A 57,671-nucleotide genomic window follows, 5' to 3' on the forward strand; every position below is an offset into this window, starting at 1 on the left:
TACCGCTCAAACATTCGACGACTCTTTTCGTGCTTTAGACGCTGTTCTACTTCCTGTAATGCTTCCGTGTTGGATTCCATGGTACTTTCACCGCCCGAATAGTGATTCTTACTTATTCGACGTCAAAGACATTGAAATCCTTTCCATAAACAACAGGAGTCTTTAGTTCAACTTATATAGATGAACACATCGGCTCAAATGTTCAATTGCTAGAATTTTAAGACTTCACTGTATAATGCAGTTGAACCATTTGTCCGTAACGTTTGGTCCCGGCCAGGGAAAGCTTCAATTCAGGATTGTCTTTTTTGAACAGCGGAATCCCTTTTCCTAAAATCGTAGGCATCATTGTAATGATAAACTCATCAACGAGGTTGCTCTTCAAGAGTACGTCGAGAATTTCCGCTCCACCGACGATCCAAATTTTGGAGCCATCCTGCTCTTTCAGCTTCTCAATGAACACCGGTACATCTCCGGTGACAAAGGTCACATGTTGATTTGGCTGCCGCTCGGAACGTGAGAACACATAGCACTTCTTATCTGGATAGGGAAATTGATCAGCTAGTTCAAAGGTATGTTCGTATGTTTTATTCCCCATTAATACGGTATCTATCGTCTCATAAAATTCGCTATAGCCGTTGTCTCCCTCTCCTTCTGCATCATCGAGCCAATCGATCTCTCCATTTTCTCGCGCAATATACCCGTCTAAACTTGTTGCAATATACAATACCAGTGGTCGTTTCATTTACAATCTCCTTTCGCATGTTTGAATAAACACATCATTGCTGCTTAATCATCTTAACAACTTATATATGTCACCCTATGACATATATAAAAATTTAATTTTCGATGCTACACTTTGATCATGGCCTGTTTCCCCTCTCCAAATATTTTCTCACTATGTCCAAAATTTATTGGTCGGATTTACCGAAAGACCGCAGAAACACGATACTTTGCCCGACTGTCACGTTCAACGCCTCTTCCCGAAGCGACTCCAGCAATACCAATGAGGAGATGGTCGCGAGTATCGAATTTCTTGATCAGAAATTGGAAATAGTAATACAGGAAGAGGAAACGTTTAAATACGCCGCTTTTACAAATGAAGATGCGCTTGAACTGGGGTTAAAAATAATCGATTTGGCGAAGGAAGCCTATAAAAACGATAATGGAGGAAGTTTTCCATGCCAAAAAATTTGCAAGATACGACCACTTTGTACAATGGTGTGAAAATGCCTTGGTTTGGTTTGGGCGTTTTCAAAGTAGAGGAAGGCCCCGAACTTGAGAATGCGGTTAAAACTGCCATCAAACATGGATATCGCAGCATTGACACGGCTGCCATTTATGGAAATGAGGAAGGAGTCGGACGAGGCATCCTAGCGGGGCTCAAAGAGGCTGGGATTTCGAGAGGCGAGCTTTTTGTAACATCAAAAGTATGGAATGCCGATTTAGGGTACGAAGCCTCTTTGGCGGCATATGAAACGAGCTTGAGAAAATTGAATTTGGATTATCTCGATCTATACCTTATTCACTGGCCGGTTAAAGGCAAGTATAAAGAAGCGTGGAGAGCCCTGGAGACAATTTATAAAGAAGGCCGTGTAAAAGCGATCGGGGTCAGCAATTTCCAAGTTCATCATATTGAAGATTTGATGAAGGACGCAGAAATAAAACCCATGGTCAACCAGGTTGAATACCATCCTCGTCTCACGCAAAAGGAAGTGCATGATTATTGCAAACAACAAGGAATTCAACTGGAAGCTTGTCTCCATTAATGCAAGGACAGTTATTGGATCATCCGGTCATCAAAGAAATTGCAGATCGACACCGTAAATCGATTGCCCAAATCATTCTCCGCTGGGACTTGCAGAACGGTGTCGTGACAATTCCAAAATCGACAAAAGAACATCGAATCGTAGAAAACGCATCCGTATTTGATTTTGAACTGACCAATGTTGATATGGAACGTATCAATAGTCTGAATCAAAATCTTCGCGTCGGTCCGGATCCGGATAACTTTGATTTTTAAGATAAATTAACTTAGGTTATTTACCCATTTTACAATTCTTGGAGGAATGCGTGTGCAACTTCATTTGCAAGGAAAAACAGCACTTGTTACGGGGTCTACGGCAGGAATCGGAAAAGCGATCGCCGCATCATTAGCGGCGGAAGGCGCCAACGTACTTATTAATGGGCGCCGTGAAGAAAAAGTGATTAACACCATCCGGGAAATTCGAGACCGGCATGCCGGCGGTAAACTCGAATCCGTAGTCGCGGATCTAGGAACAGAGCAAGGATGTCAACAGGTGATTGAGAAATACGCTGACATTGATATTTTGATTAACAACCTCGGCATATTCGAGGCTGCCGAATATTTCGATATTCCGGATGAAGATTGGTTTAGATTCTTCGAGGTCAACATTATGAGTGGGGTTAGGCTCTCCCGCCACTACCTGAGCCGAATGATTCAGAAAAAAGAAGGTCGAGTCATCTTTATTGCCAGCGAGGCGGCCATCATGCCTTCGCAAGAAATGGCTCATTATAGTGCAACCAAGACAATGCAGCTCTCGATTTCTCGGAGCTTAGCCGAGCTGGCCAAAGGAACGAATGTAACGGTCAATACCGTTATGCCTGGTTCCACTTTAACTGAAGGAGTGGAGGCCTGGCTAAATACTCTCTATCCCAATGAAAAAATGACAGTAGAAGAAGCTGAGAAACGATTTATAAGAGAGAATCGGCCAACATCCATCATTCAAAGGCTTATTCGGCCAGAAGAAATAGCCAATCTTGTTACCTTCTTAAGCAGCCCTCTTTCCTCGGCCATTAACGGTACCGCTTTGCGGATTGACGGAGGACTAGTACGCAGCGTGTTTTAAGATTCGCTTTTAAAAATGAATTGAGGAATTTTGCAAGATTTACACCGATTCCGCGTCCCTTGAAATAAAGATGGAAGCCGAAAATTGGGCTCCCATCTTTATTTATTGCAGATTTTTCTCCGCAGGAATCACTAGACCCGCCACAAGCTCCATCAGTTGCTCGATCTGCCTGCACATCATGGCATACTGCCCACGTTGTCGGCCCTCCTATCCTAGCGAATCATTGTTGACGAATGCCATTATTCGATCGTCATCACTTTGAACATTTGATGCAGGCCTAAAGTCGCCGCTCCAATGGCGGCGCCGTAGTCTTTCCATTCCGAGGCGGCAATCGGCGTCGTTCTGCCTTCATATCCATGCATAAGGCTGATAAGTCTCTCGAAGAACGCTTTGTTTTCCGTCACCCATCCGCTCAGGATCAGCTGTTCGGGATTTATCAAATGCAAGATGAACGCGCAGCACTTGGCGATTTTGTGCAGCGCCGCGTCCATTTCGCCGGCAAACGGCTCAATGCCGTCCAACCCGAGCGAGATGAACGTTTGCAGCGTCTCTTCCGGGACACCCGCCTTGAACGTCTCGGGATAAGCAGCTTTAAGACGACCCGCAATCCGGTCTGTACCGAATTCGCTTAACTCCCTGATCATACCCGCGCGGCCCGTGCTGCCCCGGAAAATTTGGTTGTTCAGGACGAGGCCGGCGCCGATTCCGTAGTCGATCAGCACGTAGACGATCGTTTCGTGGCCTTTGGCCGCGCCGCTGAATCGTTCCGCAAAGCCAGCCGCGTCCAGATCGTTGACCATGTGGATGGGTATTTGAAACGCATTGAACAAAATCGATTTGAGCGGCATGTTTTCCACGAGCAGGAACGTCGAGGAGATCAGTTCCTGATCCGCGGATATGCGTCCTGGAATCGAAACGCCCATCCATTTAATAGACTCAAGCCCGATGCCGTGATTGTCGAGGAAAAACCGGATCATGCCGATCAGTTCGTCGCGGATCATGTCTTCCCCCGTCAGGTGCTTCAGCTTTTGCGAAGCGATGACTTTGCCCTTGAGGTTCAACAAGACGCATCTCGACGGCGAGTTCGACAAGTCGATGCCGAGCACGTAGCCGTTGTCCTCCCTAATGCTGAGCAGCGTCATTTTTCGGCCGACGCCGGAACCGGAACCGCTCGTCCCGGATTCGTACACGAGCCCTTCGCGAATCGCCTCGTCGATCAAGATCGATACCGTCGACGGGCTCAGTTTCGATTTTCTAGATAAATCGACCCGTGATATCGGACTATATTGATACAATAAATTCAAAAGCAGCGATTTGTTGATTTCCCGCATGGTTTGCTGGTTTCCGATTTTGCTCATAGAGGCGCTCCTACGTTCAAGTTCAATAATAAGAACATTATACCATTTATTCGAAACGTTTGGGTTCATTCGCTTGCCGTCAGCGGCTTTGTGGCACTGCACGTCTCCGGCGTCAGCGCCTCAAAGCCGATTCGGCGGGCCTCAGCGTAGCCGTTATCAAGCAGTTTTCGGACGGATACGTTCATTATGCGCGGATCGGTAATATACCTGAGCCCGTGTACAAACGCGAGCTTCGCAGCCTCGATCTGCTCGTGGTATGTTTCGACCGTATCTTTCGCGGCGAAATCGAACCCTTTCAAGATGTTGAGCGCGATGAACGCGACGAGACCTTGCCCGTTCCGCGGTATTTTCCCATACGTCGTATCCACGGTAGTTCACCTTGATGGGTTCGACCCATTCCGGCCGAAACGGCCGCCAGATCCGACCTGCGCAAATCCCCGCCGTGCTTGCGGAAATGCACTTCGATCCGATCGGCGAGCTCGCCCAGACAGGCTGCCGTCATTCAAACTTCATTTACATACGATCCTTCGTTAAGGTAAGCCGGGATTCGGCGGCGACTTCCTCCGCCGTCACTTCGCGTCCCAGCCTGTCGGACATGTATATGCCTTCGCTGATGAGCATCGTCTGAAGCGCCAGCTCGGCCGTTGGCAGCAAGCCGACGCGGCCTTGCAGCGCGGCGATCCAGTGATGCTGGGAGGAGTCGTACGCGTCTTCGTTCGAATAAAGTCGGTGGCGGCGCTGGTCCGCAGCGTCCAAATCCAAGGTGCTGTCGAAGTCCAAATCGCCGATCGTACTATGAAAACTGAACGGCGTTCTGGGCTTCAGATCCGTGTACGCCGGCAGTTGAATTCCCCCTCGCGACCCGATGACGCTGCCGCCGGGAAAGCCGCCGAGATGCACGGACCACGCTTCCATGATGTCGAGCGTAAGGCCGCCTTCGAATTTGACGAACCCGAGCCCGAACTCTTCCACGTCGAACCTGCTTTCTTCCTTACGGGCAAGGTCCATCTCCATCTCTTGATACACTTTGCCGCTGATGCGTTCTACGCTCGGCAGCCCGAGCAAAAATAACATTTGCGCGATATGATAGACGCCCATGTCGAGCAGCGCGCCGCCGGACGCGTAGGCTTTCTGGGTGAAATACTTCGTACCGTAGCCGTCGACGAACGGCCTGCCCCGGCGGCGGAAGCCCGTCGACCTGGCATGGAATACGCGCCCTAGCTCGCCTTTGTCGATCATCGACTTGGCGATTTTTGTCTCCTTGCGATACAGCGTGCTAAGCTGAATATGCAGCATTTTTCCGCAAGCCGCCGCCGTTTCGACCATCGCCTTGCCGTCCGCGTACGTGCCCGCTATCGGCTTTTCGCAATAGACATGTTTGCCCGCTTCAAGCGCCGCAGTCGTCACCGGCGCATGAAACGCATTATGCAGGCAGACGTCGACGGCTTCGATATCGTCTTGTTTCAGCATTTCTTTATAGTCGGTATACACGTGCGGTATGCCGTACATATCGGCAACGCGCTTCGCTTCCGCTTCGTTGACGTCGCAAACGGCGAGCACGTCCGTGCCTTCGATCGGCGCATACCGGTCCAAGTGCATTTTACCGATTTGGCCGACGCCGATTATTCCGATTCCAACCCGTCTCATGCTGCTACCCCTCTCGGCTTTCAACCGCTTCGTTATTGTAAAAGACGTTTGACTGTCGACAGCGCCCATTCGATTTCCGCATACTGATTCCCTTTGGCGTTGTACTCGATCGCCCAATGTCCGTCGTAACCGGCATCGATCAACGATCCGATCGACCCGGCTACCTTTCCGGCGTTGATCGACTTGTCGTCGATATGCGTATGCATCACCCATGGCGCGACGATGGCGTCTCCATTTTCAATGTCCGTTGTCCATCTTCCCATATGAAGCAAAATCCCGAAGTTCGGATGATCCACCGCTTCGGCGATCCGCTTCAGCAAGTGCGGGTTCAAAGCGGCTCCCATATGATTTTCCGGGCCGACGATGTAGCCCAATTGCGCCGCCCGATCGCAATAAGTCCGGTACGTGTTCACGATAAATTCGAACTCGGCTTCCGTAATGTCCTGTTTATTCCCCATGCAAAAATCAATGCGCACCGTCTTTGCTCCAAGCGTTTCCGACGCTTGCAAATGAAGCAGCGCGTTTTGGTTCAACCTATCCTGCAACGACGGATCGTCGTCGACCAGATGCGTGCCGTCGAGGCAAATGTTCGCGACGACGAGTTCCCGCTCATCAAGCGCTTCGCGTATTTTCCGTATAACCCCTTCGTCCGGCAATACGGGAAACCCGTTTTCCTGCTTGCAAAAGAACCCGTTCCATAAATCTACGGCATTCAGGCGGTATCGATGTTTCGCCGTCTCCAAATAGCCGAAAACGTCCATTATGTCGGCAACCCTCGAGTTATGGAAAGAATAGCCGCCGATCGAAAGTTTCATAGTCGTTTCTCTCCTTTTTGCGGCAAGCGCCGCTCCTTTATGAAGCTCAACAACACGGCCGGTCCGCCGAGAAACCCTTCCAGACTTATTCCGCTGCGGGTTTTGCTTCCCGTCGATCCGATTTGGAAACGATGCGTTTTCCGCTCCTCGCGTGGTCGTTTTCCTTCGTCAGTTCAATAATTGGGCCGCTTCCTCATCCAATAGGACCGTTAACGCTGGGTGTAGCTGCAGCACAGAGGCGGGCACCGAAGGATAGCAGCGCCTAACGCACGATGGCCGCCTTGTCCGCCCCTCTGGCCAACAAAACGATTCTTCGTCTTGATGCCCATCGAGACGCCTAGACGCGGTACTTGCTCCAAGGAACCGAACATCGCCGCCCGGGCGGCGACCGTCTGCTCGCCGACGTCGACGACCCGCGTAACGGAATGGAACGGTGCGCCGGGCTCGTTGAACGCGATATGCCCATTCGTCCCGATGCCGAGAATTTGCATATCGATGCCGCCCGCCTGACGGATGCGCTCCTCATAATCGCTGCATACCCGATTCAGGTCCGGCGCGGTGCTGTCCATAAAATGAATGCGTCCGGCATCCGCATTGACGCGCGAAAACAATTGCGCTGTCATGCGGGCGGAGCAGCTCGCCGGATTGTCCAGAAAAGCGCCTGCATATTCGTCGAGTGTGAAAGCGGTTATTCGGGAGAAATCAAGCCCCTCCGACCGATGCATGGCGAGGAGCTCCCGGTATACGCCTTCGGTCGTGTGTCCCGTCGCAAACCCGAGCACGCTGTCCGTTTTCGCCCGGATTTGATTCGCGATCTCTTCCGCGCATTTGCGGTTGAAATGCTGCGTATCGTTCGTTATGATGACGTTCATCGTTCTACCTCCATATCAAGCTTGCCGCACCGAGCAGCCCTACGCGATTGGTGTCCAGCGTCGAGACGCCGAACGACCGTAGCGATCCGGAAGCAGCCGGCAAACTGCACTTAGCGACATGGCGGCGAAGCGCATCTATGATTGTCGTTTCCTGCATAACGCCTCCTCCGAGCACGACGGCTTCCGGATTGATTAAATTAATGGCATTAACAATTGCTATGCCGAGCGCATTCACCGCTTGTTCCTTCACCTGAACCGCAAGGGGATCGCCCTCTCGCGCGGCTTCGAATATGTTGCCGGCATGCAGATCGTCCGCGCATCGGTGCAGCGTCGAATCGGGGAACGAGCCCAACGCCGCCCTCGCACGACGTATCATGCCGCCGCCTGAAGCGATTGGCTCCAGGCAGCCGCTCCGACCGCAAACGCAATCATCTCCCCGCGGATCGACGGTCATGTGACCGATTTCCCCGGCATAATTGGCCGCGCCGCGAATGAGGATCCCCCCGCTGACGATGCCGATCGCGATGCCCGTGCCGACGTTCATATAGAGAAAATCTTTGAAACGCTTGCCTACGCCGAACATCATCTCCGCGCCGGTCGCGGCGTGCACGTCGTTGTCGACGGCGACCGGCACGCCGTATTTGTCCGCCAGCATGTCCGCCAATGGGACCGGCTCAGAGATCGGAACGTTCATCGCCTTCACCCATACGCCTCGCTCGCTGTCGGCTTGGCCGACGAAGCCGACTTCGATTTTCGTACCGCCGACGTCGACGCCTAGCGCAACCGGTTGATCCATCTCGACGCGCCTCCTCTACAGTTCGACCGCGATGCCCTTTTTCGCCGATTCGTACATCGCTTCGACGATTTTCAACGACCGCAACCCGTCTTCAAGCGTGCTGGAGGGCGTATCGAGCCCTCGCACGCAGTCGATGAAATGCTTCACCTCGAACGCGTGCCCCTGCTGCAGGACGTCTTTCGGTGCCGGGAAACTCCAGCCTTGCGTCTTGACAACGTGCGGCTTCAAGCTCGCTTCCAATTCGTAGGGCTTGCCGTATCCGTTGTTGCTGTAGATCTTCAAGCCACCCGCTTCGTGCGTCGTGCTGACGTATGCCGTTCCTTCGGAGCCGAATACTTCTAGCCTGACGTCCATGCCGCCGGATATCGCCCAGCTGATGACCATTTCCGCCATGCCGCCGTTTTCGAAGCGCAGGATGGCGAGCGCCGTATCTTCCGCGCCGTTCTTTACATGCTCGCGCCATTTCAAAACGCCCGTTTCGGTATAAACGCGCTTCACTTTCGAACCCATGATCCACTCCAGCGTGTTGACGCCGTGTATACCCATGTCGATCGCCGCGCCGCCGCTGGTCAAGTTGGCGTCCCAAAACCATGGGCTATGGAACGGCCCGTTATGAATTTCGTTCGAGCGGAGCATGAGAATCGCCGAACGCCCCTTCGTCGACCAACTGCTTGGTGCGGACGAGCGCGGGCTTAAAACGCATGTTTTCGGCGTAGACGGCGACGATGCCTTTTTCTTTGGCGGCCCTGACGATTTCCTCTCCTTCCTGCGAATTGCGGGCAAGCGGCTTCTCGATGAGGAATGGCTTCCCCGCGCGAATGCACGCCATCGCCATATCGAAATGCAGATGGTTCGGCACCGTAATATCTACGCAGTCGATTTGCGGATCTTCGATCAACTCGCGCCAATCGTCCGTCCATCGCGCAACGCCGAATTCCTCGGCCGCGGCTTTCGCTTTCTCTTCCGTTCTTGAAGCGAACATGCCGACGTTGAAATCGAACAGCTTGTAGCCTTCCGCATGCACTTTCCCCATGAAACCCGTGCCGATGATCCCGATTGTAACCGCTTTACTTGTCATTTGTCGTGCTCCCTTCTTTCGGCTCTCGTTTGACAGTTCAGATTATATCACATTATTTTTTTCGATGGAATAATTAATTTATCTCTCGGATTGGAGGACAATATTGTACATTATTGAGACATGAACATGGATCTTTCCACGATTCCTTTGGACGATAAAAATGGAATACTTGAGCTAAGGCTTCAAGTATTCCCGAGAGAGTACCGTGTCGGGGTACATCTTAAATTCCAAAAAGACATTCCAAACTGTTTAGTATATCAACATTGGAATAACCTTCCAAAGCGAGGTGAATTGGAGGGTTATGGTCCGTCGGGAAAGAGATGATGTTCTTGTCATCCAACACAAATCAAAACGGCTGCCCTCTTCATGGCAGCCGTTTCTCTTTCCAGTCGCAGGCCTGCTGCGTCCGGCGTAATAAATTTAATTTCCGACACCGATTATTCGGAACGGTATAGCTGGCCGCATGCCGCGTTAATGTCCGATCCGAATTGAGTTCGGACCGTGATACTAATACCCTTTGACTTCAAGATCCGAACAAACGCTTGAATCCGATTAGGATCAGATTGCTGATAGCTGTCTGGCGTAACTTCAGTCGAATTGAATGGAATCAGGTTAACGTGGTAGAGATGTTCCCCGGATCCCCTTCCCCTTAACAACTCGGCAACTGCTTCCGCATGCGCCGTCGAGTCGTTGACTCCTCGAAGAAGAATATACGCAATATACACCTTTCTCCCTGTATGCCGGATGTGACGATCCAATGCCTTCAGCACGTCGCGGACTGGGAATCGGTCGTTGATCGGCATCAGCTCACTTCGCTGATCGTCGAACGGTGAATGCAGTGAGAAGGTTAGATTGACCTGCGGAAACTCCCGTGTCAGCTTGTCGATCCCCGGCAACAGGCCGATGGTGGAAATCGTAATTCGTCGATGTCCTAAACCAAAGAGATGCGGGTCGGTCAAAATCGTCACTGCATCAAAAATATGCGGGTTGGCGAGCGCCTCCCCCATACCCATGAATGAGACGCTATCCAAGGCGTGGCCGTTCAAGCGAAAGTGCAGCAATTGGTCGGTAATTTCGTCGGCGGTCAGATTTCGTTTCAGGCCGATGGTACCGGTGGCGCAAAACCTGCACCCGAATCCGCAGCCGCACTGCGTGGAAATACAATACGATTTCCACCCCTGCTCATAAGTAAGTCGTACAGCCTCCACGTGTTCGTCGCCCGCAATGGCAAACAGCACCTTGCTGACCTGGTTTGACGTGAGTTCCTTTACCGGAACGATGCTGCAGACGTTCGGACCAAGCATCCGGGTCAGCTCGTCGCGCAAAAATTTGGGCAGCACGGTCATCCGTCCGTATTCGCCGACGTTTTGCTTGAAAATCGCGTCCATAATCTGAGCATACCGATACTCAGGCTGCTTGAAGTCGGACAACATTCGCCGAATCGTTTCATATTTCGAGGTTAATCTCATGTCTTCTCCTTACCGCCGGAGAAAACGTAAAAAAGCAACCGTCAGTTGGTGCTTTGACACGTCATTAACCAACTATACGGAAAAAGCGCATACGTTTGCAGACGGATCGCTACGTGCACCTGTCGATAGATTGGTAAACTTCCGGCAACCGAATTGTTTTTTTGTGAACCGCTTCATCTAACAGGAACCGGCTCACAGAATCATCTACAACCTCAATCTTCATCGCTTTCATCCTCCTAGAAATGGTTAATCTCTTTCAGTTCCACAATCTTTGTCGCGATATGCTTGCAAAACTCGCTGTCATGCTCCACAAAAAGGATGGTCGGAGAATGCTCCAGCAGCAGTTCTTCGATTTGCATCCGGTAAATGACGTCAACCTCCTTTGTCAAAATAAAAAAGAGCTACAAGAAAGTTACCTTTCTTGTAGCTCAAAAAATACGGCACATCCAGCCCGGTGCACGGTATGAAAAGGATATATTTTTTGAGTGAAAAGAATAAGGTAACTTTCTTACCAATAAAGAATAAAACAAATTCTGCTTTATTCTTAAAAAAAGTGGCAAGAAATATTACATTATCCTCTTCAACTCCAATCGTTAAGTGTCAGCACGATCTTAACATACCCGCTTCTACATTGCAACATCCTTTGAACACTCCCGCCACCTGCGCTAATGGCGCTGAGGTGGGGATTCTTGCAAACAGAGAAGCATCCTTCTCTTCTTGAGCAAGCGATCCCTGCGGTTCCCGCAGTTCAGCCCAACTTCGCCAACAAACGCAGTCCTTCTTGCAAGATGTTCAAGCTGGCATGTTTTCCTTTATACCTTTTGAGTTAAAGAAAAGAATTTTTATTACAATACAAGCAAGGGCCAACACAATAAACAGCAAGCCGCTCCATATGGTCCCTTTCACGCCTAAAAAATCAATAAACATCCCGCCTGCTGCCGAACCGATGAACACACCAAGATTGATGAAAGAAATATACAGTCCAGTAGCAAATTCAGGCGCTTCGGGAGCCTCGGATGTTAACCATATCTGCGTTATAATGAGTCCGCTGGTATGAACCGCTCCCCACAAGACCATGATCAAAATAATAGGTACTATAGACGACGTTTCTCCTAAGGAAAGCAAAAAGTAAGAGAGCGCTAATACGATCGGTTGGAACACAGTCGTTCTCGCCATATGGATTCCAATCAGTCTCCCCGCGAGCAAGTTGCCGGCCACTCCCCCGATACCGAATATGACAAGCATGACACTAACGGTCTCTCCGTTCATCCCCATCACTTGTTCCAAATATTCGGCAGAATAACTATAGACAGAAAACATTGCCGCAAATATAAAAGTTGCAGCGCCAATATTGATCCAAAGGGGGATTTTACGCAATATATCGAGCTGCTTCCCATAAGTTACTTTCTCCGCTTTCGGCGTTTTCGGAAGCATAATGGCGATCCCGATCCCAGCAGCGATGTTGACAAGGGTACAGAATAGAAAAGCGGCCTCGAATGATAATTGATGCTGGATATAGGTTGTTATCGGAATTCCAAGTACCATGCCCATACTGGTCCCGACAAATGCTTTGGCGGAAGCTTGCGTCGCTTTTTCCTTAGGATACAGTGAAATAGCTGTGACAAAAGCCAAAGAAAAATAGACGGGATGGAACAAAGCCGGAATCACGCGAAGCGCCAGTAACACATAAAAATTCGGAGCGTAAGCTGACAATAAACTGCTCCCGGCAAAAATGAACAGACATGTCATCAATACATTTTTGCGGTTAAGTTTGGAAAGTAGCAATACCATAAAGGGACCAAACAACGCGATGACAATCGCAAACGCGCCAACGAGCATCCCGGCCTGAGATGTACTGATGCTGTAGCGTTCAATGATTGCCGGCAGTATCCCGACAACGCCAAATTCAATGGTGTATACGCCAAATAAACCCAGTGCAATGAAAAATATAGGGTTCATGGTCTTTTTAACCGAACTGAATTGAGCCAACCTCTCCACTCCCTTGTATAAAAGAGCCTGGTCCGGATCATACCGTACTAGGCTCTTAAACGCATTCTTTATTGCTTGATTCCGTCGTAAACGGCTTGGCAGAGATCGACGGTAAACTGGCCCGACATGCCTTCCAGCGCGGTATTGGTAAATGCCACAACGCTGAGCTTCCGCTCAGGATCAACGAACCACGAATGGCCGTAGGTCCCGCCCATCCGCCAGGTGCCCGGCGATTCCGGCGTGCCTGCGGCGACAGGATCCTTAAGCAGCGTAAATCCAAGACCGAAGCCTCTGCCCGGCCAATAAGCCATCGGCAGATCGCCGATCTGGTTTGTCGTCATTTCGTGAACCAGCCGCTCAGACAGCAGCGGCGTTCCTCCCTTGCGCAAGGTTTCCAGCAACTGTAAAAAGTCATGGGCGCTTCCGACCATGCCGGCCCCGCCAGAAGGAAAAGCCGATTCGTCAAACGCCCGGCTAGGGGCAAGCCGGAAGCCCGCCGTGCCTTCCACGAATGCCAGGCTGTCGGGATCATGCATAGGCCGCGGCACAGGAACATCATTGGCATAAGCAGTGGTCAGTCGCTCCGGGTCAATGGCCGTAAACCCGGTGTCATTCATGCCAAGCGGTTTCAGCACCAAGGAATGAACGGCTTCTTGAAGCGGCATTTCAGTAACCTTGGCGATAACGGCGCCCAGCACATCTGTCGCGATCGAATATTTCCACTGAGTGCCTGGTGTGTAAAGGAGCGGAACGGAGGCGATACGGCGCAGGTTCTCTTCCAATGTGATCCCGGCCTGGTCCATCCCATCCGACACCCCTGCACGGTGATAGGAACCATTCTCTTCCTGAAAGAAACGATACGTCAGCCCCGCCGTGTGCGTTATTAAATGCCGAATCGTGAGCTCCGCGATTTCGCCATTTTGCAAACGCGGCTGAAAGTATGGAAGCCATCGATCAACGCGGTCGTCTAGCTGGAGCCGGCCTTGCGATATGAGTACCAAGGCAGCCGTTGAAACGATCGGTTTCGATACGGAGGCAAGCCTGAACAAGGCATTTTCTTGCATCGGATTGTTCCTCTCACGGTCAGCAAAACCGGCAACACCGTTATAAACCAGCACGCCGTCTACCGCCACCTTAACCACAGTGCCAACCAGCCGATTATCGGCAAGAGTACGCTCGATAACTTCATCCAGACTTGTATTCAGGTTTGTATCCAAATTCTTACTCAACTTTCATCATCCTTTCTCAATAGTTAAAGCCTTGATTACTTTACTATTGTGAGTTTATTATAATTATTAAGTGCAGTGATTTACATAAAGCATTCAAGTTATATCTACCCTAAAACAAAGAAAAACGAGTTAGTTGATAAGGAAATCCTTAAAATTAAAGGAGCGATTTCGATGGACCATGTTGATAAGCAAATCCTATATTATCTTCAAAGCCAGGCAAGAATTTCAATGACGGAATTAGGCAAGTGTGTCGGGTTATCGCAACCCGCAGTAACGGAGAGAGTAAGGCGTATGGAGGAAAAAGGAATCATTGAGGAGTACCGCACCATGATTTCCCCTGAAAAAATCGGAAAACGCGCAGCGGCCTACATTCTGTTTCGTACAAGGGAGTGTCATGCATTCCTTGATTTTTGCCGTTCATCTCCCGATGTCATCGAATGCCACCGCATAAGCGGAGAACACAACTATTTATTAAAAGTAATGACTGAGTCCACACGATCTCTCGAAGAGTTCGGAAATCAATGCGATAAATACGGGACCTACACAATCCTCATCGTAATGTCATCGCCAATCGACACTAAGCTTCTCATCCCTTCGCTGGAAGAGGCAAGCGCAATTGCCGAGTTAGATTAATGCGGCTTGGCACCACAAAAAGGAATCCGGTGTCAATCCGGATTCCTGGCAATGTGATTATTTAGCTTGGGTTCCAATTGCGATTTTCCTTACCTTAATATTCTCCTTTGATTACAAAAAACGAGCCCCGAATTGTTCCAGCTAATGCAGACTTCTGCCTAGCAAACTTAAACTTCCCTTCTAATTCCTGTGGTACCTCCATCCCCTCAGAAAGCTTAAAACCAACGGCCCGCTTCTTAGGGTCATCAATCGTATACATGACATTGACCCCAAGACCATCCTCATAAAAGACGTAAGCAAATTTAATATTTTCAACTTGGAAACGCGACGTTTCTAAAGGTTTGGCCGCAAACTCAATATCACGCTCTTTCAAAATTCGGTTCACATAATCAAGGGTCTCCTGACTTTCACTAGCTGGTACAACCGTAAATTCGTGCTTGTATTTGTTCATAAAGTAACGGGCTTCATTGGCACGTAAACCAGCAAGCGCTTCTGCTACAGGTGAAGACTCTAAACCAACCGTGGATACATTTTTAAAATTCACAATATACGACATTTCTATCCCTCTTTTCTCCTTTTATGAAATCCACATTTCACCAATACACTGAGATGAACCGCCTTACAGGCCCTACAGCTACTGTATCATAATACACATCACAAAAAAACTTGCCGTACCTTGCGGTATTGTTCACTACGAATGATCTTAAGTTATCCGTTTTAGCGTACAAGAAAACGTTCGTTGGGGATGGGATAAAGTTCTTGTCAAGGCCCCCATCCATTCTCCCCTGTAAATATTAGCGATAAGACGACCTTCCCAATAAGCGTTGCAAGCTGCCCAACCCACAAAAAAAACACGCCTCAATCGGCGTGTGATGTTAAATATTAGGTGGAAGAGCCCCTGAGCTCGTCACTGCCAGCGATGCGCTCTACCCCGATTAGAATGGTTGAAATGTTAACTCTTTTATACTCCATAAGAAACCAATTTTGTTTCGAGGAATCCTTCAATCCCCCATTTTCCGCCTTCACGTCCGAGACCACTATTTTTTATTCCGCCAAATGGTGCTTGTGTTTGTGTTGGAACAGAATCATTGACACCAATAATCCCATATTCTAATTTTTCTGGAATGGTTAAGCATCGTTTAACATTTTGTGAATAAATATAAGCTGCTAACCCATAATCACTGTTATTAGCCATGTTAATTACTTCTTCATCATCTGAAAACGTAACCAGCGGAACGACAGGACCAAATGTTTCTTCGGTTAAAATTTTCATATTTGGGCTTACAGCCGCTAGAACAGTAGGGGCGCAATAGTAGCCATCATCATAATCCTCACCTGTTAAACGGTGTCCACCAATTAAGATAGAGGCTCCTTTTTGCTTGGCGTCTTCGATTTGACTTAATACTTTATTTAATCCGGCTTCGTTTACTAAAGGTCCAATCTCTGTTTCAGCATTGCGGCCATCCCCAACAACGATCCTCTCCATACGTGCAACTAGTTTTTTTGTGAACTCATCAGCAATACTCTCATGAACATAAAGTCGATTTGCACTGATACAAGTTTGCCCTGCATTGAGAAATTTGCTTTCCACTAAACCTTTTACGGCTAAATCAATATCTGCATCTTCAAAAACGATAAATGGAGCATGACCTCCAAGCTCTAAAGAAACGCGTTTTACTTGATTAGCAGCTTGTTGATATAGCAACTTGCCGACTCTTGTAGATCCTGTAAAAGTAATCTTTTTTACCATTTGGTTTTCCATAAATTCATTTCCAACCTCTGTTGGTTCACCTAGTACAACGTTTGCAACCCCTCTAGGAAATCCGGCTTCCTCTATGAGCTCAAATATGCGAATTGCACTTAATGGTGATAGCTCAGAAGGTTTTAAAATGACAGTACATCCTGCCGCAAGAGCCGGTGCAAGTTTTCTTGCAACCATACTCATTGGAAAATTCCAAGGAGTTATAGCAGCTGTAACACCAACTGGAGCCTTCATCACATGTAACCTTTTGTTTGCGAAGGTGGAAGGGATGGTTTCACCATACACCCTCTTTGCTTCTTCAGCGTACCAATTGAAATTGTCTGCAGCACTTAATACTTCGACGACGCCTTCTTTAATAGGCTTACCCATTTCAGACGCCATGATTGTTGCCAGCTCATCGCGATTTTTGGCAATTAATGCACCTAGTTTTGATAAGAATTTTGCACGTACTTTTGCGGTAGAAGTTGCCCATTCTTTGAATGCCGCGTTTGCAGCTTCAATTGCTCTGCGTGTTTCTTCTCGACCTCCATAAGTAATTTCGCCTACAACTTCTCTTGTAGCGGGATTATATATGTTTATTGTTTTTCTTGATTTTGCCTCAATCCATTCACCGTTAATGTACATTCTTTTTACTCCTGACATCCATTTCCCTCCTTTTAGACGATGAATTTTCTAACCTTCATAATTCGTTACTATTCTATTTCCCTTTATATTCCGGTTTGGTTTTTTCAATAAAAGCTTTGGTTCCCGTTCTAAAGTCTTCAGTTGATGCAATTAATCCAAAAAAATCAGCCCCGAGATGTGCAGATTCTTCTAGTGTAACATTTAGCCCGCGGTGAAGGGCTTCCCATGTTAATGTAACGGCTATTGGTGATTGAGCTAAGATTTCTTGCAATAAGTTCTCGGCTTCAAGTAATAAATTCTCAGGCTCCACCACCCTATTTATAAGACCAAAAGCATATGCCTCTTCTGCACTTATAGAGTTTCCTGTTAGCAATAACTCGGCAGCTCGACCTTTTCCGATTAATCTTGGTAATCGAGTTGTTCCGCCAAATCCAGCTACCGCACCAATACGTACTTCAGGATGACCAAGTCTAGCATGATTTGCAGCGATTCTAAGCATACAAGATTCGGCTATTTCAAGACCGCCACCTAATGCAGATCCGTTAAGAGCAGCTACTACGACCTTACCTAAGGATTCTATTTTACTAGTGACTTCAACAGCCAGTTTTGCTAAATCCCTCACCTCAAGAGGGGTTGCGGAATTAAGGAATTTAATATCAGCACCGGCAGAAAAAACTTTTTCTCCTGCCCCTGTTATAATAACCGCCTTTACTTCTTGGTCTTTTTTTGCTTTTTCTAATGCGGCTGAGAGCTTTTCAAGCACTTCTCGGTTTAAAGCATTTAATGATTCAGGTCTATTTAGCACAATGGTTGCAATACGATTTTTAATCGAATAAAGAACGACATCTTTGTGTGACATAATACATCTCTCCATTCTTTGAGAACTCTCGGCATTTTAGAAACGATAAGTACTACTTGAGGATATAAAAGAATGAGGTATGTAATCTTGGTGTTTAATTACGCTTCTTCGCTGTTAGCGGTGTTTGCGGGCATGATAGGCTGATTAGCCAAGCGACGCCCCCATGGTTACGCCGTTTTTCGCGAGAAGTCATGCCCGCGGAGGCTACGTGTCAAGCCTTGCATAACAGCGAAGAACCTTAATTAGAAATATATAGTACTAATATTCTGGAGTCAATACCCCTTTAGGAAAAAATTTGTAATGTTTCTGAGCGGAACATCTAGCATCAGCTTCGGTAAAAACGTTGAGACGTTTTTCACAGAAAAAAAACAGACGGATCGCCTGTTTTTCATTTCGCTTATATAGAGGTGAGTGGATGATACATATGTTAATCAAAGAAGAAGAAGGAAGTTGTCTACTGTTTGTTTAATAAGTAAAGGGTCCTTCATCATTTCCCCGAGAATAAGAGAACCTTCTAATGTGCTTAAGAATAATAATGCCATCTGTTTAGGATGAGCAGTTTTATTGAATTCATTATTATCCTTCCCTTGTTTGAATATTTTAACGACGATCGGTTCTATTTCGCGGAAAAAAAGAGTGATAGCATCCTTTACTTCAGAAGATTGTTCAGAAGACTGGGTGTACAATGAAATGAAGGGACAATTCCCAACTCCATTTCTTTCTATCACGCCACCTAAAAGTAATTCAATAAAATCGCTTAAACGCTCTCTGACAGGTCGATAATCTTGCTGTAAGACTTCTATCAGACGGGTTTCATATAAACTAGTCCAATACTTCACAACAGCTAATTGAAGCTCTTCCTTGTTTTTGAAGTGATAGTAAATATTAGATTTTGAAACTTTACTTATTCTCATCACTTCATCCATTGATGTATTGCCGTTTTTCAAAAATAATTGTGCAGCGACTTGTATAACGTGTTCTTTATTTGTGATTTTACTATACACCGGTGTTGTCTTATCGATGAAGGATTTAGTACCAATTTTGAAGTCTTCTGTGGAAGCGACTAAACCAAAGTAATTCGTATCGAGCTGAGCAGACTCTTCTAATGTTAGATTAAGACCGTGGTGTAGAGCCTCCCAAGTTAATTTTACTGCCATCGGTGATTGGGACAAAATTCCTCGAATCATATTTTCGGCTTCTATAAGTAATTTTCCAGGTTCAACTACTTTATTTACTAGTCCCATATGATATGCCTGTTCAGCGTTGATAGAGTTTCCTGTGAGCAAAAGTTCTGCTGCTCGACCTTTGCCGATTAATCGTGGGAGGCGAGTCGTACCACCGAAACCAGCAACTGCACCAATTCTAACTTCAGGATGTCCGAGTTGGGCATGTGATGCTGCAATACGAAGCATGCAGGCTTCAGCAATCTCAAGCCCACCTCCTAATGCTGTGCCGTTTATAGCAGCAACTACTACTTTACCTAAGGATTCTATTTTATGAGTGATCTCGACAGCAAGTTTAGCTACATCTCTTGCCTCAAGAGGAGTTAAAGAGTGTAGTAGCTTAATATCCGCGCCTGCGGAAAATATTTTTTCTCCAGCTCCAGTTATAATTACAGCTTTTACATTCTGATCTACCTTAATTTTATCTAAGGTTTCAGATAGGCTTAGAAGTAATTCTAAGTTCAAAGCATTTAATGATTCTGGTCGATTTAAAGTGATTTTTGCTATTCCTTCATCTTGGGAATAAAGAATGAGATCTTTCATGTTTTCCATCGAAATACTCCGTTATCTCAATATTTATATTTCTATTAAGACTCAAAAGTTGTAGTTCCACTTGTGAAAAGTCAATAATAATAAGCTGTTTGAATAGTTAAGAAAAGTTTCATCATAGATTCACCCTTGAAATGATAATACCACATAGCTTCGAATACAGGAACATAAACAAAACGGTCATGACCGTTTTGTTGCCCGCGAGCGGTTATATCCACTTTTATGACAGAGTGCCTCAGCGTAACATCTAGCATCAGATTCGGTAAAAACATCGAGAGGTTTTTCACAGAAAAAAAACGGCCTCTCTGTCGTATCGATAGTCATATATGGTTGACCTATCGGGATCGTATAACGGGGATTGTCTCTGGCTGATGATGGCGAAATAGGCCAAGGTTGCGTCGGAATAAAGCGCAAACACCTGTCACTTATCGTGGCAATTTGTTCATCGCTTGACGCCCACTCCGCATATTTTTCTCAACCAATGCAGTTCACAGAGAGTCGTCAGGAATGAGTCGAGTTCTTGTCAATTTCGGGATGAGATAATCTTATTTATTGGCTCTTCGTAATACCGTGTTGAAATCACGTTTACGGATACCCGAAGACTAATTGCCGGGCAGTTGGATGCCGCGCCAGCCGTTTACATCGCATTGGCCATATTCATTATCACCCACAGCAACCACCGTGCCGTCCGATTTAAGGCCGAGAGTATGAGCGCAACCCGCCGCAACTGCCACAATATCGCGCCAGCCACTTACATTGCATTGGTCATGCTTATTCCAACCCACAGCCGCCACAGTACCGTCCGATTTAAGGCCGATGGTATGATTACTACCCGCCGCTATCGCCACAATACCGCGCCAGCCGCTTACATCGCATTGGTCATGCTTATCCCAACCCACAGCCGCAACCGTGCCGTCCGATTTAAGCCCGACGGTATGAAGGTAACCCGCCGCTGTCGCCACTATGTCGCGCCAGCCGTTTACATTGCATTGGCCATACCGATTATTACCCACAATCGTCACCGTGCCGTCCGATTTAAGCCCAACGGTATGCCAGTCACCCGCCGCTACCGCCACCATATCACGCCAGCCGCTTACATCACATTGTCCATATTTATTATCACCCACAGCCGTCACCGTTCCGTCCGATTTAAGACCAACGGTATGACGACGACCCGCCGCTATGGTATCTTTTGGCCACCGTTTCACCTTTAACGCCGCTTCAATCGGTGAAGTGTAATCCATGTTTTACCTCCTTGAAAACAAGACCGCCAGCGCGGGTCGATGAAGTCGTGGTGGTCTGCGTCATTGAACGTTGCATTTAATCCCGTCCATTATGACAAAGGCTCTTACTTGACGTATTCAGCATTACAATATTTCGATAAACCCTTCTGTTCCATGCACGCGAATTCGCTGCCCATCTTTTATCAGTTTGGTAGCATTCTCCACTCCGACAACTGCTGGTAAGCCATATTCACGTGCGATAACTGCTCCATGGGTCATCAGTCCACCAACTTCGGTGACTAGCCCTTTTATGGATACAAACAATGGTGTCCAGCTAGGGTCAGTAAAAGAGGTGACTAAGATATCTCCTTCTTCTAGATCAGCATCTTCCATGTTTAAGATGACACGTGCTCGTCCCTCTATAACTCCGGAAGAAACAGGTAGACCTACAATAGCTCCGGCTGGGAGATTTTCTCGTTTGTACTCACCTACAATGATTTCACCATCAGACGTGATAACACGTGGTGGAGTTAGTTTTTCATATAATTTATACTCGTCTTTTCGTTTGCTGATGATCGGGTAATCTAGTTTATTTGTGCGTACGACTTCGTGAAGTTCTTCAAAAGTGAAATCGTATATATCTTCTTTTTCATGAATCACGCCAGCTTGTACGAGTTGTTCGGCTTCTTTCAGCAAAGCCTGCTTATAAACGAAGTAGCGATTCACTATGCCGTATTTTGGATATTCCCGATAACCCATGAAATTCCGGATTAGGTCGATCATTCGTTTTGTTTCTTTGGCTTTTTGTTCACCATCCGGTAATTGCTTCAATCGATCTAATAACTCTTGTTCTTTTCTCAAAGCTTCCAGTCGCCCTTGCTCAAATTTCCGATTGCTGGCGTTAGGCTCAAAGTTTTTGATATTACTAACAATCATGGGGACAAGTGTAGTTGGTTTTTCGCTCCAACGAGTTTTCGTAATATCGATTTCTCCGGCGCATCGCATTCCGTATTTGCTGAGATATGCATAGATAGCGTCTTGGGTTTCCTGTCCACCATCAAACTTAACCAGTTCATCCAAAAAGTTATCATCTTTGACATGTTGCAAATAATCAATTACTTCTGGATAAGGGCGAATCACATCTGCGACATCCAATAGCGCCAGACCCATTTCCGAAGTAATATTGTTTGGTACAGATTGAGAAAGCGTATCTGCTACGTTTTTTTCACCTAACCACTTGTTCATTTTTTCATTGATCCATGATGAAGCATCCATAGCAGCCATAATCACACCCAAACTTTGTGGGTCAAATAAGATCTTCTTTAATTGCTGAATATCTTCCAGGATAAAATCAAACAAATCCGATCCAGATTTCGTTAGAATGTTATGCTTTAACTCTTCTATCGAAGTTTGACTGCTCTTAATCAAATCAGAAACGATTGACGGATCGTTTTCAATTTGAGCCAGCATGTCTGGATTGCTTCTGCTGAGACGCGGTGCCGCGTTATTGTTTGGCGACGTTTTTATGAAATCTCGCTCTATGATGGTCATAAGCGCATCTTTGATGAGCGGATCGGATTGTCCCAGGGTATTTAATAAATTGTCTCTGCCAACAGGTGAAGCCAGATGAGGCGTGATATCAACAAACAACCTTCCACCAGCTTTACGCATGGGTGCACTTGTTGTTAACAGGAAAAAAGACAATCCAAGTGGTTTCATGGGATCAGTCATCATTTGTTGGTGACCGACAGATACGTAAACGTGATTTTCTTGATCATCCGCTTCAGGGATCGGGTATAAAGTCGTGATTGGCCGACTCTGGACAATATAAAATGTATCATCAACCAAACACCATTCGATATCTTGCGGGAAACCAAAATAAGCTTCGATCTGTCTTCCGATGCGTGCTAATTGTAAAATTTGTTGTTCAGTAAGTGTTTGAGTCTTTTGCTGATCGGGATCGAGCTGCTGTGTCTCTGTTCCGCCTTCTTTTCGCCCATAGATAGCCAATTTTTTGGTTGCTATCCTCTTATCGACGATTTCCCCATCCTGTACTTTATAACAATCGGCAGATACCAAGCCAGAGACCAGTGCTTCTCCAAGTCCAAAACTGGCATCGATGGATAGCAGCTTGCGGTTAGAAGTAATCGGATCAGCGGTAAATAAAATCCCTGAAGCCTGTGGGAAAACCATCCTTTGAACGATAACGGATAAATAAACTTGACTGTGGTTAAATCCGTTTTGCATACGGTAGATTACCGCGCGATCCGTAAATAGGGATGCCCAACATTTGCTGATATGCTGCAAGATTGCTTCTTTGCCAATGATATTTAAATAGGTGTCTTGTTGACCAGCAAAAGAGGCATGTGGTAAATCTTCAGCAGTCGCACTAGAACGCACGGCATAAGCATGTTCCTCGCCAAACTGGGAGAGATAGTGAGCAACTGCTTTCACAACATCGGAAGGAATTTCTACTTCCATAATGATTTGTCGAATCTTCCCGCTGATTTCACCAATTTGATCTCGATCTTCTACTTTTAGCATGGTTAGTTGATCCACTAAAGCATAATACGTTTCGTTTTGTTCGATGGCTTTTTGATATCCCACGGTTGTAACACAAAATCCTTCTGGTACTTGTATGCCTTCAATTTTTGATAATTCCCCTAAATTTAACCCTTTTCCGCCAACGAGCAAAAGCTGTGTTTTTTCCATTTCCTGAAAACCGAGAACCAAAGAACTCATTCGACATCTCTCCTAATCATTAAAATGAGAAAAAACGTTTGACAAGAGTTTACCGGCATGGTACACTTAAAGTGTAAAATGTAATAACTATGTCCTTACGAATAAAAACAGTCGTAATCCGATTATATCATCGTGTTTGTTTATGTGCAATATAAAAAAACCTGGTCATACAGTCCAGGTTTTTTTTGATTTAATTTAGAGTCATTCACTGTTCGTCCGCGCTGGGGCCGTATATCCCCGGAACCGGTATTCCGAGCAGTCGGAGATAGACCGTCAACTGTCCCCGATGATGATAAACGTGATTGAACATCAGCGTACGCACCATGTCGATCCGGGGCGCTTCCAAGATGGTCTCCCCCTTGCTGACGAGCTTCCAGGTATTCCTCAGCCCGTCTTCTCCCCATTCCCGAAGCTTGCTCTCGGCGAGAGACACGCTCCATTCCAGCGCTTCGAGCAATTCTTGCCGGGTGGTCGGCTCCGGCAGTGGAACGACCGAAACTTCGCTGACCGCCTCGTTCAGCAATAGAGCCAGCCCTCCGGGCACTCCCGCAGCGTGTAGTGCGAGCTGTCCTAAAGACATTGATTTTGGATGTGGCCTCCAAGAGAATTTGTCTTCTGGGAGCCTTTCGAGAAGCGTCCGCGTCAATCCGGCTTCCCTTTTCAATTCGCCGCACCAATCCTCAATAACGTTCATGGTGATCTCCTCCTCTGGCCAAGGCCGTTTATCACCTTAATCCTATCACGCCATGCGCACGAACATTTCTTACGGATTGCGGAAATGAGCCCCACAAAAAGACTAAATATTTCGTTTCTCATATTCAAAGGGGTCTTCACATGAGTAAATCTCATGGAAAAATCCCATATACGGGATATCGTCTTCCACGCATTTTATGAGATACGACAGTTCCTCATCACATATCGGTTCCTCACCACTGTTCTGCATCACCTCGAATGAGTCAACAATATTTTCCATGAGGGTTACCTGAATAAATAAGGGCAACTTCTCCAACATCGAATTTTCGATCCCGGTCTCGGATCTGTATCCCTCGAGGGCTGTTTTAAAATAATCATCCATAAACTTTTTGCGTTTACCGGCGTCTGGTTCAGCTGCTATCCAGCCCAATCCGCTTCTCCAGAGATCTGCCAGGTCATACATATACCAACCGAAACATGAATTATCGAAATCATATACCGTTATTTGCCCGGTTTCAAAATCTATCATGTAATTCCCATCGTTGTAATCAAAATGGATCATACCGAAAGACTCCTGGTTCCTGTCCATTCCTTTTAAGGTTTCAAGGAGCTCTACCAACTTCTCCTTCCACAAGCATTTTTCCCTTGGCCTTTTTAAACAGGCAGATAAAAAAGGTATGATTATTATGAGTTATCTCTTCCAGCAGATTCCCCTTCCTGGAGCTGACTACATCCGAGACACTTCCGCCATGCTCGAATAAATACCTGATATACTCAACTTCGCCCAGAAAATCTTCCCGGCTTCTGTCATTTAAGAAGGCGATTCTGATTATTTTTGCGTCGGCGCCCTCTTTCTCACAGGTATAAACGACATTACGCCCTCCGGTATGTGCCTTAACCGGCTTGGTTTCATAACCTTCCAACCCGTACAACTCTGATACTAATGGAAGTAAATGTGTATCACCGATTTTAACAACTTCGTTATAAGTCATTGATACATCACTCCTTTCAGCTTTTTCCATTTTATACTTTACAGAAAAATGCCAATTAAATTCTAGGGAAAATTTCGATATAACAAAATTCAATTTTCAAGTTAAAATTTTATGAAGGTAACCGTAAATTTTGTATAGGCATATTTCTCACTCTCAACTTTAATCAAGGCTTGATGTGCTTCGATAATGGCTTTGGCAAGCGCCAAGCCAATTCCTACCGAATCATGCTTTTTAGAACCGCTTGCTTTGTAGAATCGATCAAAGATATGCGGCAGTTCCTCGGCTTCAATTCCTTCTCCAAAGTCTTGAATCACCAGTTCCGTATAGATCGGTGTATCTTTGACTTGAATCATGATTTTACCGCCGGGTTTGGAATGCTCGATCGCATTCTTCAGCAGGTTCAACAAAGCTTCTTGCATCCACATTTTATCGTGAACAACGACTACTTCCTCCGGGACATCCCAGTCAATCGACATATGATGATCACTAATCATGCTTGTTAAACGCTCCAAAACTTCCTCTATGGTCTCCACCAAATTTGCCGGTTCTTTATCGAATGATATGGCTCTGGCGTCGATTTTCGCTATCTTCAACAAATTTTGAATCAAGACATTCATTCTGGAGATTTGAACATCATTATTTTGTAATAGTCGAACTTGCTGCTGGCGGGGCAAATTTTCATTCAACATCATTTCATTGTAGATGGATATCGTTGAAAGCGGTGTTTTTAATTGGTGGGATATATCTTGCAGCATTTGTCCTAAAAACTGTTTCTCTTCCAGCAGATCCTGCATACTTTTTCTAATAATATCTTTCATGGATCGAAATGAAGCCGCCAGCTTGGCGAGATCCCCTTCTTTATTTTCATTTATGACAACCGAGTAATCCCCATCGATTATTTTTTTTGCCGCCGAAGCAAGCTGTCTAATTTTATTGAAGATCATCTTGGATTGCATATAGGTTGCCCCGAACAACATCAATCCGAAACCAATCAATCCCCAAAAAATAGATTGATTATGGCCGAAAATATGGTTATTTAAAAGGGGAAAAAGCTCCGTCTCCAAATCTTCATACAATCCATACTGTCTAAAGATCTCTCTTCCTTTTTCCTGATACTTGCTTGAATCGGAAGAATGGCTTGTTAAGACTTTCATAATTTCCGCTTCATTCTCGGGATGTTGTTCAGCCAATCTGGCAGTAATTTCACCCCAGGCTGCAATAGAATCCGTCTTCAATTGATCATAAAACAGTTGATGTTCAATAAACTGGTAGATTGTAAACAGTGATAATAGGACAGCTAGTATCGCCATATAGCCCTTTAACTCGGTAATTTTCATCATCTTACTCCCTGCTCACATCCTTATTCCACCGATAACCCAATCCTCTTTGGGTGATGATAAATTGCGGATTTTTGGGGTCATCTTCAACTTTGTCTCTTAAACGCTTAATGTATACAGATAACGTGTTTTCGTCGAAAAAAACATCATCTCCTACCGTTATTTTTAGCAGGATTTCATCTCTTTTTAATGCTTTGTGGGCGTTCATCATGAAGGTTAACAGAAGCTTATATTCTAAATTCGTTAATGGAATGCTTTCATGATTTTTATAAACTTTGACTTGGCTCGTATCGATTTTTATATTCTCGGATGTTAAGATCGCTGAAGAAGCATCCAGCCGCGCTTGTTTCCGCAATTGCACTTTCACTCTGGACATGAGTTCCTTGACTCGAAATGGTTTCGTTATATAATCGTCCCCACCGATATCGAGTCCCATCACCACATTTGCTTCTTCATCAAGGGCGGTTAAGAAAATAACGGACGAATCGTTTTGTTTTTTGAAATGTAGACATAAATCATAGCCGTTTCCATCCGGAAGGCCGATATCTAGGATAGCCAAATCAAAAGGATTATGATCAAACTGCTGTTTCGCTTCTTTTACACTAGAGGCTCTGACCACCTCATACCCTTCATTTATCAATGAAAATTCAATGGCTAGACCAAGAGCCTCATCATCTTCAACAAGTAATATTTTATTCAAGTGGGTTCTCTCCTTTTCCTTATACCACTTCAGCCATAGACCGATAAATCAGAACAGCCCGACTATAAAATAGCCAGGCCCTCGGTATTATTGTTCCCTGATAACATCAATGAGATTATCTTTTTGGATTTTTCTCAGCGGGACTAGAACAGATACGTAACTGATGAACAAAGCGGAAACAAACGTTATGAAACAAGCCTCGTAGGGGATCGTCCATTGGATCTTCATCATACCGGAAACAGCCAAATACATAATATAAGAAAGTATACAACCGTAAAAGATTCCTTGCAAACTTCCGGAAAAACCGTAAATCAGTGCTTCATAGATGATCATTTTTTTCAAATCCCTTTGTGACATGCCTATGGATTTTAACGCGGCCAGTTCTTTTCGTCTGATGATGATGCTGATCGTAATTGTATTGAGGATATTGAGACTGCCGATTAAAGAAATGACTGTAATAAAACCATATACAAGCACTTTGATAACGAGCTTTGATTCATCCTTAGCTCTATTCTCATCCAGGTGATTAACAATTGTAATGTCGTGGTTTGTTCCAACAGTCTGCTGGATGTTCGCAACAGTCGCGAGAGCTTGAGTCGCATCCTTCAAATTGATTCTAAAACTGGAGTCCTGTTTGTAAACTTCGGATACATTTTCAATCGACTTCAATAGTTCCCCAGTTTGCTGGCTTTCTACTAAAGAATCAGGACTATTCTGTTTCAGATGGATGGTTAGATCCGATTTAGCGGATGAATCGTTCACATATTTGGATGCAAATGCGATATCCATTATAGACGAGAAAGTAATAAACAATACACTGCTAATAATGATGGAAAGGATCGTAACGGTATAACGATTTTTATTTCTTTTTACGTTTTTCAAGGCCAAGCTTAATGGAAAAGATAAAGGCTTTTTCAGCACGGTATTCTTTTGTTTTTTGATTGCTTCTTTCTTAATTGATAACCTGCTGCTGATTGCCAGCAATGGGGATATTCTGCCCGCAAAAAAAGCCGGGTAATAACTTGACGCTAATACGGTCATCAAGGTAATGATCGAACTGATCAATAAAATTCGCCAATCCATATGAAAGAACGAAACACGTGCACCATCTTCTAATAAAATCAAGAAAACGGATTGGAGAGCAGCAAGCGCCAATAGGCTGCAGACAATCCCGAGCGGTATGGCGATAACAGCCAGTACGGCAGCTTCTCTTATAACGATTTGTCTAATTTGCTTTCGCGTAGCGCCGATGCTTCTCAACAAGCCGAACTGCTTCATCCGCTCTACGACGCTGATTTGAAAAGCGTTGTAGATGACAACAACCGTCGCGATCACCACAATACTGACGACGATGACTAGCATGGCCAGAATCGATTGATTCGATTCCGGTTTCAAAACTCTGATCAATTCATTATTGATAACAATATTTTTGTCTTCAGTAAGTGATTTTATTTCCTCTAAAACCTCCTTAAAGTTCGCTTTCTGGTTTATTTCAATTAATATCCTGCCTTCTCCAAGAGCAAAATCGGCTTTATATGTTAATAACCGGCCCACTTTACTTTTCTGTGTAAACTCGCGATTATCCAGTAAACCAACCAGTTGATATGTTTTTCCATCCAATTCAAATGAGTCGCCGATCTGAAGATCGTTTTTGATATAAGGAAGCGCCCAAGAATCGACAGCAGCTTCATGGTCATTGGCCGGTAGTTTGCCATCCTTGAGACTGTAGGTTAAAAACGCCAAGGCGTGATGATCAGCGAAATTCATTTGCACAGAAATGTCTCCAACCGGAACGATACCCCCCTGAGACATCAAACCGAACGATGCAATTTGAGGATTATATCTGATTTTATTTAATATCGCTTCATCGTAATTTGAAATACCGGCATGAAAAGAAACCCCATTTAACCTCTTGATGCTCTCAATTTGGGAGAGCTGTGATCCTTTCATAAACAGACCGATCGTGGAAATTAACGCCACAGAGAGTACGATTCCGACCAAGGTCAAGATGGTTCGTTTGATATTCGCCTTTAAATACTTACTGCTTAATTGTTTATAGCTGCTGATCAAAATCATTCTCCTCCAGCCTATGTCTTTTTCTCAGCTGCCGTTGATCGGAAATGATTTTACCGTCTTCTATCGTAATGATCCGGTCAGAAGCCGATGCAATCGTTAGATCGTGCGTAATCAATACAATGGTTTGATTGTATTTTTTGGCCGTTAATCTTAATAAATCCATGACTTCCTTCGTATTTCGCGTATCCAGATTACCTGTGGGTTCATCGGCCAGAATCAAATGCGGCCGGTTTATAAGCGCCCTGCCAATAGAGACCCGTTGCTGTTGGCCGCCAGATAATTCGGAAGGCAAGTGACTCTTACGTTCAAGAAGCCCCAGGATTTCAATAATTTCATTCATATACGCCATATCTACCGACTCATCATCCAATAACGTAGGCAAAGCGATATTTTCCTGAACATTCAATACGGGGATCAAATTAAAGAATTGAAATATAAACCCGACTTTTCTTCTTCTGAATATCGAAAGCTCATCATCTGTATAATCATAAATATTATTGTCCCCAATGAATACTTGTCCTGAACTGGGCCGATCCAACCCTCCTAAAATATGCAGCAGTGTACTTTTTCCAGAGCCGGAAACACCTACGATGGAGACAAACTCCCCTTGCTGAATCGAAAGACTAATCCCTTTTAAGGCATACACTTTATTATTGCCTTCACCATAACTTTTATCTACATTTTCCATCCGTACGATTTCCATATCGTCCGCCCTTTCATCATTCGGCTCATTCTTGCACATCTACAAAATTTACTTTGTCTTCGCTGCCTGCATAGACGTTCCCGATTTCGTTTAAAACCTTGTTCGTCTCACCTTTATTCTTATAATCGAAACTACCCTTTTGAAAATGAATCAATGAGATCGTTGACTCTGCTTCGGTTAATTTGTTGTAAGTTTGGTCGTCAACAATAACAAGATCCGTTGTTGGTCTATACCCGATCCAAGCCTGATGTTTAACATACTGTACGGGTACCATCTGACCGTTCAAATCGATTTGACCATTCTTCAACTCGAAATCACTTGAGGAGTAGAACAGGTTATGACCATTAGATAATTCTTTTATGCCGGTAAGAGGCTCTGAAATAATGGACGAGCTGTCAGGATCTTTTCTGGCTCTGATAATCCCCTTCTTGACAAATTGCTCAGCTGTGGATCGATTAACAACCGAATACTTGATATCTCGGGTTTCAAATTCTTTACCCGTTTCTTTCTGATCTTGCTCTGACAATTTAGTGGTTTTTTTTGTTGTTACCAGCTTCAATTTGTAGTCGATCGTTTGTTTGGTGTTATCTTTATACAACTGCTTGACTTTATTCACATCTTTTTCTGTGCCGATAACTACAATTCCATTGACTGATTGCGATGGACCTTCTACAAAACGTTTTACTCCAAATCCTATACCTGCAAAAATAACGATAACCAACACGAAAACTATAATTTTTTTCATCTGCCTGCTCCTTAATAAATTAGTTATGTTTGGATTATAGACGAAACTTTCATGCAAATGAATGACTCTTGTCTAACCATTTTGATCTTCTCGCTTACATTTTCGTAAGAATGGGGATTACGACTTCCGAAGTCGCAGCCATGTTACAAAATTCGTTTATCTAATTCTATCGTATTGCAAAAGCAACTATTGTCGTGATAGGATATCAACCAATGGAGTGTTACTTATTATACATGAATCGGTGATTTGAGCAATCCATAATCCCGGTAGAAACAACACTGAAGGTGAATGAATGCTAAAAGTAAACCGAGATGACGACCGTCCCATCTGGCAGCAGCTTCTTGACCAAGCGATCCATAATATTACAACCGGAAAATGGCCGCCAGGCGAATTGCTGCTCCCGTCCCGTGAACTGGCTCAATTGATTGGCGTTTCCCGTTCAACCATACAGATTGTTTACGAGGAGTTATTCAGCCGTGGGTATACCGTAACCTCTCGTCGCGGCGGGACAAGAGTTAGTGAATGGACCTATGCGACTCGTCCTTCAGAGGATGCTGCGCCACAAGGACCCGTCACCCCCGAATTGCCATTATTGAACGCTGCAATCGGCCATTTGCATAGTTGGTTCGGAGACAAAAAGAATCGAAAAATAGAGATCGATTTTAGTCCCCATGAGCCTTATTTGGACGAACATTTTCAAAAAAATTGGAGACAATCATTTTTACAGGCCTCCACAGAAACAGACCTAGACAGTTGGGCTTACGGCGACGTCTATGGGTTCCTGCCACTGCGAGAACAGATTCAACGTTATTTGTCACTTGAACGAGGCGTTCATGTGAGTGTCGATCAAATCCTGTTAACCTCAGGCGCACAACATAGCATCGATTTGATTGCCCAAGCCCTTTTACATGAAGGAGAAACGGTTTCGGTTGAAGATCCCGGCTTCCCTGCTGCCTGGATGGCGATGAAATATCGGCGTATGCAAGTTGTATCCGTCCCTGTCGACGAGTACGGGCTATGCGTAGACCGCATTCACCCTGAGTCCAAACTTGTGTATGTTACGCCATCGCACCAGTGTGCGGTTGGCGTTATTATGTCGGAACCTCGCAGGCAACAAATGTTGCACATGGCTTCCGAGCAGCGGTTCTGGATTGTTGAGGATGATTACGACAGCGAATTTCGATATCGCGGTGACCCGCTCCCAACCTTGTTCAGTCAGCGGCCTCAGAATACGTTGTATATGATGAGTTTTTCCAAAATGGTCGCTCCTGGTATTCGAATATCGGCAATCGTTGGTCCCAAAGAAGCCATTCGTCAGCTCGCTCGAGTCCATGAATTAACCTATCGTCATCTTCCGATTATGGAGCAATTAACGCTCACTCATTTTATCGAACATGGTCATTTCATGCGCCATATGAGACGAGTTCGAAATGTATATCGGCGCAGACACGAAGCCATGACGAAGGCCATCATCACGACGGGTCTGAACGAACACTTCACGCTAAGCGGCGTAGAAACGGGTTTGCACATGCTTCTTGAGGCAAAACCATCGTTTGACGAAGAAGCCGTGACGCACTTGGCGATCGAAAAGGGAATCTGTGTTTATCCGCTAAGCAAGTATTGTTTGGAAAGCGATCGAAAAGGATGGGTACTGGGTTTTGCTAAAGTAGATGAATCAGCTATAGAAGAAGGCATTAAACGTCTAGCAGGGATGCTTTTATAATACAAGCATCCCCGCCAGAATTTGCTCTTTCTTACAATCCATTCATGTTACCGGTATTCCATTTTTCACGCCGAAATTTCCCATGAATCAATAAATGCGCTGCCAAACCCGCGACAAGTCCCCAGAATGCGCCGCCGACGCCAAGCAAAGTCACATTCGCGGCCGTTGCTAAAAACGTAATCAATGCGGTCTCGCGTCCCTTGGGATCTGTTAAAGCGTTGGCAAGACTGCCGCCAATTGTGCCAAGCAATGCCAATCCCGCTAACGTTGCGATAAAGGTAGCAGGAAGAATTAAAAACAGAGCAGCCAACGTCACGCCAAAAATGCCGACAACAATGTAGAACATGCCACAGGCAATGCCTGCGATATAACGTTTTGCCGAATCCTCATGCGCGTCTTTTCCTGTGCAAATCGCTGCGGTAATGGCTGCTACATTAAAAGCATGCGAGCCGAATGGTGCTGCAAGAAGCGAACCCAAACCCGTTATGGTCAAAATCGGATTCGCGCTCGTCTTGAACCCGTCATTCCGCAATACGAGCATTCCAGGCATGTACTGTCCCGTCAAGGTAATAATAAACAGCGGTAAGGCAATGCCCAATAAAGCATGTAACGAAAACTCCGGAACGACAATTACCGGTGATGCGATCGCCAATTGGATCGTACTGAAATCCGCTTTCCCCATACAAATCAAATAAATCAATCCGATTGCCAGTATGCCAACAATCGAATAGCGGGATGTAAACCGTCTTAGCACAACATAAGCGGCAAACAGTACAACGACAAGCAATGGGTCAACTTTCGCTCCTCCAAAGGCTGAGATTCCAAACTGCAGTAAAATGCCTGCTAGTAACCCGGAAGCGATGCCTGGAGGAATAAGCCGGACGAAACGTTCAAACATGCCCGATAATCCTAAAACAATAAATCCTGCCGCAGAGATCATATAAGCACCAATTGCTTCAGGATAAGGGGTGACCGCTAATACAGAAACGAGAAAAGCCACGCCTGGCGTTGACCAAGCCGTAATAATTGGTTCCCGGTATCGAAAACTTAGCCATACCCCGGTTATACCCACTCCAATGGAGATCGACCAAATCCATGAAGCGGTCATTTCGGGACTTAAACCCGCGACTTTTGCTGCCTGAAACACGAGAATAAAGGTGCCCCCGTAGTTGACAATGACAGATATTAAAGCGGCTATGGTCGGCGATATCAAATCGCGACCGCGCAGCGAAGATGATGTTGTGTTCATATCCTTTCTCCTGCCTCTCTCCTAATCGTCCTGACGCGCATTTTCGTTCCAGTAATAACTGTCCGGCAGGTAACGTTGGCCGAATACGCTTGTCCCTACGCGGATGATCGTAGCTCCTTCTTCGATGGCCACTTTGAAATCACCGGACATGCCCATCGAGAGGATCTCCATTTGTACGCGCGGGAACTTTTTCTCCCTAATTTGTGTTTGAATCGATTTTAACAATCGGAAGCAGTGCCGGGTCTCGTCGTTTGTAGCATTCAGTTTTCCAATTGTCATTAAGCCTTTCACGTTTAACGTTTCAAACTGGGACAATTGCTCCACCAATTCCAATGCCGATTCCGGCGGAGCACCAAATTTGCTTTCTTCGTAGGACGTGTTGATTTGTACCAGAATATCCATGGACTTGTTCTCTTTGACGAGCTGATGGTGCAGGGCCTGCCCCAATTTCAAACGGTCCACAGAATGAATGAGCGTAACATATTTGACAACATCCTTCACTTTATTTGTCTGCAAATGTCCGATAAAATGCCATTCCACCCGAGTATACTGCTGCATAAGCGGAAATTTGCCCCGCAGTTCCTGCGCTTTGTTTTCCCCAAACAGAGTTTCACCTGATTGTATGGCCATTTGCAATTTTTCAAGCGGTACGGTTTTGGTCGCCAACAACAATTTCACGTCTTCGATCTTGCGCCCCGAGACTTGACATGCCAATTCCATCTGCTGCCTTACGGTTTTGAGATTCTCTTCAACCAGATGGCTCATATTTCCTACCCTCTTTCTGCTCTACGTTTGTAAATGATCACGAAGGTTCTTCCACAATTGAGGAAATAATGCAAATGCTGCCGCACAAGTAACGGCAGCATTCATTTTCCAAAACAGCTTAAACGGTTTTTCCTGGTTTGAACATTTTTTCTTCCTCAATCGGATTTTCTTTCGCAGTGATATGCTGTGGATCAATCCGATACACCTGAACCGGACCACCGAATACTGCTGATCGGTATTTATCTACGTGCTGCTGGGGTAACGGCCGATTATAGTAACCAGGCACATACTTATAAATCATTTCTTGTAACATGTGTGTAGCTTCATCCAGATCGACGATAGGCTGTGCCTTGCCAAAAATCATTACACTCATATACGCTGTGTCCGTCTTGGCTGGCACCGGATCAGTAATAGTTCCATATTCTTCACAAACCGTAAAACAGACCTCCGGATTCGCAGCCATAACCTGATTTCGTCTCCCGCCGGTGGCTCCATGGAAATAAAGCTTTCCGTTTGTCCAAACAAAATTGAGCGGAACAACATACGGCAGATGACCATCGACCATTCCGAGATGTCCAATTCGAGCTTGCTGCAGAAATGTCTCAATCTTGCTCTGGTCCATCACTTCTCTTATCTTGTAACGTACCCTATCCATTATCATCACTCCTATAGTATTGAAGTATTATGTAAGTTTATCAGCCATTGGAATGAATATAAATGTCCATAATTATAGAATTGAAGCAATCCATATCTCATATTAAGCTGCATCCCTAAGTTAGACCTTGTAGTCAAATTCGTCATAACTTTGAAGGACGAACTCTAGTTCTTCTTTTTTAGTTTTTTTAATTAAAAACCATCGCCCTCCTTTGGGGCGATGGTTTCCATCTTCGAGATGGCGCCAGATCAACGATTTCAGTCTAATACTTTATCTTCCTCAAACATATAGTCTATCACGATTGAAACGGGAGAGTTATTCCCCTAACATTCCCCATTTATGACTACCCCGCTATAACCGATATCGTGTTTTCGCCTTGATTCGCCATATAAACGCGATTGTTCTTCTCGTTGACGACACCCGATAATGTGCTAAGCCCGACACGGACGTTGGCTATGATCTTGTTATTCGCCCCGTTAATGACGAATACTCTTTCTCGAGACGTATCCCCAATGGCAGTGGCAACGTAAATGCGATTCAGCTTCCGGTTCACGACTGCCAGCACCGGAGATTCACCGTTCACGACCGTAGCGATCACTTTATTGTTGGCGCCGTTGATGACGGCCACGTTTCGGCTGCCCGTCGTATCATCCGGCGCATAGATCCGGTTTGTGACCGGGTTGATGCCCATGGTACCGACGCTGCCAACACCTGAGATGATCTTAATCAGCTTATTATTGCGCCCGTCGACGACGGCGATAGTGCCGGCCTTCGTCGAAGTCACGGCATAGATCCGGTCCGTACGTAAATTAATGGCAAGCGAGGAAGGTCTATTTCCGATTTTGATCGTCTTGACCACCTTATTCGTGCATCCGTCGATGACGGACATTGTATTCGCACCTGTATTCAAGACGTAGATGCGGTTGACGAAAGGATTGACACCGACCGTATCTGGCAACGCAGCAGCTGGGTTCTGCTTACCGACTTTTATGGTCGCTACAATTTTTTTGCGCCTGCCGTCAATGACGGCTACAGCGTTTTTCAGTATGTTCAGCGAGTAGATCAGATTGGTACGCACATTTACCGCAATCGATGTAAAAGCTCCTCCGACGTTGAACGTTTTGATGAGAGTATTCGTCCTGCCGTCAATGATGAATAATTTCCCCCCTGATCCGGCGACGTAAATCCGGTTCGTAAACGGGTTGACGGCAATAGTAGCCGCATCCGTCACACCTTTGATGGTCGCAATGACTCGATTGGAGCCGCTGTCAATGACCGATACGCTGTCGCTCCTGTTGTTCGCCACGTACAACTTGTTTGTGCGTCGGTTTAATACAATATCGGTAGGGCCCTCCCCTACTCGTATCGTCTTAATGACTCTTATTGCGCTAATCGAAATCTCCTCCTCGTGGGCATCCCATATTTTTTTCATTTTATTCAGGACCGATGCAAGAAGTTTGGTTATATGCCTTTAGCAGGCAAACGAAACATCCCGAAACGATTGTTGGGACCCCACTCTTAATCCCATAAAACAAAAAAGCCGCGATTTACGCGGCCTTTAATAAAATAATGTTCTTTCTTTCTCGAGTTAATAAACGACAACAAAGGCGCCACCCAGCGGGATAGCGCCTGACCATGCTTCGTGCCGCCGAAATGGCTATCAATCAAGGCGCCTCCGGCGTCTAACGAAATCCAGATATACCTCTTCCAACGTCGGAAACCGCTCTGCGGGAATTTCCGCGTCCCTGCCATTGCCGAGCGCCTCGTGAAGCATAACCGATTTCCACTGCTGTGGCGTTTTCGGCCCGGACATGGCTCCATCCGCCATAAAAAGCACCTGATCGACCCAATCCTCGATCTCCATAAACATATGACCGACCAGCAGTATGATGCAGCCGTTCGCATGTTCGTGCAGAAGATCCATCACGTGGGCCCGCTCTTCCAAATCCAGCCCTTCCAGAGGCTCATCCAGAAGCAGCAGATGCGGGTCGCTGAGCATCGCTTGAGCGATCGACAATCTTTTTCTTTGGCCGGTGGATAACGATTTGATGCGGAATTGCCCAAATCGGGCAAGGCCAAAGTCCGTCAGCACCTCCGCGACCCTGTCCGGAATCAGACGGGGCGAGATTAGCTTCATTTCCGCCGTATAAGTCAAAAAATGCTCCGCCTTCATCTCCTCGTAAAAGGCAAATTGCTGGGAAACGTAGCCGAGCCGTTCCCGAAACCGTTTGCCCCCGAGCTGTCTACCCTGCAACGTAAACCGAATGTCGCCTTTGCCGAATGTCCGGATGCCGGCGATGCATTCGAGCATCGTCGTTTTGCCGCTTCCATTGGGGCCGAATAAAGCGTTTATTCCCGGCGACAAGGAAAACTCCGCACCTTCAAACACCCAAGGAGCCGACGAAGTATGGCGGAACGCCGCCTTGCACACATCAAGCCGGATCATATCGCCCTTTATCCCCTTTCCCGCCGTTTCGGATTGTCCGGCAAGCGACGAAGAAGAGAATCGCCGCTATCACGAATGCGATCATGCGGCTGCTTCCCCAAAATGCATAACCGGTGTCGCTCATGAAATAAAAAGGTCCGAGCACATCCCTCAATGCGAATTGCGCCATCCATACCGCCAGCGACAAAACGGCTCCAATCCTCGGCCCGAAACGGACGATGGCGGCAAATGCCAGCGCGGTGCAAAAGCATAAAGGCGCCAACCAACCGATGATAAACGCGAACAACGGACCGCTCTGGCCGGTTAGCGATAAGAGGACGCTTGCCGCCAAAGCCAGTATCATGTCATACAGAATGATGATGCCCAACCGTCCCATCATCATCTCGACCGGAGAGACCGGGAAAGTCGCCTCCAGCTTGGACATCGGCGTACCATACGATCTCAGCGCATAGAAGACACCGATTCCGGCTACAAATGACGATACGAAGACGAAGCTATTGATTCCGTTGCGCCCGACAAGAGGCATGGCGAGTGCGCCGAAAATCATGATGACAGCCGATACGATCCAGAACGCCTTGGAAAACAACCGAACTTGAGGCGCGATAAAGCGAATAAGCGCGACCCATAGCGGCGCACTTCCCGGCTCCGCATGCGGCAGACGGTCGGCAAACCTCGGCCGCTCCGGCTCAGCCGCCTGCGGAGTCAAGCGTGCGAGAAGCGCCTTCGTCTGTTCATCGGACGGACCCGCCACCCGATATCGTTCCAAACCGCGCGCGGTTTCCTCGAACACTTCCCGGCCCCACCCGCCCGCATCGCCCTTGTCCGCTTCTTCGTGGAAAATCGGCTCCAGTTCCTTCCATATGTCTTGTATCCGTTCACCCGGGGGATTGCGCCTTTCCATGCGGATCCACCTCCTCCGTTTTCAATAGATGGGCCATCTTTTTAAATGTCTTATAAAGCTTCGTCTTGATCGAGCCTAATGGCTGTTCCAAAATTTCCGCAATTTCGTCCAGCTTGAGCTCGTGATAAAACCTGAGAATGATCACTTCCCGCTCGTCATCCGCCAAGCTGCCGAGTGCGCGAATAACCGCTTCCCGTTCCCACTGTCGCTCCAAAATGGACGAAACCGTGTCGCCAGCCGAATGCAGGGACATTTTTTCAGCTCCCCATAACGCTTCCTTGCGATAAGCCGACGACTTCCAAACGTCCTTGCACAGGTTGGTGGCGATGCGGTAGATCCATGGGCGAAACCGGCTCGGTAGGCGTCCTGTCCTTACGATCTTGCATACACGGATAAAGCATTCCTGGCATAAGTCTTCCGCTAGCGATCTGTCATTCAGCATGCGCTGCAAATATTCGTAAATCGGTTTATGATAGCGGTACACAAGCGCCTCCAAGCCGGCCTCGCTCCCATCCGCGATCTGGTTCAACAATTCCTCGTCGGAAACCATAGGCACCCCTCCCTTCTCCCGGCTCATTTCTGTGGCTCTTATTTGTCGAGACTGTCTGTATCGGCTCGCCGCTTCGACCGAAACCGCTTCAGGAGCATATAGGCGCCTACTCCAATCGGAGTGTAAGCCGTAAATGCCAGTATTCGTTGCAGAAGTCCCCTGATCATGGATTTGTCGATTTCCACCATTCCGCTCATGATCGGGATCATAGCCGCAAACAACAAGATATTGGCGACGAGGTAGCCTTTCAAAAGCCGTGAATCGCTTTGTTTCCACAATGCGATGGCAAAAATAAGCGGCAGCAGGAACGTGCCGATCCCCCAAACTCCTCCGCCATGTCTCGGATCGGGACTCGGGAATATTCCCGATAATAGGGTACCGAGTCCGTTTGAACAAACGGCGATCGATGCGATCCACGCCAAAAATGGGCGGGTTCCAAGACGCAGGAACGCACGCAAAAAACCGAAAGCAGCAATAAGGGTCGCTATGCCGAGTAAAATAATCGCCGCGTTGACCGGCAACGGGTAGACGGCATGATTGGAGCCGAGATCGCTTGCGGTATTCCTTATAAAGCTATAACCGGGGTATAACGGCGCGGCGATGATGGGGATACCGAAATAAAGAAACGGGATTGCCATGCCCACGCGAAGCAAAGCTTCCGTACCGCTCCTCGCCTTCTCCGGATGTGCGGCAATGTTGCGGCCGCTCTGCCGCGGAGATAATAAACGTCTATTCTCTTTCATTCTACGTGGCCTCCTTCCGCCCCTTCCTTTTATGGGGACAAACGGTTTAAAAATACGATGAAATCCTTATCGACATCTTGTTCATTTCCTTCATAACGGCGTGCATACTCGTATATTTGCCGGATCGCCTCGGGAAAACGCGCTTTCCCGAACGCTTCATACACTTTGTTCATCGCCAAGTAAACCGGGTGCGGCGCACCGTTCCATTTATGCATGCTCGGGATAAACAAAGGTTCGCCCTGCGCGTTACCGTTATGCCTGATCGATTGCGATATCGCTTCCGTCATATATCCGGCCAGCTTAGATAAGGGGACGGACATGATGTTTGCATCAAGAACCGTTGCCCGCACAAGATCCTCGTCGAAATAAGACAAGCCGTTAAAGGTCATCGAAGCAGGATGGTTCGGGTAAGACAAATAGTAGAAGCCATTGCTATCGATCGGTTTAAGAAATTCACCTTTGATCGGTGGCGATCTGTATAGCAGCTGGTTGTTGAACGATTCGTTTTGCACCCGGCCCGGATAATCCGCGCGGATGAAATGGATGCGGCTCGGATAAAAAGCATCCGGATTGAGCATCTTCGCTATTTGCGAAAGCTCCGTATAATGTGCAAGCAGATTGCCGGCGATGCTCTTCGCCCGGGATGGAGGAATCTGATTCGATAAAACGATCGAAACCATCGCTTGGTGATTCGATTCCCTCCACTCGGTCAAATTCCCGCCAATGAGGTTGAAACCGCGAACGCCCGACGCATCGAATACGACACGCTGTCTCCCATCCGCCGCTTGGGAATTCTTCCTCTCCCCGTTTGCAATAAGATGCATCCGTCCGCCCGCTTCAACCTCCACATGAAAATCGGCAGGCAGCCGATAAGGCTCGCTTTCTCTAACGGCTTCATCCACAACGGGACTTGACAGTCTTTCGTCGAAGCGTACTTGCTCCAGTTCCGCCAGCCTGTCGGTCCCCGGGTAAGGGTACCATCCGTAATATCCCGGCAGGAACAGCTTATCCGAATCGACAAACACTCTTCGCTCCCAATGGGCATCAAGGGAATCGTCGATTCCTCCGGATCCTTGCGGATCATACCAATCGTTGATCGTACCCGCATATTCCATCGTTGTTTCCACCACCGTTCGAGGCTGAACGGGCCGAGCCGGGACAACCCATACGACATCCTCTCCGGGCTCCCACTCGAAGGCTGCCGGCATCCCTTCGACCTTTACTTCAAGGATTTGGAAATGATGCCTGAGCGACAGTGGAAAGCGGTCAATTGCCTCCTGGCCTCCATGCTGCAATTGGATCGCGCTCTGCACTTCCATGCGGTGCTTTTCCCCGATATTCACCTTCAAACCGTATTTGAGTGCCGTCAGCATGGCGTACTTCCGGCCCAGAAGGAGCATGTTCTTATGCTGCTGCGTTAGTGGATTCGCGTTCGGGTCCGCATCTTCACCTGCCAGAAACCGTTCGATAGCGATCCTGTTGATCTCCGTAGGATTTTCTTGGAGCAGCTTTCTGTAAAATGCGAAATTCTCCTTGGACGATTCGGTACGCTCCTTCCATATGGACGCATAGCCGAGGACGCTCATAACCATTGTGATGACGGCTGCGGCGGCAATCGGGTACAAGACGGTATTCCGACTTTTTTCCTTTCTGCCCCTCTTCGCGCTGTATACGATTCCTCCGAATAAGAGGACGATCAGCGCGGTATGGAACAAACGGAGAAGCCCGTATGCCGCAGCGTCCGTAAAGCCCCATAATTCCGAATAAAAGCCCAACCGGGTTAAGTCGGTTAATCCAATATCGGCCAAATAGGTCCACTGGGCCGGCATCCATTCGAGAAAAATAACATTGGCCAAAAACAAAACAGCCGCAACAATCGCCAAGCTATACAAATAAACGATGCGGTTGCGGGTCCAAGTGCCGATCCAATAACCTAGCAAGATCGTAAAGGTCGTCGGAATGACGAATGAGCCGAGCATAAATAATCCCGCTGACATCGAGGAAAACGTCATCCCCGCACGCAAAGCATGATAGGCGTAAAAGCACGCGGGCAGCAGGGCGAGCGCGCCCAGCGGAATGATCAAGGCGAGCAGTCTGGCCGTAATCAATTGTACGGAACGATAGGGCAAAGCGTCATGTATCGGACGAATCTTCACTGCGGTATCCCTTCGCGCCGCCGATACAGCCAAAAACGGTGCCATCATAAACATAAACGACATGAACTTGTATGAACTCGATAGGGTATACCACCCGATATCATCCGCATACGCGTTATTGATCAGGGAGATTGCGCAAGCCCCACCTGTTACGGCCAGCAGGATCAAGCCGAACCATCCCCGGAACATAAGTTTCCATTCGACGACGGCATATTTCCAAATCGTAATCATAGAAGCGGCACCTCCGGCTTCATGACATCCATATAAGCATCCTCCAATCCGCTTGTCGCCGGCTCCGCGCCTTCAAAAGGCTTGGCTCCGTCACCGGACAACACGCGTATTTCCCGACCGTAAGCCGTCTTCCGGGAGGAGAGTACGTTCAGGTACGGTTTGATGGCATCGAACCGGATCTCCTCGACCTTACCCGTCCATACCCGCCCCTTCACCCGTTCAAGCAGCTGCGCTTGCGTGCCTTGGTAGACGACTCGGCCCCCCTTCATCATGGCAAGCCGATCGCAGCTGCTGCCGATATCGGCTGCGAGATGGGTCGATAATATGACAATACGATCTTTGCCCATTTGATCGACCCACTTGCGAAAACGAATCCGCTCCTCCAGATCGAGTCCCGCCGTCGGTTCGTCGACGATAATCAGCTTCGGCGATCCGAGCATCGCTTGAGCTATTCCGATCCGCTGCTTCATGCCGCCGGAATAGCTCCCCATCCGCTTCTTCGCTTTATCGGTCATATTCACTTGTTCCAGCAGCGAAGCAACCTCCTCTTTCCGCTTGCGCAAATTCGTTATTCCTTTCATCAGCGCCACATAATCGAGATACTCGTAACCGGATAAGTTGCCGTATAAACCGAACTCCTGCGGCAAGTATCCGAGCACCGCCCGAATCGCCTGATTGTCCCGCCCCAGCTTGTAGTCGCCGATCTCCACGCTTCCTTCATTGGCTGGCAGCACGGTGGCGAGAATTTGCATGAGCGTCGTTTTCCCCGCCCCATTCGGACCGAGCAGCCCGAATATGCCCGTTTGTATCGTTAAGGTGACCCCGCTTATCGCATGCAAGGCGCCGTATGTTTTCCCCAAGTTGGTAATCCGAATTTGCACAGGCTCCCGCCCTCCTCCAAAAATAACCGACTTACTCGGTGTTCGTGCGCGTTGAGCATGCTTCAGCTAGTATAACGAGCATATGGCTAAAAAGATTTGGTATGGCAGCAATTTTTTTCGAAACATTTGATCGGTCTGTTTACTTGTAGCCGGGAAAAAATAAAAAAAACATCACCTTAGCCGGTGATGTGATAAGCTATTCATTAAATTGTCGGTCAACCATATATTTCTCATCGAGCCATGTTAGAACGGGGAACCCGCCGATAGCTCAGATTTATTCATATATCATGACCCAATATTTTTCTCCAGAATGACCTTCTTCAACGACTTTCTTCCAACCTTTATTCTCATAAAATGTCATCGCTTTTTGATTTTCAGATACACACTTCAATCTTAATGGTTTATTCATTTTTTCTACGGAGGCATCAAGCAGCAGACCGCCAACACCCTTGCCAAAGAAATCGGGATGAACAAATAAATTATGAATAAAGTTATCTGGCAAGTACAATGAAGCGAATCCGAGAATATGATTATCCTCCTCCGCTAAAATGATATACTCGTCCACAGTATGATTATCAAAATCTTCCAAAGTCATTTCTTCTATATCCGCCCAATGAAAATTTTTACGACGTGATTCCAAGTATATATTTCTTAATTCAGCGTAATCTGATTCATTTGCTACTCTAATCCTCACATTTTCACTCTCGCTTCCTTTACATTAATGAGTCGCCGACGTTTGTTAGCCGGGATTATTGCACAAAGGTCTCGGGATACAACTCCAAGACCCCATAAATGTGAACTATTATTTTCGTACAGCTTCGAAAGTAAATATCTGATTCCCGTTTGTCGGTTGCTTATCGTACACATAATCGGTGGAGCATACAATATCTGAGAATCCGATGTTTTCTAATACAAGCTTGAATTCCTCAATACCGTACCAGCGCAGTGCAAAACGCTGCAGCTCGGATTCAATGAGCTTTCCTTTGCGCCACTTTTCATATTTTAGGTAGGAAACCGTATAATGATGAAGCATGTTAAATTCTACAAGCTTATTTTCTACTGTAATGACATCTTCTGAAGGCAAAGTGAAGGTTGACGTAGAGATCTTTCCTTCCTCCATGCTTTCGGGCAAAATTAGGTCAATAATTACCCGTCCTCCAGGAACTAGATGCTCATAAAAACATTGCAGGGCGCTAATTGAGTCTTTACGATTCTCAATCAAACAGAAAGACCCGGTTGGAATAATGATGGCCTCGTATTTATGAGGCAACGAAAAATTTTGTAATTCTCCTTCATACAAAACCGGCTTTAGGTTTCGCTCTTCACAGCGTTTACGGCAAGAAGCCAACATTTCCGGGGAATAATCAATCCCGTCTACAATCAATCCTGCCTCGAGAAGCGGAATAAGCATGCGACCGGACCCTACGGCCGCTTCCAGAACTCGACCTTGGCAAGACTTCAGCCTATCGAGATAATACTCGATATCGCCACCGATCGAGTGCCCCACAGGTTTGTTAAGATCATAAACTTCCGTACACAGATTACTATAGTAGCTGAACATTTGTTTTTTCCTCCGTTTGATAATACACGGAAGATTTGTAATAAAGGGATAACCGATATTATACCTTCCATGTCTCTGATATAGTGGTTAGTTGGAAAGAGCAGACTGTCATTAAAATCGCCTACTTTCATTGGAATTAACATGGATACTACCATAGAAAACTAAAGTATGCAACTTAATACATTAGACGTCTGTGTCCTATTCACGGCAGCCCTGATTAAAGTGGATGGGATGCATTACATCAAGTATTTTCCCGTCATCGACTGCTCTGCATGGATGATCTGCTCCGGTGTGCCCGCGAACACCACCTCCGATAATGTTCAAGAATGGTTATTTTGCATATTCACCTGCTTTTTTCCTCTGTCTCTGAACCAAATTATTCATCACCAGCGCGATGATCACGATGAGGATTCCTGCCAACTGCAACCTACCGACTTCAACGCCCTGGAAGGCACTGATCGTGACTGTCGTAACAGGAACGATGTTCATAAATAGCATGCCGTTCTCCGGCTTCAAAATTTTATTACCGACGTTCCATGTGAACACGGCAAGTACGCCTGCGATCAGGATCATATACAGCAGTTCCGCCCCTGCGCTTCCGATCCTCTCCGCGCTTGGCATCGTCAAGGCTCCGAAAACCGTTGCCGACAGCACGATTAAAATATTCATCAAGGATCCGAAGCATGTTGTCAAAGCGGTGTAGCGAAGCGGCGACCAGCCTGCAAATTGACTGCCACCCATCGTATAAACGACCCAGCATAGAGCACCGAGCATAATCAGCAGACTGGCGCCAATGTGCTCTTTAGTTTGAACGATTAGGGAGGGATCTCCATTCGTTATGACTAGCAGTGCGCCTGAAAGCGCAATGAAAATTGAAATAAAAGTAGACAGCTTGGGTTTACTTTTATTCATAGCCCAATTTACGCACGTCGTCATTAGTGGCATTAACGCCATGATAACGGAGGCAATGATTGCACCTGACGGTCCGCTGAGCTGTTGTCCGACAAAGGTAAGAAAGCCGAATCCCGAAAACCCTGCAGCGCCAAAAAATAATAACTTCCACGATTTCCCCTCCACTCGGAGAACGTTCTTCCCTTCGGAAACGATCAGCATTCCCAGAAGAATGAGGCCAGCCCATATGTAGCGAATCGTTGTGAAATAGAACGGATCGAGAATCTTCAAAGCAACTTGCATGACGGGAAACATGCCTCCCCACGCCAGCACAGGAATCAAACAATAGGTGATACCCGTTAGTAAAGTGTTTCTGTTCATACTCAAAACCTTCTTTCTTGTGCTACGCGGATTTTCCTTGATCTGAACCTCCTTTTTTCCCATCATAAACGAAGGTGAATAGAACAGATCGAATGGACTAGAACAGAAGGAGGGAGTTTCCTGTATAATAGAGACACACGCGCAAGTGCGTATTTGCGGGTTAATGAGCCTGGGGGCAAAACATATGAAAAAAACAGTTCTTTCAACCGGATATGCAGGCAAACTGTTTGAACAAATCTATGACTATATTCTGGATCGGATCCTTCGCGGAGAATGGAAGCCGCATGATAAGCTTCCCTCCATCCGCTTGCTGGCGATGGAATTCAATGTGCATCGACTGACGGTCTATAAAGCCTATCAGCTACTGAAGGAGAATCGGATCGTTGAAGCGAAGGACAAATCCGGCTATTATGTGAGACCGGACAGCAGTCTTCCTGTAGATTCGCTGAATGATCCGATCATTTCCGCTTACGTGCATGAAAGCCATCTTTCTGAAATCCATCAAGTGCAAGCCGAATATGTACTATCAAAATCGCTGCTCGACCCGAACCTGCTCCCCAATCTTTATTTTTCGGAATATGTGAAGCAAGTGTTCGATTTGTATCCCAAAATGCTCGGCACCTACTTTACCGTGCAAGGAGACCAGGAGCTACGGGATGCGTTGTGCCGTCACTTTACCGATTGTCACCGGTTTCACTTGTCTGCAGACGAATTGTTGATCACTTGCGGATCGCAGGAGGCCATGGATTTGGTGGCCAGAGCACTGGTCAAGCCGAGAGATGCCGTTATGTTGGAGCGTCCTACCTACAGCACGGCGATTGATATTTTCAGAAGACAAGGCGCAGCTATCGTTCCAGTCGAGATCCACCCATACGGCTACGATCTGGAGCAGGTGGAGAAGCTGATGCAAGCCTACAAGCCGCGGCTGTTTTATCTAAATCCCACCTTTCAAAGTCCAACAGGCTATATCGTACCCGCCGAACAAAGGAAAAGGCTCGTTGAGCTTGCCGAGCGGTATCAATGTCTGCTACTAGAGGATGATCCTTACCGTGACATTTATTTTGGCGAAGAGCCGCCACTGCCTCTTTTTGCTTACGATACGGGAGGATGGGTCATTTATCTTCGCAGCTTCAGCAAATATATCGCTCCCGGCCTCGGCATCGCCGTCGTTGCGTGCCGCCCTTCCATCATGAACTACCTGATAAAAGCCAAATTGTTGTCGGACAGCGGGACGCCTTTGGTGAATCAGAAAATTTTTCTGCATTATTTTTTCTCCGAGCGGCTGCAGCAGCATATGGAGAAGCTTCGCATTGCACTTGCGGTCCGAAAGGATATCGTAGAACAGGAATTGTCCGCTACCGACTGGCAGTGGAACTCCCCTGCAGGCGGATTCAACTTATGGGTGAAGCTGCCGGAAACGGTGGAGATGGAACGTTTACTCAGTACATGCATCAAGCAATCAATTACCTTTGTGCCCGGAGCGATTTGCGATCCGCTCAAGGAGTACAAATCATGGATACGCCTCAGCTATTCCTATCTGAATGAGCAGCTATTGAGAAAAGGCATCCTGAGGCTTGTCGAATTGGTAGACGGGTGCAGCGGTTTATCTAAGAAAAAATAACAATTTTCACCTTGAATTCCTACCATGTACGCTAATAAAGCACCTTACAGTGGACAATCGCCTTGAAATTCTAGACCCAAACAAACCGACTGTATAAGGAAGCAGGCAAAACGTGGAGTGTCCTGGAGGTCTCGGCCAGCCACTGCCGGAGCCGGCGGCGTTTACGGGGATGGCGGAGCCCGCGAATACGGAGGATGGACGTATGTTTGCCCCGCATGTTGCACCGTCATCCGATGCCGAACGACCGAGACAACCCTTTCCACTCGACCGGGTTTATAGTATGCTAGCCATATAAGGGAGGAGATGGAATCTATGGTGAAACAACTGATCGTCGGGGACGCCATGCATGAGCTGGCCACTACGCGCCGCATCCTGGAGCGCTTGCCTGAGGAGCATATGACGTGGAAGCCGCACGTGAAATCGATGACGTTGGGCGGGCTGGCCACGCACCTGATCAACCTGCTGAACTGGCAAGTCGCGATTTTTCTTTACCCGGAATTCGATCTTTCGACCGTGCCGCTTCGGAGGGAACCTCTGGAAAGACGCGAAGACGTGCTGGAGGAATTCGACGCGAACGTCGTCAAGCTTGAAAAGCTGTTAGCCGAATGCGACGAGAAAATGCTCGGCGAGGAATGGACCTTGCGGAACGGCGACCATATCATCCTGCGCCAACCGCGGGCGATGGCGCTTCGCACCTTCGGATTAAGCCACATGGTCCACCACCGGGCGCAGCTCGGGGTTTATTTGCGGCTTCTCGATATTCCGGTGCCGGGCCTCTACGGTCCCTCGGCCGACGAGGAAGGCAAATGAACTAAGACGCCCCGAAAAGTCGCAGGGCATCGGCTTGACGCCGGTACTCTGCGGCTGTTTTTTCGGGATCTAGGACTGGACGACAAATTGCATGTGGAGGAGTGTATTTGCCTGAAACATTAGTGTCAATTGATGCAGCTGTCGCCCGTTTTGAACAATTCGGTGTTCAAATTTCCAGTGCTAGCGATATTTCGCGTAAAACGTCAGCGACTTTTTTCGGATTAGTCATCATCGGCCAATGCCCACCGCCTTCAATTTCGTGAATTGGCCATCCAGCATTTCTTGCTCGTAACATCGCTTGATGAAATATGGAAGTAAATGGCCACTCTGCAGGGTGGTCCGAACGACGTTCTCTAGATCCTCATACTCCAGTACTCCTAGAATGTCGTCTACATGTGTATGAAATCCGATTGCTGGATGAGATAAATGTTTACGCTCTCCAAGACCGGTCAAAGTCGGAGTATAGACATCGTGTCCATAAGAACGCAACAACTTTGCCACCTCCTTCCACTGAAATCCTCCACCCCAAGATCCGTGAACGAATACGAAAGTTGCCATGAATGAACGCCCTCCTAAGTAATGTAAATATAAATAAGAAGCATTCTCAATTTTAAAGAAAAAAATAAAAAAAACTATCCCGCAAATATGGGATTTAGATGATGGAATATCATGTCCGAGCGATGCGTTGCACTTGCTGCCACATTAAAAAACACCCACTGTACGTGAGTGTATTTTAATGATTAAGCAATTCATTGTTCTATTATAATTCCGTTAATGACCTTAATTATTTAAAATAGGTATTTCTCCAAGCAGATTCTTCAAGTGAATCGAATCCCACGGCAAATGCTCCGTTATACCTAATCCAACTACATCTGTTTCTTCAGATAATTGTTTAATCAGATGAAGTAGTTGAGGCATTTGCATGGTTCCCGCAGCAGAAAAATTATAAGGTGCTTCAGGATTGGCGAATAATAAAGAACGGAATACCTTTGGGTCAAGAACATCTAAATCAAGGTGAATAGCCAGGTGCTTAATGCCACTTTCTTTAATCCACTCTTTTAAAGATTCCGTACTGTTCATTAACTCTTTCGTTCCAGCTGTTTTAATACCTAGTCTTTGAATGATTTCTGAATCTTGTTCTGTAGGAGCTTCTAATCCCGCCATAAAGATATTTTCAGGCTTTAGAGGGATTTTCACATGTTTTGCGAACTCTTCATCTCCTTCTCCCAAAAGATTCCCAAGAGGTAATGTATGTCCGTAGTCATACCCAACAATCCTAACCAAATCACTGTGAGCATCGATCCAAATTAAACCTAATTCCCCGCCGTATCGTTCGTTTAAATAGGCAAATGGGGCTTGCTCGACTAAGCAGTCACCACCAAACATTACAATGCGATCTGGCTTATGAGCATGAATGATATGCTGAGCAGCCTCTAATTGTTCAAGCAGCTGTTTTCTCCCATTCATACCGTTCTCATTTTCAAGTGGAGTTCCATCATAAGCTTGAACTGGAACTTTAATAAGGAGTTGATCGTTGTCCGGAGCCAGCCAAGCAAGCAGTTCGGCTCCAAAAGAATAGTTAGGGTTGTTTCCCCCTTGCCATTGCGGCATTAAAAGACGTATCGTTTTTTTAATCGTTTTTTTCTCTCCTTTACTTCAAAGTAAGGCTAGTATAAACTGAGCACAAATAAAAAAGTAGTACGCACTTTATTGATAGGTACTACCCGAAAGGATAGTGGTAAACATGAGTATGGCTGAATATAAAGGTAAAGTTAAACATATTCAAGATACGCCTTTTGGTTATACAATTTCAGTGATTGGCGGTAAATGGAAAATGGTTATTATTTACCTCCTGGCAGAAAACCAACCGGTTCGCTTTAATGATCTGAAAAGACAAATAGGAACCATTACTTTTAAAACATTGAGTTCACAACTAAAAGAACTCGAAGCGGATGGTCTCGTGAAACGGAAAGAGTATCCGCAAGTTCCCCCTAAAGTCGAGTACAGTCTCACACATAAAGCGGAAACTCTATTACCCGTTTTGGAAGAGTTATGTGAGTGGGGAGTAAAAAACCAAAATAATTAAATCCGGTTTTCTGATGGTCCGTTAACGTGAAAACGGCAGCCGATCGTTCTGGCCGGCTGCCGTCATGTCTTGATTCAGCTCCGTAAGAGCGGAAGAACGGCTAAGTTCTAATATTTGTTCTTTAACATTTACATTACTTAATCCCCCGTGATAACATACAGCGGATGCAATGTCGAGGTCTAAATACTTTTGCAATGATAGACGAGCTACGTTCAAATCCGGAGTCGTCGGGACATGAATTCCCCTGAGAATACCGTCTACACTATACATGGAATCCCCAGCGACGAGAGTCTTACTTTTACTTAAATAAAGGCTGATATGACCGGGAGTATGTCCAGGAGTATGGATGACTCGAATCCCGCCGCAAAATGGCAGTTCCTGACCGTCAATTAAGGTATAGTCCACTTTGCCTTTCGGCGGATTCTCCAGGTGACCGTCTTTTAAAAGAGGAATCTCCCCCTGAATATACGGCTTATCCAGCTCGTGTGCATATACTTTCACATGATTGTTACTCTCCTGCAAAATCTCAGGAAGACTGCCTATATGATCCACATCCTGATGCGTCAAAATAACAATTTTCAGTCTGTCGAACGAGACTCCCGCCTTTTCAATGACAGCGCGTAAATCTTTAAATTGGCCTGGGAAACCTGTGTCAATTAAAATTGCTATTTCTTGATCCCACAGAAGAATTGGGTGAAACATAGTCCCATGAAAATCTAGATGAAGCATTTCTACTCCTGTTGCAATCTCCATAATACACCTCCGTAAAAATATATTTTTACGTAAAATAATTTTAATGTTTGTATTTGGCGATTGTCAATATTTTTCTTCGCGATTGTTCAATTACATTTGGAGTAACAATTTTCCTATAGTATTCCCAGCCTCTAACAGAGCGTGCGCTTCTGAAGCTTTTTCCAACGGGTAGATACCGGAAATTTCCGTGTGAATCCCGTGTTTGGCGATTAGTTGCAAGCTTTCTCTCGCTACCTTACCGACTTCATTAGGTGCAAACCGGCTGTATTCCCCCAGCGCAAAGCCTGCTACGGTTTTATTACGAATCCATAACTCATTGGAAGATTGCGCTACATCTGCTTGACCGCTTGCATTTCCCACAATGACTAACTGACCGAACGGACGAAGTACCTCCAGGCTCTGTTTACGCATTTCCCCGCCAACCGGATCAAAAACAGCGTGAACGCCCTGCTGCTTCGTTACTTGCTGGATTTGGTTGACGAAATCGGACCTGACAAATAACTCATCATAACCAAATTTTTCTGCATGCCGGATCTTATCCGGATGACCTACCGTTCCAAATACGCTCCCCGCCCCTAGCCATTTGGCGACTTGACCCAAATAACTGCCAAGCCCGCCAACCGCTCCATGGATAAGCACCTGATCGCCGGGTTGAACTTTGGCTACTTGTTTGCAGGCTATATAAGCGGTTGCTAAATTCACAAGTAGCGCGGCTGCCGTAGCCATATCCATTTCTGCTCCTGCCTGATCCAGCGGAATCGTAAATTCGGGCCTAGACTGCACGATTGAAGCGTAGCCGCCAAAAGTCGACAACGTCATAGCCGCCACCGGCTGACCGACATAAAATCCCTCAACACCCTCGCCGATTTCACGTACATACCCTGAGACCTCCAAACCGGGAATTATAGGAAAAGGTACGATTGGACCAAAATCCCCCCGGCGCAGCAGCACATCCACATATCCAACGCCGGCATAGGCAACATCAATCGTAATCATGCCAGGCATCGGTTTTATATCGGGGTACTCCTGTACGCGTAAAGTTTCTAAACCACCGGCTTGTTGAAGAATAATAGATTTCATGAAAATGACCTCCTTGATCGGTATGTTTTCATTGTAACTAGCTTTCGCAGAGGCAAACAGTTTTTGCTGTTACTGGTATTGCTACTACCAGGGAGATAAGCGTTCATCTTCTTTGTGGCATTCGGAACGCGATAAGAGTAAACTTGAGCTATGAATCCAGGCTGCGGGGTTTTCGATCCCAACTGGAAAAGGAGTTGATCAAGCGTTGTCTGGCGAAAAAAATATGAAAACACTAGGGAATTTCCTAAAGGCCAAGCGAGCTGAAGTTTCCCCCCGGGACCTGAATATAGCTGTCGGTAGCGGACTTAGAAGAACAACCGGCCTTCGCCGGGAAGAAGTCGCCTATTTGGCCGGCGTCAGCATCACTTGGTATACCTGGCTAGAGCAAGGAAGAGAAATCAACGTCTCCAAAGGAGTGCTTGCCAGCATAGGAAGTGTACTCCGGTTGAACGAGGATGAAATGGTTCACTTACTCACTTTGGGTGGTTTTTCGAGCTCTCCCGTTCCCCTTCCTGAGGAGCAATTGCTAACTGCAGAGCTGGAAGCAGTGATTCATTCATCGCGATTTCCTGCCTTTGTGGTCGATGCCAAAATGAACGTGCTGCTTCATAATGCAATAGGCAATCTAATTTACCCTTTGGAATCAGCGACGAATGGGAAAAATATATTATGGCTCATTTTCATGAATGACGAGCTTAAGCAGAGAGTGACTAACTGGGAAGACGCAGCCAAGTACGCAGTAGGTGTATTTCGAGGTAATCATGATTTGCATATGCACGATCCGTGGTTCGGCCAGTTCAGGGACGAGCTGATTGCCAAAAGTGCACACTTTAAGCAGTGGTGGAACGATTATCATGTCCAACAAAAAGCGGAAATGATTTTTGAATTTTATCATCAACCGATTGAGGCGACGATTCGCTACAGGCTCGTATCTTTTTTTCGGGTTAACGGCAGAGACGATACTCATTATTGCAACTATGTGCCCCTTCGGGACGATATGGAGAAGTACGAAGTATTGTTAGGCTCTGTCCAGTAATTTGGGGCCCAAAAAGAAAATCTCCCCAAAGGAATGGGAAGATTTTCAGAAATGACTAGTGACTAATGGACGCTGTCGGGTATAATGTTGTTCCTCCAATCGAAACTTTGATATTGCTGGATAACGGAACGTTCGTTTCGTCTATAATGGTTCTCCACCAGTCCCAGGCAAGACCTGTACATTCTTTTGCGAAAATTTTGATGTTCTTGGAATTAGGCGGAAGCGGAATCTCTGTCGAGAAATGCGCTGTCTTATCTCGACCGCTGCCTTCCCAAGTTTTATGAGTAACGAGTTCTTGGCCATTGGCATCAAATGTAAATTCGTCCCAAGACACTTCAAACTGAGCTACATAGGCGCCTCGATGATTAAGCGTTATTTTACCTTTAGTGAATTCTGTCGTTTTCGTCTCGATATATTCCGTGTTGTTGCGAACAGCAGCAACTGAATTATCTTTCAAAAAGACACTTGTATAAGAAATGGGGTAAGCTGGATTCTTAATACTAAATTGTGCATTGTCCTTAATTATATTTTGGATGACATTGAAGTCTTTCGTGACGATCTGGTTATGCGTCTGTGCATCGCCGCCTAATACTACAGCAGTAAACGAACTGTTTTCATAAATATCTTTGTACTGTCCGCTAGCTTGGATGCCGGCATTCTGGAGCAATGCTTTAAATGCAGCTTGCACATCACTGCTCTTCGAGGTGGTCTCCAATTTCACGTAAATGGTTCTGCCATAAGCTACGTTGGATACCATAAGAGGCGGAGCCTCTTTGCTTACCCCTTTACGGAGCAATTCGGCAAACGTCACACTTTTATCAAAAAGGTCCGATGGATTGTTAGGAAGAGCTGCACTTACGGTATAAAAGATTTGCTTATAAGCAGCGACCATCACTTTTTTCTCGCCGCTTGCGACCGCATTAAAATCGATTCCGAGCGTATTGTTAAGCACTTGCGCGTTCACATTAAGCGCGCTGGAAATTTGATTCTTGCTATAAACCATAGATTCTGCATACTGTAACCTTGCAGGCAATGTATAAGTGCCCGAATACTTCTCAACCCAAGTCGACACGAACTGATCGACGGCGCCAGAAACGCTGCTGTAAGTTGGATTTTGAACCGTAATTGTATTTTCACTCTTCAACCCAGGCAAATCAATACTGATATTCAAAGGTTTTCTTGGGCTCATAATCAGGTCAGGCTGATTATCCGAAAAAGCCCGATTTGCAAGCTGAATTGCGCCTGGATAAGTGCGATTCGTCATCGAATCAATAATGGATATATCTACTGGCGAGGTTGCGAGTGATTTTTTCTCACGTTCGACCACAATAAATTTACCATTGGATTGGAGACCTTCTTTGGGCATAAAACTACTGATTTGATCGCCTTTTACAGCTAACACTTCATTACGATCATAATTTAGGCTTGCGATCCCGGTATCAATATCATTCAGTTCGTTTGTTGCAGCGAAGGAAATGCTTGAATAAGTAAACACATTTAAACTAACGAACAGACTTACGAGCACTTTTGTTGCTTTAACCTGTTTTGAAATCTTCATAGAGGTCCCCTCCTTTTTTCTGTAAAATAATAGCACTTATATGAACTATATCGGTATTTTGGTATAAAATTATTAGAAAACAAAAAATCCGCGATATACGCGGATCCGATACACTAATAAGGTTGATCTTTGGCTAAAGAGTTCGATGCTCCGTTGCATCAGAACATCCAGATAAGCACGTCTTGTTCAACGAGCACGCCGCACATTTTCCTTGACGCGTCTTCCGTACGTAACGGACAAGCGACCAAGCCGCATACCCGAAAATAACGACCCCGGCAATGACACTGAACACCATATGCGTTCCTCCTTAACGAGCGTGTCTAGCGAATTAATGAAACCCAAGTACCTTCCCGACATTATAGACAGCTAGCGCGATTACGTAAGCTATTGCCAGCGCGTAACCTATGGAAAACCACGTCCATCGGGCCGACCCCGTTTCTTTTCGAATGACCCCGACTGTCGCAAGGCATGGAACATAAAGCAAGATAAAAACCATAAAGCTAAAAGCCTGAAGTGGCGTAAAAAACTGCGAGATCATTCCCGAAAGACCGGCATCGTCAGGAGCGGCATAAATGATGCCCATCGTCGAGACGACGACTTCCTTCGCCAGAAATCCAGTAAGCAGCGCGGCACCCGCTTGCCAATTGCCGAAACCGAGCGGAGCAAGAACCGGTGACAAGATGGAACCGATCGCCTGAAGGAAGCTTTCGTTCATCGGCACGTTCCATCCGCCAGGCCCGGTGTATCCGAGCAGCCATATGACGACCGAGCCGCCGAAAATGAACGTTCCCGCTTTTCGGACGAATCCTTTGCCCTTTTCCCATGTGCTGCGTGCCAGCGTTCGCCATTGCGGAATGCGATACGGCGGTAGTTCGATGACGAACAGGGATTGTTCGCTCTTCGCGATCGTCAAGGAAAACACCTTCGCCAACATGAGCGCCACGACGACCCCCAAAACGTATAACGATAAAACGATAAGCGCCTGATTACTTTTAAAAAACGTCCCGACAAACAAGCTGTAGACCGACAGCCGCGCGGAACACGACATAAGCGGGGTGAGCAATATGGTCAGCAAGCGCTCTTTGGGCTGCTCAATCGTCCTTGCGGCCATGATGCCGGGAACGTTACAGCCAAAGCCGATAATCATTGGGATGAACGCCTTTCCGTTCAGACCGACACCTTCCATCAGCCGGTCCATAACGGCCGCAATGCGGGCCATATAGCCGGAGTCCTCGATGAAGGATATGATGAGAAACAGCATGAAAATTTGGGGTACGAACACCAGCACCCCTCCCACACCGCCAATGATCCCGTCCAGAATGAGCGATTTAATGAACTCCGCGGCGCCGAACGTATCGAGCAAGGAGCCGATTCCGTTCTTAACCGGACCGTTGAGCAAAGCATCCAGTTGATCGGATAACGGAGTGCCGATCCAATCGAACGTCAACTTGAACGTCAAATACATGAATGCAAGGAAAATTGGAATGCCGAGAACCTTATTGGTAACGATTTCGTCGATCCGCTCTGACAGCATTCTTCTGTCCTTCTTCGTTTCCCGTACGGCACGTTGCAGCCACCCGTCAATCATAAGCGCGCGCTGTGACCGGATGTACTGGCGTATATCTCTCATGCCCGTACTTTGTCTAACTTCGCGTTCGATCGCATCATAGAACGACTGAAGCCAGGCGGGATCAATGAATTTTCGAAGCTGCTGCAGGACAAGTATGTTGCCTTCCAGAAACTGCACCGCGAGCCAGCGCTTCGGTTCAATCTGAACCGGCATCTTGGCCTCCAGGTCAGAGATGGCCTTCTCCAGAAGCGGCCCGTAATCGAATCGCCGCGATTCATTCTGCCGGATCTCTGCGGTCATTACCCGCTCCAGCTCTTCACAGCCTCGGCCCGATCGGGCGACTACGGGTACGACCTTCGCGCCTAGCTGCTTCTCCAGTTCGCGTACATCGATGCTAAGCCCGCGAGCTTCGGCCACGTCGATCATGTTTAGCGCGACGACGACCGGTACACCGTACTCGAGCAGCTGCACGGTCAAATGCAGGTTGCGCTCCAATTGCGATGCGTCTACGACGTTCAACAACATCGACGGCGACTCCTCCAGCAAGTAGCGCGACGCCACGCCCTCATCCTCGGAAAGTGGGCTAAGCGAGTAGATACCCGGCAAATCGATAACTTTTCCTCTCTTACTCGTTAGCGTACCCACCTTCTTTTCCACCGTCACGCCTGCCCAGTTGCCCACATATTCATAAGAACTTGTCATCGTGTTAAAGAGCGACGTTTTACCCGTATTCGGGTTCCCGGCAAGAGCAACCGTTATCATACCGCTTCCACCTGTATACAAACCGCTTCTTTGCGGCGAATGGCAATCCACTGCCCTTTCGCTTCGATCATGCACGGACCGCCAAACGGCAGTAGTTTGCGAAGCGAGATGACGGATCCTTCCATAATGCCAAAATCGTTCAACCTGTGCAGGACAAGTTCGTTCACGGATGCCAAATCAATTATTTTCACCTTGGTGTCTCGGGCAATATCCGTTAACTTCATCGTGATCATCCTAACCTGTAAGAATTGGATATTGTTGATAATGATTATCAGTATCTC

The 57,671-nt window shown here is 46.7% G+C and carries 53 protein-coding genes and 4 pseudogenes; 9 read left to right on the forward strand and 48 right to left on the reverse strand.

Going from position 1 to position 57,671, the window contains the following annotated elements; all coding sequences use genetic code 11:
• Nucleotides 1-217 precede the first annotated feature (217 nt).
• On the reverse strand, nt 218-742 hold the full coding sequence (locus ET33_RS30555; RefSeq protein WP_036691180.1) for a dihydrofolate reductase family protein: 525 nt from the start codon (nt 740-742) through the stop codon (nt 218-220).
• Nucleotides 743-1,178: 436 nt separating this feature from the next.
• On the opposite strand from ET33_RS30555, the pseudogene ET33_RS30560 reads away from it, so the two are divergent.
• Both ET33_RS30560 and ET33_RS30565 read left to right on the forward strand, forming a co-directional pair.
• Nucleotides 1,179-2,020 (forward strand): annotated as a pseudogene (locus ET33_RS30560) (aldo/keto reductase).
• Between the two features lie 52 nt (nt 2,021-2,072).
• Nucleotides 2,073-2,867, forward strand: a complete 795-nt coding sequence (locus ET33_RS30565; RefSeq protein ID WP_036691182.1) for an SDR family NAD(P)-dependent oxidoreductase — start codon at nt 2,073-2,075, stop codon at nt 2,865-2,867.
• A 239-nt stretch (nt 2,868-3,106) separates the two neighbouring features.
• Here the strand turns inward: ET33_RS30565 and ET33_RS30570 are convergent, their stop codons facing one another.
• The 10 genes and pseudogenes from ET33_RS30570 to ET33_RS39390 all read right to left on the reverse strand — a co-directional run bounded on the left by ET33_RS30570 (nt 3,107) and on the right by ET33_RS39390 (nt 11,291).
• The gene (locus ET33_RS30570; RefSeq protein ID WP_036691184.1) at nt 3,107-4,225 is read right to left on the reverse strand and encodes an ROK family transcriptional regulator; all 1,119 of its coding nucleotides are present in this window, start codon (nt 4,223-4,225) and stop codon (nt 3,107-3,109) included.
• A gap of 104 nt (nt 4,226-4,329) precedes the next feature.
• Nucleotides 4,330-4,709: pseudogene (locus tag ET33_RS30575) on the reverse strand (gamma-glutamyltransferase); the annotation flags it as partial.
• Nucleotides 4,710-4,738: 29 nt separating this feature from the next.
• Entirely contained in the window at nt 4,739-5,872 is a 1,134-nt protein-coding gene (locus tag ET33_RS30580) for a Gfo/Idh/MocA family protein (RefSeq protein ID WP_036691187.1), read from the reverse strand.
• Nucleotides 5,873-5,904: 32 nt separating this feature from the next.
• Nucleotides 5,905-6,687, reverse strand: coding sequence for a sugar phosphate isomerase/epimerase family protein (locus tag ET33_RS30585; protein ID WP_036691188.1), 783 nt, complete (start codon nt 6,685-6,687; stop codon nt 5,905-5,907).
• Between the two features lie 209 nt (nt 6,688-6,896).
• Nucleotides 6,897-7,559 carry a glucosamine-6-phosphate deaminase gene (locus ET33_RS30590; RefSeq protein WP_081890577.1) on the reverse strand — a complete coding sequence of 221 codons (663 nt, stop codon included), beginning with the start codon at nt 7,557-7,559 and terminating at the stop codon, nt 6,897-6,899.
• A 4-nt stretch (nt 7,560-7,563) separates the two neighbouring features.
• Nucleotides 7,564-8,355 carry an ROK family protein gene (locus ET33_RS30595; protein ID WP_036691189.1) on the reverse strand — a complete coding sequence of 264 codons (792 nt, stop codon included), beginning with the start codon at nt 8,353-8,355 and terminating at the stop codon, nt 7,564-7,566.
• 15 nt (nt 8,356-8,370) lie between these two features.
• Nucleotides 8,371-8,991 carry a Gfo/Idh/MocA family protein gene (locus ET33_RS36790; RefSeq protein WP_051775841.1) on the reverse strand — a complete coding sequence of 207 codons (621 nt, stop codon included), beginning with the start codon at nt 8,989-8,991 and terminating at the stop codon, nt 8,371-8,373.
• The gene (locus ET33_RS30600; RefSeq protein WP_051775842.1) at nt 8,966-9,433 is read right to left on the reverse strand and encodes a Gfo/Idh/MocA family protein; all 468 of its coding nucleotides are present in this window, start codon (nt 9,431-9,433) and stop codon (nt 8,966-8,968) included. Before ET33_RS30600 ends, ET33_RS36790 begins: the two co-directional genes overlap by 26 nt.
• A 437-nt stretch (nt 9,434-9,870) precedes the next feature.
• Nucleotides 9,871-10,902, reverse strand: coding sequence for a Cfr family 23S rRNA (adenine(2503)-C(8))-methyltransferase (locus tag ET33_RS30605; protein ID WP_036691190.1), 1,032 nt, complete (start codon nt 10,900-10,902; stop codon nt 9,871-9,873).
• A gap of 236 nt (nt 10,903-11,138) precedes the next feature.
• Nucleotides 11,139-11,291, reverse strand: a complete 153-nt coding sequence (locus tag ET33_RS39390) for a hypothetical protein (RefSeq protein ID WP_167336452.1) — start codon at nt 11,289-11,291, stop codon at nt 11,139-11,141.
• Nucleotides 11,292-11,383: 92 nt separating this feature from the next.
• On the opposite strand from ET33_RS39390, the gene ET33_RS38720 reads away from it, so the two are divergent.
• Nucleotides 11,384-11,623: a hypothetical protein gene (locus tag ET33_RS38720; protein ID WP_152570732.1), complete on the forward strand. Its 240-nt coding sequence runs from the start codon at nt 11,384-11,386 to the stop codon at nt 11,621-11,623.
• Between the two features lie 71 nt (nt 11,624-11,694).
• Here ET33_RS38720 and ET33_RS30610 read toward each other — a convergent pair whose 3' ends face one another.
• Together ET33_RS30610 and ET33_RS30615 are read right to left on the reverse strand one after the other, a co-directional pair.
• Nucleotides 11,695-12,861 carry an MFS transporter gene (locus ET33_RS30610; protein ID WP_036691319.1) on the reverse strand — a complete coding sequence of 389 codons (1,167 nt, stop codon included), beginning with the start codon at nt 12,859-12,861 and terminating at the stop codon, nt 11,695-11,697.
• A 98-nt stretch (nt 12,862-12,959) separates the two neighbouring features.
• Entirely contained in the window at nt 12,960-14,120 is a 1,161-nt protein-coding gene (locus ET33_RS30615) for a serine hydrolase domain-containing protein (RefSeq protein WP_200879255.1), read from the reverse strand.
• A gap of 171 nt (nt 14,121-14,291) precedes the next feature.
• On the opposite strand from ET33_RS30615, the gene ET33_RS30620 reads away from it, so the two are divergent.
• The gene (locus ET33_RS30620; protein ID WP_036691192.1) at nt 14,292-14,753 is read left to right on the forward strand and encodes an Lrp/AsnC family transcriptional regulator; all 462 of its coding nucleotides are present in this window, start codon (nt 14,292-14,294) and stop codon (nt 14,751-14,753) included.
• A 94-nt stretch (nt 14,754-14,847) separates the two neighbouring features.
• Here the strand turns inward: ET33_RS30620 and ET33_RS30625 are convergent, their stop codons facing one another.
• The 14 genes from ET33_RS30625 to ET33_RS30685 form a co-directional block, all read right to left on the reverse strand.
• The gene (locus tag ET33_RS30625) at nt 14,848-15,309 is read right to left on the reverse strand and encodes a hypothetical protein (protein ID WP_036691194.1); all 462 of its coding nucleotides are present in this window, start codon (nt 15,307-15,309) and stop codon (nt 14,848-14,850) included.
• Nucleotides 15,310-15,714: 405 nt separating this feature from the next.
• A complete protein-coding gene (locus tag ET33_RS30630; RefSeq protein WP_036691196.1) occupies nt 15,715-17,157 on the reverse strand; it encodes an NAD-dependent succinate-semialdehyde dehydrogenase in 1,443 nt (480 codons plus the stop codon).
• A gap of 55 nt (nt 17,158-17,212) precedes the next feature.
• The gene (locus ET33_RS30635) at nt 17,213-17,998 is read right to left on the reverse strand and encodes an enoyl-CoA hydratase/isomerase family protein (protein ID WP_036691199.1); all 786 of its coding nucleotides are present in this window, start codon (nt 17,996-17,998) and stop codon (nt 17,213-17,215) included.
• Nucleotides 17,999-18,429: 431 nt separating this feature from the next.
• On the reverse strand, nt 18,430-19,773 hold the full coding sequence (locus tag ET33_RS38040; protein ID WP_081890578.1) for an enoyl-CoA hydratase-related protein: 1,344 nt from the start codon (nt 19,771-19,773) through the stop codon (nt 18,430-18,432).
• Between the two features lie 599 nt (nt 19,774-20,372).
• Entirely contained in the window at nt 20,373-21,014 is a 642-nt protein-coding gene (locus tag ET33_RS30645; protein ID WP_036691201.1) for an RCC1 domain-containing protein, read from the reverse strand.
• 123 nt (nt 21,015-21,137) lie between these two features.
• On the reverse strand, nt 21,138-23,735 hold the full coding sequence (ppsA, locus tag ET33_RS30650; RefSeq protein ID WP_036691203.1) for a phosphoenolpyruvate synthase: 2,598 nt from the start codon (nt 23,733-23,735) through the stop codon (nt 21,138-21,140).
• Between the two features lie 205 nt (nt 23,736-23,940).
• On the reverse strand, nt 23,941-24,429 hold the full coding sequence (locus ET33_RS30655) for a DinB family protein (RefSeq protein WP_036691205.1): 489 nt from the start codon (nt 24,427-24,429) through the stop codon (nt 23,941-23,943).
• Between the two features lie 102 nt (nt 24,430-24,531).
• Nucleotides 24,532-25,062, reverse strand: a complete 531-nt coding sequence (locus tag ET33_RS40060; RefSeq protein WP_235206864.1) for a phosphotransferase — start codon at nt 25,060-25,062, stop codon at nt 24,532-24,534.
• Nucleotides 25,031-25,420, reverse strand: coding sequence for a hypothetical protein (locus ET33_RS40065; protein ID WP_235206865.1), 390 nt, complete (start codon nt 25,418-25,420; stop codon nt 25,031-25,033). Before ET33_RS40065 ends, ET33_RS40060 begins: the two co-directional genes overlap by 32 nt.
• Nucleotides 25,421-25,521: 101 nt before the next feature.
• A complete protein-coding gene (locus ET33_RS30665; protein WP_036691325.1) occupies nt 25,522-26,757 on the reverse strand; it encodes a sensor histidine kinase in 1,236 nt (411 codons plus the stop codon).
• Between the two features lie 4 nt (nt 26,758-26,761).
• Entirely contained in the window at nt 26,762-27,457 is a 696-nt protein-coding gene (locus ET33_RS30670; protein WP_036691207.1) for a response regulator transcription factor, read from the reverse strand.
• Nucleotides 27,458-27,544: 87 nt separating this feature from the next.
• Nucleotides 27,545-29,527: an ABC transporter permease gene (locus tag ET33_RS30675; RefSeq protein WP_036691209.1), complete on the reverse strand. Its 1,983-nt coding sequence runs from the start codon at nt 29,525-29,527 to the stop codon at nt 27,545-27,547.
• Complete coding sequence (locus ET33_RS30680) at nt 29,511-30,236, reverse strand: ABC transporter ATP-binding protein (protein ID WP_036691328.1); 726 nt, start codon at nt 30,234-30,236, stop codon at nt 29,511-29,513. The genes ET33_RS30675 and ET33_RS30680 overlap by 17 nt, the downstream gene beginning before the upstream one ends.
• 25 nt (nt 30,237-30,261) lie before the next feature.
• The gene (locus ET33_RS30685) at nt 30,262-30,981 is read right to left on the reverse strand and encodes a lipoprotein BA_5634 family protein (RefSeq protein ID WP_036691211.1); all 720 of its coding nucleotides are present in this window, start codon (nt 30,979-30,981) and stop codon (nt 30,262-30,264) included.
• A gap of 292 nt (nt 30,982-31,273) precedes the next feature.
• Here ET33_RS30685 and pdxR point away from each other — a divergent pair, with 292 nt between their 5' ends.
• Nucleotides 31,274-32,704, forward strand: coding sequence for a MocR-like pyridoxine biosynthesis transcription factor PdxR (pdxR, locus tag ET33_RS30690; protein ID WP_036691213.1), 1,431 nt, complete (start codon nt 31,274-31,276; stop codon nt 32,702-32,704).
• A 31-nt stretch (nt 32,705-32,735) separates the two neighbouring features.
• Here the strand turns inward: pdxR and ET33_RS30695 are convergent, their stop codons facing one another.
• The 13 genes and pseudogenes from ET33_RS30695 to ET33_RS30755 all read right to left on the reverse strand — a co-directional run bounded on the left by ET33_RS30695 (nt 32,736) and on the right by ET33_RS30755 (nt 46,114).
• Complete coding sequence (locus tag ET33_RS30695; protein ID WP_036691215.1) at nt 32,736-33,953, reverse strand: benzoate/H(+) symporter BenE family transporter; 1,218 nt, start codon at nt 33,951-33,953, stop codon at nt 32,736-32,738.
• 21 nt (nt 33,954-33,974) lie between these two features.
• Nucleotides 33,975-34,718, reverse strand: coding sequence for a YggS family pyridoxal phosphate-dependent enzyme (locus ET33_RS30700; protein WP_036691217.1), 744 nt, complete (start codon nt 34,716-34,718; stop codon nt 33,975-33,977).
• Between the two features lie 118 nt (nt 34,719-34,836).
• Nucleotides 34,837-35,373 (reverse strand): pyridoxamine 5'-phosphate oxidase family protein, encoded by a 537-nt coding sequence (locus tag ET33_RS30705; protein ID WP_036691220.1) that lies wholly within the window; start codon nt 35,371-35,373, stop codon nt 34,837-34,839.
• Nucleotides 35,374-35,716: 343 nt separating this feature from the next.
• The gene (locus ET33_RS30710; protein WP_161783581.1) at nt 35,717-36,679 is read right to left on the reverse strand and encodes a YncE family protein; all 963 of its coding nucleotides are present in this window, start codon (nt 36,677-36,679) and stop codon (nt 35,717-35,719) included.
• Between the two features lie 354 nt (nt 36,680-37,033).
• A pseudogene (locus tag ET33_RS30715) lies at nt 37,034-37,747 on the reverse strand (ATP-binding cassette domain-containing protein); the annotation flags it as partial.
• Between the two features lie 58 nt (nt 37,748-37,805).
• Nucleotides 37,806-38,720, reverse strand: a complete 915-nt coding sequence (locus ET33_RS30720) for a hypothetical protein (RefSeq protein ID WP_036691222.1) — start codon at nt 38,718-38,720, stop codon at nt 37,806-37,808.
• Nucleotides 38,695-39,270 (reverse strand): RNA polymerase sigma factor, encoded by a 576-nt coding sequence (locus ET33_RS30725; protein WP_036691224.1) that lies wholly within the window; start codon nt 39,268-39,270, stop codon nt 38,695-38,697. The genes ET33_RS30720 and ET33_RS30725 overlap by 26 nt, the downstream gene beginning before the upstream one ends.
• 38 nt (nt 39,271-39,308) lie before the next feature.
• A complete protein-coding gene (locus ET33_RS30730) occupies nt 39,309-40,013 on the reverse strand; it encodes a DUF998 domain-containing protein (protein WP_036691226.1) in 705 nt (234 codons plus the stop codon).
• A gap of 29 nt (nt 40,014-40,042) precedes the next feature.
• On the reverse strand, nt 40,043-42,400 hold the full coding sequence (locus ET33_RS30735) for an ABC transporter permease (protein ID WP_036691228.1): 2,358 nt from the start codon (nt 42,398-42,400) through the stop codon (nt 40,043-40,045).
• Complete coding sequence (locus tag ET33_RS30740; protein WP_036691230.1) at nt 42,397-43,281, reverse strand: ABC transporter ATP-binding protein; 885 nt, start codon at nt 43,279-43,281, stop codon at nt 42,397-42,399. The genes ET33_RS30735 and ET33_RS30740 overlap by 4 nt, the downstream gene beginning before the upstream one ends.
• Nucleotides 43,282-43,555: 274 nt before the next feature.
• A complete protein-coding gene (locus ET33_RS30745; protein WP_036691232.1) occupies nt 43,556-43,975 on the reverse strand; it encodes a GNAT family N-acetyltransferase in 420 nt (139 codons plus the stop codon).
• Between the two features lie 108 nt (nt 43,976-44,083).
• Nucleotides 44,084-44,842 (reverse strand): class I SAM-dependent methyltransferase, encoded by a 759-nt coding sequence (locus ET33_RS30750; RefSeq protein WP_036691234.1) that lies wholly within the window; start codon nt 44,840-44,842, stop codon nt 44,084-44,086.
• Between the two features lie 330 nt (nt 44,843-45,172).
• On the reverse strand, nt 45,173-46,114 hold the full coding sequence (locus tag ET33_RS30755) for a DMT family transporter (protein ID WP_036691236.1): 942 nt from the start codon (nt 46,112-46,114) through the stop codon (nt 45,173-45,175).
• A 184-nt stretch (nt 46,115-46,298) separates the two neighbouring features.
• On the opposite strand from ET33_RS30755, the gene ET33_RS30760 reads away from it, so the two are divergent.
• On the forward strand, nt 46,299-47,735 hold the full coding sequence (locus ET33_RS30760; protein ID WP_036691238.1) for an aminotransferase-like domain-containing protein: 1,437 nt from the start codon (nt 46,299-46,301) through the stop codon (nt 47,733-47,735).
• Between the two features lie 312 nt (nt 47,736-48,047).
• The gene (locus ET33_RS30765) at nt 48,048-48,545 is read left to right on the forward strand and encodes a DinB family protein (protein WP_036691241.1); all 498 of its coding nucleotides are present in this window, start codon (nt 48,048-48,050) and stop codon (nt 48,543-48,545) included.
• A gap of 228 nt (nt 48,546-48,773) precedes the next feature.
• Here the strand turns inward: ET33_RS30765 and ET33_RS30770 are convergent, their stop codons facing one another.
• Complete coding sequence (locus ET33_RS30770; RefSeq protein WP_036691243.1) at nt 48,774-49,103, reverse strand: alpha/beta fold hydrolase; 330 nt, start codon at nt 49,101-49,103, stop codon at nt 48,774-48,776.
• A 222-nt stretch (nt 49,104-49,325) separates the two neighbouring features.
• Complete coding sequence (locus ET33_RS30775; RefSeq protein ID WP_036691244.1) at nt 49,326-50,156, reverse strand: arginase family protein; 831 nt, start codon at nt 50,154-50,156, stop codon at nt 49,326-49,328.
• Between the two features lie 133 nt (nt 50,157-50,289).
• Between ET33_RS30775 and ET33_RS30780 the strand changes: the two genes are divergently transcribed.
• Entirely contained in the window at nt 50,290-50,631 is a 342-nt protein-coding gene (locus ET33_RS30780; RefSeq protein ID WP_036691246.1) for a winged helix-turn-helix transcriptional regulator, read from the forward strand.
• Nucleotides 50,632-50,733: 102 nt separating this feature from the next.
• On the opposite strand, the pseudogene ET33_RS30785 reads toward ET33_RS30780, so the two are convergent.
• A pseudogene (locus ET33_RS30785) lies at nt 50,734-51,384 on the reverse strand (MBL fold metallo-hydrolase); the annotation flags it as partial.
• 90 nt (nt 51,385-51,474) lie between these two features.
• Complete coding sequence (locus ET33_RS30790) at nt 51,475-52,464, reverse strand: quinone oxidoreductase family protein (RefSeq protein ID WP_036691248.1); 990 nt, start codon at nt 52,462-52,464, stop codon at nt 51,475-51,477.
• Nucleotides 52,465-52,669: 205 nt separating this feature from the next.
• On the opposite strand from ET33_RS30790, the gene ET33_RS30795 reads away from it, so the two are divergent.
• The gene (locus ET33_RS30795) at nt 52,670-53,500 is read left to right on the forward strand and encodes a helix-turn-helix transcriptional regulator (protein ID WP_036691250.1); all 831 of its coding nucleotides are present in this window, start codon (nt 52,670-52,672) and stop codon (nt 53,498-53,500) included.
• Nucleotides 53,501-53,555: 55 nt separating this feature from the next.
• Here the strand turns inward: ET33_RS30795 and ET33_RS30800 are convergent, their stop codons facing one another.
• The 4 genes from ET33_RS30800 to ET33_RS30810 form a co-directional block, all read right to left on the reverse strand.
• Nucleotides 53,556-55,058, reverse strand: a complete 1,503-nt coding sequence (locus ET33_RS30800) for a thiol-activated cytolysin family protein (RefSeq protein ID WP_036691252.1) — start codon at nt 55,056-55,058, stop codon at nt 53,556-53,558.
• Between the two features lie 133 nt (nt 55,059-55,191).
• Entirely contained in the window at nt 55,192-55,353 is a 162-nt protein-coding gene (locus ET33_RS38045) for a FeoB-associated Cys-rich membrane protein (RefSeq protein ID WP_081890582.1), read from the reverse strand.
• Nucleotides 55,354-55,386: 33 nt separating this feature from the next.
• Nucleotides 55,387-57,390, reverse strand: a complete 2,004-nt coding sequence (gene feoB, locus ET33_RS30805; protein ID WP_036691254.1) for a ferrous iron transport protein B — start codon at nt 57,388-57,390, stop codon at nt 55,387-55,389.
• Complete coding sequence (locus ET33_RS30810; RefSeq protein WP_036691257.1) at nt 57,387-57,614, reverse strand: FeoA family protein; 228 nt, start codon at nt 57,612-57,614, stop codon at nt 57,387-57,389. The genes feoB and ET33_RS30810 overlap by 4 nt, the downstream gene beginning before the upstream one ends.
• Nucleotides 57,615-57,671 lie beyond the last annotated feature (57 nt).

Source organism: Paenibacillus tyrphae (genome assembly GCF_000722545.1).
Lineage (GTDB): Bacteria > Bacillota > Bacilli > Paenibacillales > NBRC-103111 > Paenibacillus_G > Paenibacillus_G tyrfis.

Excerpts from the sequence above, each read along its gene's own strand:
- ET33_RS30620 (WP_036691192.1), top strand. The coding sequence starts at position 14,292 with ATGGACCATGTTGATAAGCAAATCCTATATTATCTTCAAAGCCAGGCA.
- ET33_RS30695 (WP_036691215.1), bottom strand. The coding sequence starts at position 33,953 with ATGAACACAACATCATCTTCGCTGCGCGGTCGCGATTTGATATCGCCG.
- ET33_RS30590 (WP_081890577.1), bottom strand. The coding sequence starts at position 7,559 with ATGAACGTCATCATAACGAACGATACGCAGCATTTCAACCGCAAATGC.
- ET33_RS30810 (WP_036691257.1), bottom strand. The coding sequence starts at position 57,614 with ATGAAGTTAACGGATATTGCCCGAGACACCAAGGTGAAAATAATTGAT.
- ET33_RS36790 (WP_051775841.1), bottom strand. The coding sequence starts at position 8,991 with ATGCTCCGCTCGAACGAAATTCATAACGGGCCGTTCCATAGCCCATGG.
- ET33_RS30705 (WP_036691220.1), bottom strand. The coding sequence starts at position 35,373 with ATGGATAGGGTACGTTACAAGATAAGAGAAGTGATGGACCAGAGCAAG.
- ET33_RS30645 (WP_036691201.1), bottom strand. The coding sequence starts at position 21,014 with ATGGATTACACTTCACCGATTGAAGCGGCGTTAAAGGTGAAACGGTGG.
- ET33_RS30655 (WP_036691205.1), bottom strand. The coding sequence starts at position 24,429 with ATGAACGTTATTGAGGATTGGTGCGGCGAATTGAAAAGGGAAGCCGGA.
- ET33_RS30730 (WP_036691226.1), bottom strand. The coding sequence starts at position 40,013 with ATGAAAGAGAATAGACGTTTATTATCTCCGCGGCAGAGCGGCCGCAAC.
- ET33_RS30610 (WP_036691319.1), bottom strand. The coding sequence starts at position 12,861 with ATGAACCCTATATTTTTCATTGCACTGGGTTTATTTGGCGTATACACC.
- ET33_RS30760 (WP_036691238.1), top strand. The coding sequence starts at position 46,299 with ATGAAAAAAACAGTTCTTTCAACCGGATATGCAGGCAAACTGTTTGAA.
- ET33_RS30665 (WP_036691325.1), bottom strand. The coding sequence starts at position 26,757 with ATGAAAATTACCGAGTTAAAGGGCTATATGGCGATACTAGCTGTCCTA.
- ET33_RS30770 (WP_036691243.1), bottom strand. The coding sequence starts at position 49,103 with ATGGCAACTTTCGTATTCGTTCACGGATCTTGGGGTGGAGGATTTCAG.
- ET33_RS30595 (WP_036691189.1), bottom strand. The coding sequence starts at position 8,355 with ATGGATCAACCGGTTGCGCTAGGCGTCGACGTCGGCGGTACGAAAATC.
- ET33_RS30790 (WP_036691248.1), bottom strand. The coding sequence starts at position 52,464 with ATGAAATCTATTATTCTTCAACAAGCCGGTGGTTTAGAAACTTTACGC.
- ET33_RS30765 (WP_036691241.1), top strand. The coding sequence starts at position 48,048 with ATGGTGAAACAACTGATCGTCGGGGACGCCATGCATGAGCTGGCCACT.
- feoB (WP_036691254.1), bottom strand. The coding sequence starts at position 57,390 with ATGATAACGGTTGCTCTTGCCGGGAACCCGAATACGGGTAAAACGTCG.
- ppsA (WP_036691203.1), bottom strand. The coding sequence starts at position 23,735 with ATGAGTTCTTTGGTTCTCGGTTTTCAGGAAATGGAAAAAACACAGCTT.
- ET33_RS30600 (WP_051775842.1), bottom strand. The coding sequence starts at position 9,433 with ATGACAAGTAAAGCGGTTACAATCGGGATCATCGGCACGGGTTTCATG.
- ET33_RS30700 (WP_036691217.1), bottom strand. The coding sequence starts at position 34,718 with ATGAGCCATCTGGTTGAAGAGAATCTCAAAACCGTAAGGCAGCAGATG.
- ET33_RS30580 (WP_036691187.1), bottom strand. The coding sequence starts at position 5,872 with ATGAGACGGGTTGGAATCGGAATAATCGGCGTCGGCCAAATCGGTAAA.
- pdxR (WP_036691213.1), top strand. The coding sequence starts at position 31,274 with ATGCTAAAAGTAAACCGAGATGACGACCGTCCCATCTGGCAGCAGCTT.
- ET33_RS38040 (WP_081890578.1), bottom strand. The coding sequence starts at position 19,773 with ATGGAAAACATGAAAGATCTCATTCTTTATTCCCAAGATGAAGGAATA.
- ET33_RS30630 (WP_036691196.1), bottom strand. The coding sequence starts at position 17,157 with ATGTCAGGAGTAAAAAGAATGTACATTAACGGTGAATGGATTGAGGCA.
- ET33_RS30735 (WP_036691228.1), bottom strand. The coding sequence starts at position 42,400 with ATGATTACGATTTGGAAATATGCCGTCGTCGAATGGAAACTTATGTTC.
- ET33_RS30780 (WP_036691246.1), top strand. The coding sequence starts at position 50,290 with ATGAGTATGGCTGAATATAAAGGTAAAGTTAAACATATTCAAGATACG.
- ET33_RS30725 (WP_036691224.1), bottom strand. The coding sequence starts at position 39,270 with ATGGTTTCCGACGAGGAATTGTTGAACCAGATCGCGGATGGGAGCGAG.
- ET33_RS30585 (WP_036691188.1), bottom strand. The coding sequence starts at position 6,687 with ATGAAACTTTCGATCGGCGGCTATTCTTTCCATAACTCGAGGGTTGCC.
- ET33_RS30625 (WP_036691194.1), bottom strand. The coding sequence starts at position 15,309 with ATGTCGTATATTGTGAATTTTAAAAATGTATCCACGGTTGGTTTAGAG.
- ET33_RS30720 (WP_036691222.1), bottom strand. The coding sequence starts at position 38,720 with ATGGAAAGGCGCAATCCCCCGGGTGAACGGATACAAGACATATGGAAG.
- ET33_RS38045 (WP_081890582.1), bottom strand. The coding sequence starts at position 55,353 with ATGGTGTTCAGTGTCATTGCCGGGGTCGTTATTTTCGGGTATGCGGCT.
- ET33_RS30755 (WP_036691236.1), bottom strand. The coding sequence starts at position 46,114 with ATGAACAGAAACACTTTACTAACGGGTATCACCTATTGTTTGATTCCT.
- ET33_RS30680 (WP_036691328.1), bottom strand. The coding sequence starts at position 30,236 with ATGGAAATCGTACGGATGGAAAATGTAGATAAAAGTTATGGTGAAGGC.
- ET33_RS30750 (WP_036691234.1), bottom strand. The coding sequence starts at position 44,842 with ATGTTCAGCTACTATAGTAATCTGTGTACGGAAGTTTATGATCTTAAC.
- ET33_RS40065 (WP_235206865.1), bottom strand. The coding sequence starts at position 25,420 with ATGACTTATAACGAAGTTGTTAAAATCGGTGATACACATTTACTTCCA.
- ET33_RS30605 (WP_036691190.1), bottom strand. The coding sequence starts at position 10,902 with ATGAGATTAACCTCGAAATATGAAACGATTCGGCGAATGTTGTCCGAC.
- ET33_RS30800 (WP_036691252.1), bottom strand. The coding sequence starts at position 55,058 with ATGAAGATTTCAAAACAGGTTAAAGCAACAAAAGTGCTCGTAAGTCTG.
- ET33_RS30635 (WP_036691199.1), bottom strand. The coding sequence starts at position 17,998 with ATGTCACACAAAGATGTCGTTCTTTATTCGATTAAAAATCGTATTGCA.
- ET33_RS30775 (WP_036691244.1), bottom strand. The coding sequence starts at position 50,156 with ATGCCGCAATGGCAAGGGGGAAACAACCCTAACTATTCTTTTGGAGCC.
- ET33_RS30555 (WP_036691180.1), bottom strand. The coding sequence starts at position 742 with ATGAAACGACCACTGGTATTGTATATTGCAACAAGTTTAGACGGGTAT.
- ET33_RS30685 (WP_036691211.1), bottom strand. The coding sequence starts at position 30,981 with ATGAAAAAAATTATAGTTTTCGTGTTGGTTATCGTTATTTTTGCAGGT.
- ET33_RS30570 (WP_036691184.1), bottom strand. The coding sequence starts at position 4,225 with ATGAGCAAAATCGGAAACCAGCAAACCATGCGGGAAATCAACAAATCG.